This window comes from Pseudosulfitobacter pseudonitzschiae (assembly GCF_900129395.1).
Taxonomy (GTDB): Bacteria; Pseudomonadota; Alphaproteobacteria; order Rhodobacterales; family Rhodobacteraceae; genus Pseudosulfitobacter; species Pseudosulfitobacter pseudonitzschiae.
This window is the reverse complement of record NZ_FQVP01000001.1, coordinates 394,753-452,423: the sequence shown is the minus strand read 5'-3', so window position 1 is coordinate 452,423 and position 57,671 is coordinate 394,753. Positions and strand designations below refer to the sequence as shown.

Below are 57,671 nucleotides of genomic sequence, written 5' to 3'. Positions count from 1 at the left end.
CTTGAGCGTGGCGCGGGCAAGGTCCTTTTGTCGGCCCCCGGCAAGAACGTGGACCGCACCGTGGTTTACGGCGTCAACGACAAGGAACTGACCAAGATCGACCGCATGGTCAGCAACGGGTCGTGCACCACCAACTGCCTGGCCCCTCTGGCCAAGGCGCTGGACGATGCGTTCGGCATCGAAAGCGGCCTGATGACCACCATTCACAGCTATACCGGCGACCAGCCGACACTGGACAAGCGCCACAGCGACCTGTACCGCGCCCGCGCCGCCGCAATGAGCATTATCCCCACCTCGACCGGTGCCGCCAAGGCGCTGGGGGAAGTGCTGCCGAAACTGGCGGGCAAGCTGGACGGCACCGCCATGCGCGTGCCCACGCCCAATGTCTCGGCTGTGGACCTGACCTTTGTTGCCGGCCGCGACGTGACCGTGGACGAAGTGAACGCCGCGATGAAAGCCGCCGCCGAAGGCCCGATGAGCCGTGTGCTGGCCTATGATGACGAACAGAAAGTCTCGGTCGATTTCAACCACACCGAACATTCGTCGATCTTTGCCCCCGACCAGACCAAGGTCACAGGCGGCAACCTGGTGCGCGTGCTGGCATGGTACGACAACGAATGGGCATTCTCGTGCCGCATGGCCGATGTCGCCGTGGCCATGGGCCGCCTGTCGTAAAATTCACCGCCACTTGCGGGATCGGGGCGGGGCTGTCACAACGGCCCTGCCCTTTTTGTTTGAGCTTTGCCCCGATGACCAACACCCTGTCGCTGATTCTGGCCGCCATCCTGATCGCCTGGATCAGCTATGACGTCTTCGCCAACGACAGTGCCAATCTGGTGTTTCTGGGCAAAGAGCTGTTCGACCTGATCGAATGGATGGCCTTCTGGCGCTGAAGCCCTGCCCTTTTTGACTTTGATCGATCACAACGGCGTCGCGCCGCAGGTGTGGTTGACAATATGATCGCCCCCTCTATGTTAGCGCTAACCGAAAAATGGGGGCGGATCATGACCACGAAAATCGCAATCAACGGCTTCGGACGTATCGGGCGCAACGTGCTGCGCGCGTTGATGGAGCGCGGCGGCGACGACCTGCAAGTGGTCGCCATCAACGATCTGGCCGATCCTGCCACCAACGCGCATCTGTTTGAATTCGACAGCGTCCATGGCCGCTATAACGGCACCGTCACGTTGACCGGTGACACGCTGGACGTGGGCGCAGGCCCCATCCGCATGAGCGCCGAACGCGATCCGGCCAAGCTGGATTGGGGTGACGTGAACATCGCGCTGGAATGCACCGGTTTCTTCAAGACCGACGAAACCGCAGGCGCGCACCTGAAAAACGGCAGCGGCAAGGTGCTGATCTCGGCCCCCGGCAAGGGCGAGATGAAAACCATTGTCTATGGTGTGAACCACGACATCCTGACCGCAGACGATAAAATCGTGTCGAATGCATCGTGCACCACCAACTGTCTGGCCCCGCTGTGCAAGGCGCTGCACGAAGAATTCGGCATTCTGCGCGGCACCATGACCACGATCCACGCCTACACCGGCGGCCAGCCCACCCATGACCGTGCCGCCAGCGATCTGGCGCGGGGCCGGGCTGCGGCGCTGTCGATGGTGCCCACCTCGACCGGTGCGGCCAAGGCCATTGGTCTGGTGATGCCGGAACTGGACGGGCTGATCTTTGGCACCTCGTTGCGGGTGCCCACGCCCAACGTGTCCTGTGTGGACCTGACCGTCGAAGTGGCGAAAGAGACCGACATCGCAGGGGTGAACGCCGCCCTGTCCAAAGCCGCCCGCGCCTCGGGTGGTGTGCTGGAGGTCGAAGCCCGCCCGCTGGTGTCGGTGGATTTCAACCATACCCCGGCCAGTTCCACCGTGGCGCTGGACCAGACACATGTTCAGAACGGCACGCTGGTCCGCATCCTGTCATGGTACGACAACGAATGGGGCTTTTCCAACCGGATGCTGGACACGGCGCTGGCGATGGCCAACGCGAAGTAATCACTGGCAAAGGCGAAAGCCGCCGTCTCGGGCGATCACGTCCAGATGCAGATGGTCGTTGTGCGCCTCGTCCGATCCCGGCCCCAGAACGGTCGAGAAATACAAGCAAGCCGTGGCACGCACCGCGTCCTGAAAGCTTTCCTCGCGCGAGCCTTCACGCTCGCGCGGAGTGACCTTGATCTGTGATCCGTCCTTGAAACCAAAGGCCATGATGTCGATGGCATTGCCATAGGCATGCTCGGACAGCTTGCCGTCGGGCAAATTGTTGCGGCGGCGGCACTGATAGCCGCTGCCCTTGGCCAAGGTAACCACCGGCCCGCGTTTCAGCGTCGCGGCGGCAGGCTTCACGAAGTCACGCAACCACGTGCCAAGCGCCACCGCTGTCTCACAGCGCATCAGCGCGGGGCTGTCGATCTGGACACCCGGCACAGGCTCCGACAGGCGCACCGGATTGGCGATGCCGCAATCGCGGTCTTCCTCGGTCTGCGGATCGGCAACCTTGTACATAGCACCCAGTTCATTCAGCGCCCCAAGGCAGGCAACAAAGGCGTCGTCTGTCTCTTGCAGGGTTTGCCAGACCGGCGGCGCAAGCGGCTCCGGAGGTGTTGCAGGGTCCTCGGCCGCCTCTTCGGTGTCTGCTTCACTGTCCTGAGCCTCCTCGGGCCGGGGCGGTGTTGCCGTTTTCGGTGGCACCTTGGATATCTCCGGTGCGTCCACGTCGCCGTCAACATCAGTCAACGCGTCCGGTTTCACCGGAGGCAGACGCGACGTATCAGGCGCGCCCTGCCCCCAGACCACTGATGGTATCATCAGCAGCAGGACGGCCACCGCGCGTTTCATTCGCGGAAATCGACAATGACACCTTCGCTGACCAACGACGCCAACTCCTGCGCGTCCCAGTTCGCCATGCGCACACAGCCATGCGAGTGGGCCGTGAACAGGCTGGCAGGTTCCGGTGTGCCGTGGATGCCGTAGGTGGGTTTCGACAGGTCGATCCACACCAGCCCGACAGGGCCGTTCGGTCCGGGCGGCAGGGTCAGCGGCTTGTCATTGTCACCCTGTTTGAAATTCACACTGGGGTTGTAGTGATAGGTTGGCTCAAGCGCCACGGCTTCGACCGTCATGTGGCCCGAGGGCGAAGGTGTACCCGCGGATCCAATGGCCACGGGATAGTTGGCAATCTCGGTCCCCGTCGCATCCCAGGCACGCAGGCGGCGGTCGGATTTGTCGATGATGATCTTGACCACTTTCCCCACAGCATTGGCACCCGGTTCCACCACAACAATGGTTTCACCGGCATAGAAACCGGCACCGGGGTTCACGAGCTTCAGGAAACTCTCGCTCATGTGAAAGCGTTCGGCCAGCTTTTCACTGACGCTGGTATAGCCCATGCGGTCCAGCTTTGCCAATTCGCCGTAGTCACGCGGCAAGGGCGCTGACAGACCTTGGGTGTCGGCTTCGGTGATCGTGTACTGTTTCATGTAGACGTCAATGTCGTTGCCGCCCAGCATGTCCCAAACCTCTGCATCCAGCAGACCGTCCACCGGCAGACCCATCCGCGCCTCATAGGCTTTCAACGCGCTTTCCGTCATGCCGCCCTTGACGCCGTCAATGATCGATACCGATACGCCGGCGCGGTCCAGAAGCACTTGAAGCTTTACGGTGACGGGGCTGCGCCCTTCGGGCAGGCCACCAACCCCCGAATAGCTGGCCGCGTTGACGGTGGCGGGTGTAACGGGCTGTGACGGGATCGGGGGCTGTGCGGCGGGCGTGATGCCCCCGACGCCCTGCCCCGTCGCCTGACCTGTGTCCTGTGGTGGTCCGGGATTCGGCTCGACCGTATCGGGGTTGATCGTGATGACATTATCTGTGCCCAGGCCAACGTCACCCTGCGTTTCTCCGTTCTCCTTGTCCTGCAAAGCTTTGGACAGTTCCGAAACGCTGGGGATGCGCGTGTCTGAAGGATTCCCCTGTACGCCAGGTTCCACCTGAACATCGTCCAGTGCGGATTCTGCCATGGGAATGATCGGGTCACCCGCCGCAGGCGCATCGGATTGCGGGGCGGCAGGCGCCTGTTGAGGCGCAATCGGTTGTTGCGTGACCGGGGGAACGATTGGCGCAGGATCAAGCTGTGTCGTTGTCGGGGTCTGCGCGACCAGTGGGGACGCGATCAGCGTCAACAGGGTGATGCGGGCGATGTGCGATGTGTATGACATGCCAACCAACGTACCCGTTGGCTGGCCAGTTCCCGTCTTAGCCTGAAAGTTTCGTGATCAGCGCCTCATTGACCTGAGGCGTGACAAATTTGCTGACATCGCCGTCCAGCCGCGCGATTTCCTTGACCAGTTTCGACGCAATCGCCTGATGCGTGGCTTCGGCCATCAGGAACACTGTCTCGATCTCGTCGTTCAACTGGCGGTTCATACCAACCATCTGATATTCATATTCGAAATCGGCCACCGCCCGCAGGCCCCGGATGATCATCTGCGCCCCGACATCCGCTGCGCAATCAATCAACAGATTCTCGAAGGGATGTACGACGATCTCGGTCTGGGTCTGCTCGATCAGCTTGGCGCATTCCGCCTCGATCATCGCGACACGCTCTTCCAGACGGAACAGCGGTCCCTTGTCCCGGTTGATCGCAACGCCGATCACCAGCCGGTCCACCAAAGACGTGGCGCGGCGGATAATGTCGATATGTCCCAGGGTGATGGGGTCGAAAGTGCCGGGGTAAAGGCCAACGCGCATGGGCGTGCTCCGTGGTCAGGGTAATATTATTTCGCGGCAAGCAACCACTAGGGGCACAAGAATGCAAGTACCAAGACGCAGCGGCGTTAAATTATAACCGTCGGCGGTTCAGTGGCCCATGATCATCCCTTGCAGGGCCTCTTTCTCCATCGACACCTTGGACAGGCGCGCCTTGACCACGTCCCCTTGGGTGATCAGGCCAACCAGCTTGCCCTCCTCGACCACAGGCATGTGACGGAACCGGCCGTCTGACATGTGTTGCAACACGCTTTCGACGCTGTCCTGACGGGTGCAGGTCACCAGTTTCGTGGTCATGTAGGCCTCGACCGGGTCTTGCAGACAGGTTGCGCCGCGCATCGCCAGTTCGCGCACGATGTCGCGTTCCGACAGGATACCGTCCGCAGTCGTCCCGTCGCGCGACACGACCACGCTGCCGAACTTGTGCTTGGCCAGAATTTTCGCGGCATCAGAAACGCTTGTGCCGGGTTTGACAGTAATCACCTCGTCACTGGATTTCGATTGCAGGATTTGTTGGACAAGCATGGCAAACCTCGTGTGATGGTTGAACAGACGATAGTTTGATCGTCCCCGCAAACCCGGTTTGTGTCAAGCGTGCGCCTCAAGCCGCGCCAGTTCCACACGAAGCCCTGCCACCAGGTCATCTGCAAAGCGCGTCAACCGTGCGTTGTTGCGGTCATCCGCATGACGGATCAGGTAAAAAGCACGGGTCAGGCTGATCCGGTCGGTCAGGATACGGCGCAATCCGGGCGCGGCGGGCAGCGCAAAATCGTGCACGATCCCGACGCCGCCCCCGGCCCGCAAGAGGTTCAACTGGACCGAGACCGAATTCGACGCCAGCGCCGTGCGCGGCAGGCCGATGTCCGCCAGATAATCCAGTTCGCGGTCAAAGATCATGTCAGGGATGTAACCCACGATCCGGTGCCCTTGCAGGTCGGCGGTGGTGCTGATCTGCGGGTGTTGCGCCAGATAGCTGTCAGCGGCGGCCAGATGCAGGCGGTAATCGGTGATTTTCTGCACTGTCAGACGGCCCGCCGTGGGTGCGCTGACGCCGATGGCCAGATCGGCCTCGCGCCGTGACAGGTTGAACACGCGCGGCAATGCCACGACCTGAATGTCCAGATCGGGGTGGCGGTCGGCCAGATCCGCGCAGACCTGCGGCATCAGGTAGTTGGCGCAGCCGTCCGGCGCCCCAATGCGCACTTGCCCCGTCAATCGATCGGATTGCGCCCCGGACAGCGTCGAGGTTGCCGCGCGCATTGCGGCCTCGGCCGCCTCGGCCTTGTCCAACAGGACAACCCCTGCCTCGGTCAGGGCATAGCCTTGCGGGGATTTCACGAACAATGTCGCACCCAACGATGTTTCGAGCCGTCCCATACGGCGGCCCAACGTGGCCGGGTCCAACCGCAACGTCTTGCCCGCCGCTGTCAGGCTGGCCTCGCGCGCAACAGCAAGAAACAGCCGCAGATCGTCCCAGTGGGTTTCCATGATACCGTGCCTCTGCCAGAATTCATTTTGCAAAAATGCAATACTATTTTGGAAAGATGCGTCTTTTACATGTGTTTTTGCAAGCCTAGAGTGCGCGCAACGGAACACCATTGGAAGGATTTCCCATGCAAGAGATGACCCATTATCTGAACGGCGAACACGTCAAAGGCACCTCGGGCCGCTTTGCCGACGTCATGAACCCTGCGACCGGCGAAGTGCAGGGCCGCGTGCCGCTGGCCAACGCCGAAGAGCTGAACAAGGCCGTGGAATACGCCGCCGCCGCCCAGCCGAAATGGGCCGCCACCAACCCGCAGCGCCGCGCCCGTGTGCTGATGAAATTCGTCGACCTGCTGAACCGCGACATGGACAAACTGGCCGAGGCGCTGAGCCGCGAGCACGGCAAGACCCTGCCCGATGCCGCCGGTGACGTGCAGCGCGGTCTGGAAGTCGTCGAATACTGCATCGGCGCGCCGCAACTGCTGAAAGGTGAATACACCGACAGCGCGGGCCCCGGCATCGACATGTATTCCATGCGTCAGGCGCTGGGTGTTACTGCGGGGATCACCCCCTTCAACTTCCCTGCGATGATCCCGATGTGGATGTTCGCCCCGGCCATCGCCTGCGGCAACGCCTTTATCCTCAAACCCTCCGAGCGTGACCCCTCCGTGCCTTTGATGCTGGCCGAGTTGATGGAAGAAGCGGGCCTGCCCAAGGGCATCCTTCAGGTCGTGAACGGCGACAAGGAAGCGGTTGACGCGATCCTGCACCACGACGTGATTCAGTCGGTCGGCTTTGTCGGCTCGACCCCGATTGCGGAATACATCTATGCCACCGGCTGCGCCAACGGCAAACGCGTGCAGTGCTTTGGCGGCGCGAAAAACCACATGATCATCATGCCCGATGCGGACATGGATCAGGCCGCCGACGCGCTGATCGGTGCCGGTTACGGTGCGGCAGGCGAACGCTGCATGGCGATCTCGGTCGCCGTGCCCGTCGGTGACGAAACCGCCGACCGCCTGATGGAAAAACTGATCCCCCGCGTCGAAGCGTTGAAAGTCGGCCCCTACACAGCAGGTAACGACGTGGATTACGGCCCCGTTGTGACCGCTGCGGCCAAGGCCAACATCGAACGTCTGGTGCAAACCGGCATCGACCAAGGCGCGAAACTGGTTGTTGATGGTCGTGGCTTCAAGCTGCAAGGCTATGAGGACGGCTATTTCGTCGGCCCGCACCTGTTCGACCACGCCACCAAAGACATGGACATCTACACGCAGGAAATCTTTGGCCCCGTGCTGACATGCGTGCGCGCGCAAGACTATGAAGAGGCGCTGGGTCTGGCGATGGACCACGAATACGGCAACGGCACCGCGATCTTTACCCGTGACGGCGACGCGGCCCGTGATTTCGCCAACCGGATCAACATCGGCATGGTCGGCATCAACGTGCCGATCCCTGTGCCGCTGGCCTATCATACCTTTGGCGGCTGGAAGAAATCCGTGTTCGGTGACCTGAACCAGCACGGCCCGGATGCGTTCAAATTCTACACGCGCACCAAAACCGTGACCGCGCGCTGGCCCTCGGGCATCAAAGAAGGCGGCGAATTCTCAATCCCGGTGATGGAATAACACTGCCTCCGCCCCGGTGCATCGCGCATCGGGGCGGATTTCCTGATCGGGGCGTAACGCGGCCCCGGATCGGTGCGCCTGACAAAGGGCTTGCAAGCCCGCGCTCGGGACCCGATTATTAAACAAGCGTTCATTTCGGCGATCAGGGAGGATGCGATGGACTTCGCACTGACAGACGAACAATCAGCAATTTTCGACATGGCCTATGCCTTTGGGCAGGACAACATCGCGCCCCATGCCCGCGATTGGGAGGCCCAGGGCACGATCCCCAAAGAGCTGTGGCCTCAAGTGGGCGAGCTGGGCTTTGGCGGTCTTTATGTCTCGGAAGAATCGGGCGGTGCCGGTCTGGGCCGTCTGGACGCCACGTTGGTGTTCGAGGCATTGAGCATGGCCTGCCCGTCTGTTGCGGCCTTCCTGTCCATCCACAACATGTGCGCGCGCATGATCGACAGCTTTGCCAGCGATGATTTCAAGGCCCGTGTGCTGCCCGATGTGCTGACGATGAACACCGTGCTCAGCTATTGCCTGACCGAACCGGGGTCGGGATCAGACGCGGTGGCGCTGAAAACCCGCGCGGATCGCACGAACGAAGGCTACACCCTTAACGGGACCAAAGCGTTCATCTCGGGCGGCGGCTATTCCGACGCTTACGTGTGCATGGTGCGCACCGGGGACGCAGGTGCCGGCGGCGTCAGCACCGTTTATGTCAAGGACGGCACAGACGGGCTGTCGTTTGGCGCGCTTGAGGACAAAATGGGCTGGCGGTCGCAACCCACGGCACAGGTGCAGTTCGACGATTGCAAAATCTCTGCCGACAATCTGATCGGTGAAGAAGGCAAAGGTTTCAAATATGCGATGATGGGGCTGGATGGTGGCCGTCTGAACATTGCCGCCTGTTCGCTGGGCGCCGCGCAGACCGCCCTGAACGCCACGCTGACCTACATGGGCGAACGCAAGGCCTTCGGTCAAAGCATCGACCAGTTTCAGGGGCTGCAATGGCGTCTGGCCGACATGGAAATCGAGTTGCAAGCCGCACGCGTGTTCCTGCGGCAAGCCGCGTGGAAACTGGACCAGGGCGCGCCCGACGCCACCAAGTTCTGCGCTATGGCCAAGAAGTTCGTGACCGAAACCGGATCAAAAGTGGTCGACCAATGTCTGCAATTGCACGGCGGCTATGGCTATCTGGCCGATTACGGCATCGAAAAACTGGTGCGTGACCTGCGGGTGCACCAGATCCTGGAAGGCACCAACGAGATCATGCGCGTGATCGTGGCGCGTGACATGCTGAAAAACCGATGAGCGATATTTCCATCCGCATCACGGGTGTCGCCGGCCGCATCACCCTAACCCGCCCCAAGGCGCTGAACGCGATGACCTATGACATGTGTCTGGCCATCGAGGACGCTCTGGATCGCTGGCGCGACGACGACGCGGTGCAGCTGGTCGTGATCGACGCCGAAGGCGACCGCGCGTTCTGCTCGGGCGGCGATATTGCCGACCTCTATGCATCGGGGCGCAAGGGTGATTTCGCCTATGGGCAAAAGTTCTGGGCCGACGAATACCGCCTGAACGCCAAGATTTTCACCTATCCCAAACCGGTCGTCAGCTTCCTGCAAGGGTTCGTGATGGGCGGCGGTGTGGGCATCGGTTGTCACGGTTCGCACCGGATCGTGGGCGAAAGCAGCCAGATCGCCATGCCCGAGGTCGGCATCGGCCTGATCCCTGACGTGGGCGGCACGCTGATGCTGGCGCTGGCACCGGGGCGGCTGGGTGAATATCTGGGCACCACGGCATCGCGCATGGGGCCATCCGATGCGATTTTCGCAGGATTTGCGGATAGTTACATCCCACAATCAAAGTGGCCGAACCTGATCGACCAGCTTGAGACCACCGGCTACACCGAGCTTTTGGACACAGCGGCAGAAACGCCCGACACCGGCCCGCTGCAAGCGCAGATGGACGACATCAACCGGCATTTCGGCGGCGAGGGACTGGGCGACATATTGCGTTCGCTCAGCGCCGAAGACAGCGACTTTGCCCGCGCGGCACTGAAATCGCTGGGGCGCAACAGCCCCTTGTCCATGGCCTGCACCATCGAGGCCCTGCACCGCCTGCGTGGTCCGTCCCTGACCATCGAAAAGGCGCTGGATCTGGAGTATCGGTTCACCGCCCGCGCGATGGAGCATGGCGATTTCCTCGAAGGCATCCGCGCCGCGATCATCGACAAGGACCGCAGCCCGAAATGGCAATATGCAGACACCGACGTGCCGCCAAGTGCTGTCAGCAAGATGCTGCGCCCGCTGGGTGACATGGCCTTGAAACTGGGAGGAACAAAGACATGAAGATCGGATTTATCGGCCTTGGCAACATGGGTGCCCCGATGGCGGCCAATCTGGCCAAAGCGGGCCACGAAGTCACAGGTTTTGACGTGGCAGGCACCACCGCCGAAGGCGCAGCCGTTGCGACCAAAATAGACGAGGCCGCCACAGGGATGGACGTGGTCATCACCATGTTGCCCAACGGTGCAATCCTGCGCGATGTCGCCGCACAGATCATCCCGCTGATGGCCAAGGGTGCGTGCTTTGTCGACTGTTCCACGGTGGACGTGGACAGTGCCCGCGCCGTGGCGCAGGACGCTGAAAAAGCGGGCCTGCTGGCGGTAGACGCCCCCGTCTCGGGTGGCATCGGCGGCGCTGCGGGCGGCACGCTGACCTTTATGGCGGGCGGCAGCGCCGATGCCTTTGCCAAGGCGGAACCGCTGTTCGAGATCATGGGCCAAAAGGCTGTGCATTGCGGCGAGGCCGGTGCCGGACAAGCCGCCAAGATCTGCAACAACATGATCCTGGGCGCCACGATGATCGCCACCTGCGAAGCCTTTGCGCTGGCCGACAAGCTGGGGCTGGAACGGCAAAAGATGTTCGACGTGGTCAGCACCTCGTCGGGCTATTCGTGGAGCATGAACGCCTATTGCCCTGCCCCCGGCGTAGGGCCGCAATCGCCTGCCGACAACGACTATAAACCAGGGTTTGCTGCCGAGCTGATGCTGAAGGACCTCGGCCTGAGCCAACAGGCCGCCGAAGCCGCCGATGCCGATACACCGATGGGAAAGCTGGCCCTGTCTCTCTATAAAACCTTTGTCGAGAACGAAGGCGGCAAGGGCCGCGACTTCAGCGCGATGCTCCCGCGCTTTGCCGAACGGGGCCGCGGCTAACCCCTCAGGGAACCCTTTACGCCTAAACCGCGTTGTCCCTCGAACCATGCGTCCTGGGGGGCAACGCTATCATGAGCCAGAAAACAACGGCGCTGCCGGTGATTGGCATTTTCATCATCATGCTGATCTACGGACTGGTCGCAGCCGCGTCGTTCCTGATTCCGGTAACTGCCGCCATCCTGGGCTATTTCGTCCTCAGCCGCCCCCGTCGCGGGCTGGAACGGCTGGGCCTGCCAAGCGGGCTGGTGGCATTTGGCTTTACCGGCATGATCATCGCCCTGCTGTCGCTGTCACTGTACTACTTTTCATCTCCGGTCAGCATGATGATCCGCGATGTTCCCGAACTGCTTGAACAACTTCAAGGTCGGGTCAACTCTGCATCGAACGACACCATCAAGGCCGTGGCAGAAGCCGCCGAAGCCGTCGACAACATGATCGAGGAAACCGAGGACAGCACCGAGGAGCAGCCCGTAGAAGTGTCGGTCGTCGAAAAGGACATCTCGACACGCCACATCCTGACCTTGGCGCCGCAACTGGTCAGCCAGCTGCTGTTCGCGGTGCTTTTGCTGTTCTTCCTGCTCAGTTCCGGCGATTTTTTCCTGCAACGCGCCATCGAGAACATCGCCCGCACCGAAGACAAGGCGCGCGCGCTTGAGGTTGTGGCGACCATCGAACGCAGGCTGGGCCGCTATCTGGGCGGCATCACGCTGATCAACGCCGGGCTGGGACTGACCATTGGCGCCGCGATGTTTGCCCTTGGGGTCAATCAATACATGGCCATCGGGGTCATGGCCTTTGCGCTGAACTTTATCCCCTACTTTGGCGGATTGGCTGGGGCTTGTGTCGCGGCATTGGTGGCGTCATCTCAGTTCGGCACCCTATGGTCGCCTGCACTGGTTTTTGCGGTTTACATGGCGTGTACCAGCATCGAAGGCCAGATCGTGACACCGTTGCTGATCTCGCGGCGGATGCATCTGAACGCGCCAGTGCTGTTCCTGGTCGTCGCCTTTTTTGCCTACATCTGGTCAGTGATCGGCATGATCGTCGCCGTGCCGCTGTTGATCGTGGCCAAGATCATCCTGGACGAAATCGCGCCCGTGCGTCATCTGGGCCGCTTTCTGGGAGACGCGCAGGATGTTGATGACGCAGGACAAACTCGAAGCGACATAAATGTTTTGAAAAATGGAGCAAAATCAAAATGAAACACCTCCTCACACTCGCCACCTCCATAGCTGTGGCAAGCACGGGCTTTGCCGCGCCGGCACAGGCCGCAACGGCCATCCCGAATGTCCAGATCGCGGATGGCCCGGTTCTGCTGGTCAAGAACGACAAGGAAAAACCCGGTAAACCCGACAAGGGTGCCGGGAAAGGTCACAAAGACGACAAACCCGGCAAAGGCCCCAAAGCTGACAAGGGCCCGAAAGCGGACAAAGGCCCCAAAGACGACAAGGGCCCAAAATTCGACAAGGCCGACAAAGGGCCGGAAAAAGACAAGTCCAACAATGGCAATGATCGCGCCGACAAGGGCAAAGGCAACGGGTTCGACTTTGCCCGCAAGTCCCGCGACCGTTCCGATCTGGACCGGATCGCGCGCGAGGTTCTGGACGTACAGGCACCCAAGGACCGCGACCTGCGCGGCATTATCGCAGCCTTGCCGCTGGCATTGTTGGGGCTGGATCGCGTCTATGCGGATATTCCCGACGACGAGCTGCTGCGCTATCGCAACTGCCCGCCGGGCCTGGCCAAAAAGAACCCGCCCTGCGTGCCGCCCGGACTTGCCAAGAAGGGTGTGACCTACGACGAATGGATCGACCACGACGACCGTTATTATGACGGCCTGCTGCGCGACCGTGTGGACGTCTATCGCGACCGCGACGTGCGCCCCTATGACGAGCTTCTTCTGAACTCGAACCAGATTGCGAACCTTTACAACCTGGCACCTGCGCCTGTTGGCCAACGCTATGCGCTGATCGACGGAATGCCGGTTCTCCTGGACCTCGATGAGTATGATACGTTGTTGAAAGTCAACGGCTTGGCGCGCGTTGTTGATCTTCCGGACGGGCTGCGTCTGGCCCCCACTGCGGCGTTGACCCAAGCCGAGATGCAGCGCATGTACCGCCTGCCTGCCCCCCAGCCGGGATACAACTATTCAGCCGTGAACGGCGACGTACTGCTGCTGGATGATGATGCGTTCGAAACGCTGCAACTGATCCGCATCGCCCGCGCGATCCTGTGAATGAGGCAGGTCGCCGCCCTATTCGGCGGCGACCTTGCGACCCTGTAGCATCGGCTTCAGGTAGCGGCCCGTGTGGCTGGCCGCGACTTCGGCAACCTCTTCGGGGGTGCCCGTGGCCACCACCTGCCCGCCGCCGTCACCGCCTTCGGGTCCGATGTCGATCAGATGGTCGGCGGTTTTTATCACATCCAGGTTGTGTTCGATCACCACGACCGAATTCCCCTGATCCACCAGTTCGTGCAGCACTTCCAAGAGCTTGCGCACATCCTCGAAATGCAGGCCGGTGGTCGGCTCGTCCAGGATATACAGCGTGCGCCCCGTCGAGCGCCGCGACAGTTCCTTCGACAGTTTGACCCGCTGCGCCTCGCCACCGGACAGCGTCGTCGCCTGCTGGCCCACCTTGATATAGCCCAGCCCCACGCGCATCAGCGCGTCCATCTTCTCGCGGATCGACGGCACCGCCTGGAAAAACGTCTGAGCGTCCTCCACGGTCATGTCCAGAACGTCGGCAATCGACTTGCCCTTGAACGTCACCTCAAGGGTTTCGCGGTTGTACCGCTTGCCTTTGCAGGTCTCGCATTCGACATAGACGTCGGGCAAAAAATGCATTTCGATCTTGATGACGCCGTCGCCCTGACAGGCCTCGCAGCGCCCGCCCTTGACGTTAAAGCTGAAGCGACCGGGCTTGTAGCCGCGCGCCTTGGACTCGGGCAGGCCTGCGAACCAGTCGCGGATGGGCGTGAACGCGCCGGTGTAGGTTGCAGGGTTCGACCGCGGCGTGCGCCCGATCGGGCGCTGGTCGATGTCGATGACCTTGTCCAGATGCTCCAGCCCCTTGATCGTCTCGCAGGGCGCAGGCGTCTGGCGCGCGCCGTTCAGCCGCATCGACGCGGTTTTAAACAGCGTCTCGATGGTCAGCGTGGATTTGCCCCCGCCGGACACGCCGGTGACGCAGACAAACTGCCCCAAGGGGAAATCAACGGTGACATCCTGCAGGTTGTTGCCCGACGCCTTGACCACTTTCACCGATTTCTTCTTGCCCTTGCGACGGGTCGCGGGCACGGCAATCTCGCGTGCGCCGGTCAGATACTGGCCGGTGATGCTGTCGGGGTTGGCCGCGATCTGGTCGGGTGTGCCGTGGGCGACGACCCGGCCACCATGCACCCCTGCCCCCGGGCCGATGTCGAAAACGTAATCCGCCTCGCGGATGGCTTCCTCGTCGTGTTCGACCACGATCACCGTGTTGCCCTGATCGCGCAGGTTCTTCAACGTGCCCAGCAGCCGGTCGTTGTCGCGCTGGTGCAGGCCGATGGAGGGTTCGTCCAGCACGTAAAGGACGCCGGTCAGACCGCTGCCGATCTGGCTGGCCAACCGGATCCGCTGGCTTTCGCCGCCCGACAACGTTCCGCTGTTGCGGCTCAGCGTCAGGTATTCCAGACCGACATTGTTCAGGAACCCCAGCCGCTCGCGGATTTCCTTGAGAATGGCGCGGGCGATCTCGTTTTTCTGGGCGGACAGGTTCGCGGGCACGGTTTCGCACCAGGCAAACGCCTCGCGGATCGACATTTCCACCACTTGGCCCGCGTGCAGCAACTCATCGGGCTTGTCCGCGGGGCCGATCTTGACCGCCAACGCCTCGGCGCGCAGCCGGTAGCCGTGGCAGGTGCCACAGGGACGGTTGTTCTGATAGCGTTCAAACTCTTCACGGACCCAGTTGCTGTCCGTCTCGCGATAGCGGCGTTCCATGTTGGGAATGACGCCCTCGAACGTGCGGGTCACCGAATAGACGCGCCCGCCCTCGTCATAGCGAAATGGGATTTCTTCCTTGCCCGAGCCGAACAGGAACACCTGTTTGACGCTATCATCCAGATCTTTCCACTTGGTCTGCGCGTTGAATTTGTAATGCTTTGCAATGGCTTCGATGGTTTGCAGAAAATAGGGCGACTTGCCCTTGCGCCAGGGCGCCAGCGCGCCGTCGTAAACCTTCAGGTTCTGGTCCGGCACCACCAGACGTTCGTCAAAGAACAGCTCGACCCCCAGCCCGTCACAGTCCGGACATGCCCCAAAGGGCGCGTTGAACGAAAACAGACGCGGCTCGATCTCGGGGATGGTAAATCCGCTGACGGGGCACGCGAATTTCTCGGAAAACGTCATGCGTTCCGGCTCGCCCTCGGTCGGGGCTGTTTCCAGAATGGCAATGCCGTCGGCCAGATCAAGGGCCGTGCGCAAACTGTCGGCCAGCCGCGTTTCCAGCCCCTCGCGGACCACGATCCGGTCAACCACGACATCGATGTCATGGCGGAATTTCTTGTCCAGCGTGGGCGGTTCGTCCAGATCGTAGAATTCTCCGTCCACCTTGACCCGCTGGAACCCCTGCTTGCGCAGTTCGACGAATTCCTTGCGGTATTCGCCTTTGCGGTCGCGGATGATCGGCGCCAGAAGATAGGCGCGCGTGCCCTCTTCCATTGCCATGGTGCGGTCCACCATGTCCTGCACCTGTTGCGCCTCGATGGGCTTGCCGGTCGCGGGGCTGTAGGGCGTGCCGACGCGGGCGAACAACAGCCGCATGTAGTCGTAGATTTCGGTCACGGTGCCGACGGTCGAACGGGGGTTTTTCGACGTGGTCTTTTGTTCGATGGAAATGGCGGGCGACAGGCCACTGATGTGGTCCACGTCCGGTTTTTGCATCATGTCAAGGAACTGGCGCGCATAGGCCGACAGCGATTCCACGTACCGGCGCTGCCCTTCGGCATAGATCGTGTCGAATGCGAGCGAGGACTTGCCAGACCCCGAAAGCCCGGTGATCACCACCAGCTGATCGCGCGGAATGTCCACGTCGATGGATTTCAGGTTGTGCTCGCGCGCGCCGCGCACTTCGATGTTCTTAAGCTCTGCCATATCCGCCCCACGGTTAACGATTTGTACATAGTCCTGAGTGGCGGATTCTCCAATGGCTAAAACAGAACCAATGGAGAACATCGGCGAACTACTGACAATATGTGTCAGCAACCGCCTGTTGCGGGGTGTTGCGGACTTTGGGATAGACCGACTCGCAAAGTCATGGTCTGACTTAATCGCACATTAAATGGCACATTTTTCCAAAGAGGTTTTACGATGCGATATCTGCTGGCGGTGATAAGTATTCTGGGACTGCTTGCCCAACCTTTGCTGGCGCAGGACCGGGCCAATACAATTCTGGTTCTGGACGGCTCAGGCTCGATGTGGGGCCAGATCGACGACGTGGCGAAGATCACGATCGCGCAGGAGGTCGTGGGCAAATTGCTGAGCACGATCCCCAACGACCAGCAGCTGGGCCTGACCGTTTACGGCCATCGCACCCGTGGCGACTGTACCGACATCGAAACCCTCGTGCCCCCCGGCCCCGACACCCGCGACGCCATCGGCAAGGCCGTGCGCGGGATCAAGCCGCTGGGCAAGACGCCGATGACAGACGCGGTGATCGCCGCCGCGCAGGCGCTGCGCTATACCGAAGAAAAGGCCACCGTCATTCTGGTGTCCGACGGAATTGAAACCTGCAACCCCGATCCCTGCGCCGCCGCGCGCCTGCTGGAAGAGGCAGGGATTGATTTCACCGCCCACGTCATCGGCTTTGACGTGACCGACGCCGAGGCGCTGGCCCAGATGCAGTGTCTGGCCGAGGAAACCGGCGGCACCTTTCTGACCGCCTCGGACGCGGACGAGCTGACAGCGGCCCTGACCACGGTTGCCACGGAACCCGCCCCTGTTCCCGTCCCGGCCATCCTGCGCGCGGTCGAAGGCGACGCCAACGCGCCGCTGCTCGAAGATCCGGTGCTGTGGACGATGACCGGACCGGACGGAACCGTCGTGGCGACAGACCAGCAGGTCAATCCGCTGGTGCTGGACGTGCTGCCCGGTGCCTACACGGTCACCGCCTACCGCATCCAGGAGGAAATCGAACAGAAGGGCCAGTTGCAGGTCCTTGCGGGGGCAAACAACACCCTGACCGTCGTGTTTGAAAAACCCGCCGTTCTGGCCACGCTTGAGGCCGCCGAAAGCGCCCCTATGGGCAGCGACACGCAGGTCACGTGGCAAGGGCCGGCAGGCAAGGACGACTATATCGCCGTTGTGGACCCGCTGGACGACAGTGGCCGTGTGATCAACTACACCTACGTGCGCGATGGCAACCCCGTCAGCGTCACCATGCCACCGCGCGAGGGCACCTTCGAGCTGCGCTATTATCAGAAGGACCGCACCGTGATCGGCACCCGTCCGATCACCGTCACGCCGGTGACCGCCCTGCTTGAGGCGACCGAGACCGCGCCGGCGGGCGCCGATCTGGCGGTCACGTGGCAGGGACCGGACTATAAGCGCGACTTTATCGCCGTGGGGGAACAGGGCAAGCCGTATATCAACTATGTCTACACCAGCAAAGGCAGCCCTGCACAGCTGCAGATGCCAACGCAACCGGGCACTTACGAGCTGCGCTATGTGATGGACCAGGACCGCACCACAATCGCCACCCTCGTGATCCAAGTGGTGGACGTGACCGCCACGGTCACCCCGCCCGCCCAAGCCACCGTTGGCGCCACCATCGCGGTGCCGTGGGAAGGACCGGATTACAAACGCGACTTCATCGCGGTTGGCAAACCGGGCGAGGCGTATATCAACTATGCCTACACCCGAAACGGCACACCCGCACAATTGCAGATGCCGACCGAGCCGGGCGACTACGAGATCCGCTATGTTCTGGATCAGGACCGCGAGATCATCGCCACAGCACCCATCACGCTGGTCGCTGTCGCCGCCAGCGTATCACCGCCCGCCACGGCCACGGCGGGAGCGATGGTCGCGGTGCCATGGGAAGGCCCCGACTATACACGCGATTTCATCGCAGTTGGCAAACCGGGTGAGCCCTATGTCAATTACGCCTACACCAGCAGGGGCAACCCGGCACAGGTGCAGATGCCGGTCGAGCCGGGCGACTATGAAATCCGCTATGTGCTGGACCAGGACCGCGAAATCATCGCCACCGCCACGATCACCATCGAGGCTGCCTCGGCCAGCGTGACACCACCCGCCACGGCCACGGCGGGGGCAATGGTCGCGGTGCCATGGGAAGGCCCCGACTATACACGCGATTTCATCGCAGTTGGCAAACCCGGAGAGCCCTATGTCAACTATGCCTACACCAGCAGGGGCAACCCCGCACAGGTGCAGATGCCAGTCGAGCCGGGGGATTATGAAATCCGCTACGTGCTGGATCAGGACCGCGAGATTATCGCCACCGCCATGATCAAGATCAGTGCCGTAACGGCCCATCTCACCCCGCCACAGGCGGCCCCGGTCGGGGCGACCGTGGCCGTGCCATGGATCGGGCCGGACTATACGCGCGACTTTATCGCCGTGGGAAAACCGGACGAGCCTTATATCAACTATGCCTACACCAAGGACGGCAACCCCGCGCGGGTCGAGATGCCCGCAACGCCCGGCGACTATGAACTGCGCTATGTGCTGGATCAGGACAATCTGGTGATTGCCACCGTGCCGCTGACGGTCACTGACGTGACGGTGACGCTGAACGCACCGGCCAGCGGGGCGGCGGGCAAGACCATCGCCATCCCCTTTGACGGCCCGGGCTATGCGCGTGACTATATCGGCATCGGCGCGCCGGGGTCGGTCAGCTACGAGTCCTACGTCTATGCCCGGAAAGGCGAAATCGCGCAGCTGAAGCTGCCCGAAACACCCGGCGACTACGAGCTGTTTTACATGATGGACGAAGGCAACCGCGTGATGGCGCGCCAGCCGTTCACCGTCACGCCGTAACGCGGCGGCGCCGTGCCGCCAGCAACAGGTGCAGCACCAGCCCCGCGACAAAGGCCGTCCCTGCCAGCAATGGCAGGGCGGAATAGCCCAGACCGGCCAGCGCGGCCGCCATCACCGGCGTGCCCAGCGTGTTGCCCAGATTGCCCATCTGCGCCATCGCCCCGTTGGCCTGCGCCTGTGTCGCGGCGGAGGCGTTCAGCTGCGGGACAGCAGCAAAGGTCGCCCCTTGGATCAACCCCATCGCCGCCGCCAGCGCAAGGCACCCCAGGGGCAGGCCGGGCTGCACCCATAGCCACAGGATCGCCAGCGCGCTAAGGCCAAAGCCGAGGGACACCACCCAGACCGCGCTGCGATGCCTCAGCAACCACACGCCAAGCGTCATCGACACCACGATCGACACAAGCGGCATCGCCCCCATGATCACCGCCCGTAGATCTTCGGGAATATAGGGCGGCAGCACCGTCAGGATCGACACGAAGCAAAAGGTGTAGAACAGCCACCCCAGCCCCGGTGCCGCGATCCGCGCCGAGCTGTAAATCGTCACATGACTGCGCAGCACCTGCCCCAACGACAGCGGCGTGTCCGGCCCCTTCCCCGGCAGCTTGCGCAGCCAGATCATCAGGATCACGGCAAAACCCGCCATATAAAGGCTGTGCGCCACGAACAGCGCGGGCACGCCCCATGCCGCCACCAACGGCAGCCCGCCCCATGTCAGCACCGCAAAGGCCACGCCAAAGAATGTCCCCCACAGGGTCAATGCCCATCCGCGATCTTTGGGCGCGGTGATCTGCGCAATCAACGTGGGCGCTGCGACCACCAGCCCCAGATGCGACAGCCCCTCGATGGCGCGCAAGGCCAGAAACCATTGAAACGACGGCATCGTCGCCTGCACTGCCGACACCGCAGCGCCCAACCACAGCGATAGCAACAGCGCGCGCCGGTACCGGATACGCGCCACCAAAAGCCCGGCCACCACGCCAAAGATGATGCCAAGCAGCCCCACCAGCGACACCGCCCAGCCCAGCGCCGTTCCAGCCTCGGGGTAGAGACCCGGCAACCGGTCAAAGATCACGCTGATCTTGCCATATTGCGCCGCCGCCCCCAGCCCCGCGCCCCAAAGTGCAAAGACGAGGGCAATGGGGGTGCGGGTCATGTGCGGGCGCTTTCCGTCATAGGGTCTGCGCCTGTTCTGACAGAGCTTGCGGTGATGGGAAAGATGCTTTGGCGCCGCGCAAGCCTGCATCAGTTGTCAGGCGCGCGCCCCGAGAGAAAACGGTCAAAGGCCGACAGGGTCTGGTCAGAGACATGGTGCTCGATCCCTTCGGCATCCAGTTCGGCCACGTCCTCGGACACACCGACCGCCACAAGCAACGACACAACCGTGCGGTGCCGCCGCCGGACCCGGTCCGCAAGGGCCGCCCCCGCTTCGGTCAGGAACACGCCGCGATAGGGGCATGAGGTTGCCAGCCCCTCCCGCTTCAGCCGCGAAACCGCCTTGGTCGCCGTCGGCTGAGCCACCCCCATCCGCGCCGCAATGTCTGCAACCCGCGCCTCTCCCATCTCGGCATGAAGATCACCGATCAGTTCGGCGTAGTCTTCCAGCAGCGCCACCGAATGCGCCTCGCGGGCGCGGGCGAAACGGTCGGCGTGGGTCACGGGGCTGAAAGGTGTCGTCGACATGGGCAAAACATCCGGCTGCAAGCTAAGCATGTCACATAGCCAAGGCGATGTTTCAACAAGAGCCAACTGGATAGCCCCATGCCCACCCTGACAGACAAAACCCGCAGCGGTATCACAGCGGTCCTGCGCGGAGAGCGCCCCGGCTGGCGTGGCAAGCTGTTGTTTGCCGGATAACCACGCGGGGAAAAACCCCGCAACTTTCACCACACAACACCTGCGTTCTGCGCTAACCTGTTTCCATTTTCAGGAAAGGTTTTGCCATGACCCGGATTGTTGCGGCCCTTGTTTTGGCGCTCTGGCCTGTGCTGGCCGGTGCGCAGTTCTATCCCGACTACGATTCCACGACCGTCAACGACTTTGCCGACATCCTGCCCCCCGACACCGAGGCTGCGATTGCCGCACAGCTTGACGCGCTGCGCGATGACACCGGGATCGAAATGACCGTTGTCACCCTGACACGGCAGGAGACCTACGACCCCGACGCCACGCTCGAGGAATTTGCCACCGGCCTGTTCAACCATTGGGGCGTGGGCAACGCCGAGCGCAATAACGGGATCATGGTTCTGGTGCTGCCGGGCGACCGTGCGATGCGGCTTGAGCTGGGCGCGGGCTATGGCGATGCATGGAATGACGTGGCCGAGGCGGTGGTGCAGGATGCGTTCCTGCCCAAGTTCAGGGAGGGCGATTATCCCGCAGGCATCACGCAGGGTGTCAGCGCCACCATCGACGTGATCGCCCGCCCCTTTGCGGCCAACAGCCCGCCCCCCGAGCCTGCAAAGCCTGCCAAAGGCAGCGGGCTGTGGTGGCTGTGGATTTTCCCGTTGGGCATCGTGGGGCTGATCTTCGGCACAAAATTTCGCGCCAAGATGCGCAAATGCCCGTCCTGTGGCAAACGCGGCGGACTTCGGGTTCAGGATGAGACGTTGGAGGCCGCGACCCGCACCTCGAAAGGCCGGAAAGAGCGCAAGACAACCTGCGCCAACTGCGACTTTGCCCAGACCGCCATTCTAACGATCCCGATGCTGTCGGCCAACCGGTCGTCCTCTTCCTCCGGAAGCAGTTCGTTCGGCGGAGGCTCAAGCGGAGGCGGCGGCGCCTCGGGCAAGTGGTAACCACCTGACAAAGACACCGCCGCCAACATGTTCATATCATCAGGACGTCCATCGGGCGCCCCGACTCTGTCGGTTGCTTAGAAGTTGTACGAACCGCGCAGAGTGAATGTGGTCGCATCTGCTTCTGTGCCAGTACCACCGATATCGTCAAAGCTGTGCTCCAGAACTTCGCCGCCCATGGTGAAGCGGTCGTTCACCTTGTATGCAACGCCCAGACCATAGAATTCGCCGGTTTCGCTACCGATCGAAGTGTCAACATTCGCGGCACCAGCTGTGGCGTAGATCAGGGTCTTGCCGAGATCGTAGCCCGCTTTCAACTTCAGACGTGCAACGCTGTCGGCTGTCGCCGCACCGCCCAGGTCGATGTCCAGTTTGTCATAGTCGACTTCGCCGCCCAGAACGAACTGACCGAAGTCGTAGTTGTAACCACCGTGCACACCGTATGTACCGCCGGAACCGTCAGCAGCACCGGTGCCGTCGATGTCAGCATAGCCCAACTGGCCACCAGCGTAGAAGCCAGTCCAGTCACCGCCGGTGTATGTTTCGACCGGTGCGGGTGTGTACACGGGGGATTCGATGACCGGATCAGCGGGTGCGCCCGCGTAGGATGCTGTCGCGGCAAGTGTCAGTGCGCCTGCATATACGATACGTTTCATATTTTTTGCTCCTGGTTTTCTTTTCTTAAGCATTCATTGCCATGGGGACTGCATGCAGCCTGTGATCCCATCGACTGAGAGGAAAACGCCATTCGAGGGGTAAAGTTCCACCCACTTTTTCGTGTTCTGTTCACTCACAGCGGGAACCCGCGCAAAGCCACCACGGCATGAGCGGCGAATGGCCGTGGTCAGATTGCGACCCTATGTCGCAAATGAACAGGAAAGACGTTCCAGAGCGGCGCAGGATCATCCCAGCCCGTACAGGACCGCACGATTGCGCTGTCCTTCAAGGAGAGTGGTATGCAGGCCGATCTGTGTAAAATCGCCCTTGTTGTGCGCACGATTGGTGCCGAGCGCGGACGCGCGGCGCGTGGCAGGCCCTGAGGGGAACGCTCCCCGATTGCCCTGCCCCAATCCTGATCACGGAACTTTCATCATGAACGATCAATCCCCTTCGCGCTCCGGTGGCCGCGCGGCACGCCGTGCCGCACGCGCGGCTCCCCTGGCCGACCACCTGCGCCCCATCCGCCCCGGAATGCCCGGCGGACAGTACTCCCCCCTGAACGAAACAGACGTTTTGCGAATCCACGGTGCTGCTCTTGAGGCACTGGAACGTATTGGTCTGGCCGACGCGCCCGCATCCGGCGTTGCCTATCTGACCGCTGCGGGGGCCATTCAGGGCGACGACGGTCGCATCCGCTTTCCCCGCGCGCTGGTCGAAGACACGATCGCGCGCGCCAACCGCTCCCTGACCCTGTACAGCCGCGACGGGCTGCACGATCTGGACCTCTCAGGCACCCGCGTGCACTACGGCACCGCCGGTGCTGCGGTGCATATGGTGGAACCCGACGGGCGCACCTATCGCGAAAGCACGGTTCAGGACCTGCACGACGCCGCACGCATCTGTGACCGGCTGGACAACATCCACTTTGTCCAGCGACCTATGGTCTGTCGCGACATCTTTGACAACTTCGAGATGGACATGAACTCGGTCTATGCCTGCACTGCTGGCACGACCAAACATATCGGCGTGTCCTTTACCGATCCGTCCTATGTCGCCCCCGCCATCGAGATGCTGCACATGATCGCTGGCGGCGAAGCGGCGTGGCGCGCACGGCCCTTTGTCAGCAACTCGAACTGCTTTGTCGTACCGCCCATGAAATTCGCCACCGAATCCTGCCTGGTGATGGAGGCGTGCATCGAACACGGTATGCCCGTGCTGCTGCTGTCCGCAGGCATGTCCGGCGCAACGGCACCGGGCAGCATAGCGGGCGCGATTGTGCAGGCGGTGGCGGAATGTCTGGCGGGGCTGGTCTATGTCCACGCCGTCAAACCGGGCGCACCGGCAATCTTTGGCACATGGCCCTTTGATCTGGACCTGCGCACCGGTGCAATGACCGGCGGGTCCGGCGAACAGGCGCTGCTGACGGCAGGTTGCGCCCAGATGCACCGGTTCTACGACCTGCCCGGCGGCGCCGCCGCAGGAATAGCCGACAGCAAGCTGCCCGACATGCAGGCCGGTTGGGAACAGATGTGTTCCAACGTGATGGCAGGCCTGTCGGGACTGAACATGGTGTATGAGGCAGCCGGAATGCACGCATCACTGCTGGGGTTCTGTCACGAAAGCCTGATCATGGGCGACGATCTGATCGGGCAGGCCCTGCGCTGTGTGCGCGGGATCGAAGTGACCGACGAAACCATGGCGCTGGACCAGATGGCCGCCGTCTGCATGGGGGGACCGGGGCACTACCTGGGTACGGCGGAAACGCTGGGCCGGATGGAAATGGACAACGTCTATCCCGCCCTCGGCGACCGCACATCGCCCAAGGAATGGGCCGAGCGGGGCAAACCGGACCTGGTCGCACGGGCCACCGCGCGCAAGAATGAAATACTGGCAAAGCGATCCGCCGCGCGCTTCGATCCGGCGCTGGATGCGGCGATACGGGCAAAGTTCAACATTCACCTGCCCGCATAGAAAACAGGCGTCCGGGACTGGGGAAAACCGGACGCCTGCCTGTCAGCGTTTCGCGCTCACATCAAGACGTTGCTTGTACTGTCGCGCGAAACGCCGGTTTGGGCCTTAGCCTTCGTTGGGCGCGGGCAACATCCCGGCCTCGGTGGCGGCGGCAATTTCTTCTGCGTCCAGCGCGCCGTTGGCATCCAGATCAAGCAGGGTGAACTGATCACCGTCCATGTCCGGATAGGCAACCTGCAACTCGTCCAGTGTCAGGTAACCGTCCTGATTGGCGTCCAGCTCTGCCGCGGTGTTCGCGCTTGCGATCATCGGGCAAGCGGCGACGGCAACGGCTGCGGCGAATGTTGTGAACTTGGTCATGGTGTTACTCCTTGGTTAGTCTTGGTTAACGAGGCCTCGTTGGGCGCTCATAGGGTTTGATGCGGAAAGCGTGCTTTGCGTCCCTGCCCTGTCGGCCCGCACAACCCACGCGCGATAGCACGCCGATCCGCGCCATGACCCTCGGCAAGCGGTCGCCCAAAAAGAGGCGCTGCACCGGATCGGCATAAACCCCCCGTCTGTTCAGCACCGCGCGCGCAGGGTTAGGTCGCGCCATGACAACACATGCACCCCTGACCCGCCTCATCCCCATGCTGACCCGCCGTGCGCGTCGGCTGACCCGGTCCCACAGCGCCGCCGACGATCTGGTGCAAGAAACACTGCTGCGCCTGATCCAGCGCGCCCGCCGTGGCGGCCCCATCGACGACCTGCCCGCCTATGCCATGCGCACGCTGACCAATCAGGCCCGCATGTCGTGGCGGCGCGCAGCCGAGACCGAGGAGCTGGAGGAAGATCACGCCACGGTGCAGCCCGACGCCCCGATGCGGCTGGACTGCGCCGACGCCCTGCGGGTGATTGAGACATTGCCGCGCGATCAGGCCGACCTCATGCGGCTGGTGGCGGGCGGAGAAAGCTCTCCCGCGCAACTGGCCCGGCTGACAGGCGTGCCGCAAGGCACCGTGATGTCGCGCCTGTCGCGCGCGCGGGCAAGACTGCGGCGGGAGTTGGAGGGCGAACTGGAATAAGGAGCAGATGACATTACGGCTGCGCCCCCGAATTGCCTCAGATCACCCGACATTGTGGGCTGCATCCAGCGGAGCAGCCCGCCGCAACCACAAAAACACAATGCCTGCCGTCGCTGCGATCTGAAACGCTGCAAACACGATCAATGCAGAAAAAAGACCAAACATATCCGCCAAGACACCGGTGGCAATCACCGGCACCGAGAACCCGAAATACGCATAGACAAACAAACCCGCTGTCGCCCGCGCCCGATCATCCGGCGCGCGCATGGACACTTCGGCCATAGACGCAAGATAGGTAAAGCCGTAACTGGCTGAGCTTGTGATGCAGGTTCCAAGAAGAACCAACGCCAGCCCCTTCCACCAAACCCCTGCCAGAAGCACCAGAAATCCAAGCGGGATCAGAGCGAACCCCCAAGCAAGCGCACGTTCGTTGGTCATACGGCGGGCAATCGGTTGACACAGGAAGCCCACAAAAATCGCCAGAAAAATGACCAGCCCCGTCCATCCGCCCAGATTGTTCGCCCCAAGCTCCAAAGGCACAACGGCAATGGTCATACCGGTTGTAGACCAGGCCAGCGCCATCGCCGTCCCGAACACCCATGTGCCAGCCGGAAACACCGGCAGGCGTAAGATGGAAACAGCCCGCGGCCTGTCAATCCGGGGCAACCCAAGGGCGATCACCGCAAGAACCGGCGCCATCACGCACAAGCCGATATAGCTGGCGGGCATATAGGTCGGCCCTTGCACGCCAAGGCTGATACCCGTCGCCAGCGCACCGCCACCAAAGCCAAGCGAGGTGGCAGAGGTCACGATAAGGGCCGCGGTCCTGACGCGGTCCGTGCCAAGAATTTCGCTCATATACGCGGTTCCAGCAGTCGTCGCGAGGCCCGTACCAACCCCGAGCAGCACCCGCGCACAAACCAGACTTGTCCAACTGGGCACATGCACCAAAAGCGCCGTGGCCCCAGCCCCCAGCATCAGCGCCAGCGCGATCGGCACCCGCCGCCCGATCCGGTCCGACAATCCGCCCAGCAGCAACAGCGTCGGCATAAGGCCCGCAACATAAGCCGCAAACGCGATGGTTACCGCCGTCGCACCCACATCACTTTGGGCAGCATAGACATCGTACAATGGGGCCTGAAGGTTCACGGCAAAGGTCACCGTAAACAGCCCGAGGGCAAGCAGTGAGACCGGGATCAGTTTGGACATGGGCATTGGGATGAGCCTTGCAGATTGACATGCGATCCGAATGCCATGCAGTTTTTGGCATGACAATTTTAATATTGTACTAGATACAGAAGCGCAGGAGACAGGTGTTAAGATCAGAGCGAGACCATGAAGAAAGCCCGATACATCCACCTGGCCGACATGCTGTCTGCGGCGATCGAAAGTGGCAAGCTGGTGCCGGGCACGAAACTGCCCACCCACCGCGCCTTTGCCCAGCAATTCAACGTCGCACTTGCCACCGCAACCCGTGTTTACGGCGAGCTGGATCGCCGTGGCATGATTATCGGAGAAGCGGGGCGCGGCACCTATGTGCGTGATCTGGCACTGCCCCCCACCCTTGGCGTGCAGCACACTGCCAACGACGACCTGATTGATCTGGTGTTCAATATGCCGGGTGAGGCGACCGATGCAGATATACTGCGCGCAGGGCTGCGGCGGCTCGCAACGGCGGGCGATTTAGAGGCGATGCTGCGCTATCAACCTCACGGCGGGCGCACCCACGAACGCCGGATCATTGCAAAAAGCCTTGCCACGACCCTGGGGAAGGTCGATCCCGAATGCCTTTTGGTGACCTCGGGCGGCCAGCACGGACTGGCCACCCTCGCCCTTGGCCTGTTCCGACGCGGACAGGCGATTGCCACCGACACCTTGACCTATCCCGGCTTCAAATCTGTTGCGGCGTTGCAGGGGCTCGATCTTGTTGCGGTCGACGGAGATGACGGGGCGATGGACCCCGACGCGCTGGACCGCCAGTGTCGTCAGGGCAAGCTGCGGGCGGTCTATCTGATGCCAACCGTTCACAATCCTTTGGGAACGGTGATGAGCGAAACCACCCGCTTACGACTGGTCAGCATCGCACGCAAACACGATCTGTTCATCATCGAGGACGCAGCCTATGCCTTTCTCGAACCAGAACCGCCGCCCAGCCTGATCACACTTGCACCCGAGCGAACGATCCATGTCGGGAGCTTTTCCAAAAGCCTCGCGACCGGTCTGCGTCTGGGCTATGTGGTTGCCCCCGCAGCCCATGTCGAAAAACTGCTTGGGGCGATCAGGGCCACAACCTGGAACGCGCCTGCGCTGATCTCTGGCCTGGTCACAGGTTGGATCGAGGACGGCACGCTGGCCAAATCGCAACTGACCCGGCGACAGGATGGAGCTGCGCGTCAACTGCTTTGCCGGAGCGCCTTTGACGGAATGCCGCTGCTCTCGCATCGCAACGCGGGGTTCGCCTGGGTGCCGCTGGCAAAGGGGACGCGCGCGGAACCAATCGTTACACGACTGAAAGAACAAGGATTTTCAGTGTCTGGCGCGGACCCTTTTGCAACCGGCGGAGCCGCACCACAGGCCTTGCGGCTTGCTTTTGGAGGGCTTGCAAAGGATGATTTGCCAGCGATTTTCCAGACCGTCCGCGCCGCGATCACAGAGGTTTCAGGTATCTAGGTCAGCTACAGAACCGGCGGCCGGGGGCGCACCACGGTGCGCCCCCTCACCTCATGCGTTCCAGGCCCGGTCGCCCTTGGCATCCTTGACCCGCGTCGGCAGGCCGATCTCATCCAGCAAGGTGAACAGCGGCTTGGGGTCCAACTCCTCGACGTTCACCATCTTGGCCACGTCATAGGTGCCATCCGCAATCAGCATCGCAAAGGCCACGGGCGGCACGCCGGCGGTATAGGAAATGCCCTGGCTGCCGACCTCTTCATAGGCTTCCTTGTGATCGGCCACGTTATAGACGAACACTTCCGCCTCGGCACCGTCCTTGGTGCCTTTGACCAGATCCCCGATGCAGGTCTTGCCCGTGTAGTTCGGCGCAAGGCTCGACGGATCGGGCAGCACGGCCTTGACCACTTTCAGCGGAATGACCTCCAGCCCCTCGGCCGTCACCACCGGCTGTTCGGACAGCAGGCCAAGGTTTTGCAGAACGGTAAAGACGTTGATGTAGTGATCGCCAAAGCCCATCCAGAACCGCACATCGGCCTGCGGATAGTTGGCCGCCAGCGAATGCACCTCGTCGTGGCCCGACATATAGGCCTTTTGCTTGCCGACGACGGGCAGATCCCACTCGCGGCCCACCTCGAACATCTTGTTCTCCTGCCACGCGCCCTGCTGCCAGCTATACACGGTGCCGGTGAACTCGCGAAAGTTGATCTCGGGGTCGAAGTTGGTCGAGAAATACTTGCCGTGGTTGCCCGCGTTGATGTCGACGATGTCGATGGATTTCACCTCGTCCATATATTCATCCACCGCGAAACGGGCGAACGCGTTGACCATGCCGGGATCGAACCCCGCGCCCAGAATTGCGGTCACACCCGCTGCCGCGCAGTCGTCGCGGCGTTTCCATTCATAGTTGCCGTACCAGGGCGGCGTTTCGCAAATCTTGGCGGGATCTTCGTGAATCGCGGTGTCGATATAGGCAACCCCGGTCTGAATGCAGGCCTCGAGCACTGTCATGTTCACGAAAGGCGAGCCCACGTTGATCACAATCTGCGCACCGGTCCCCTGCAACAGGTCCACCACGGCGGCGGTGTCCATCGCATCCACCGCATGGGCCTTGAACACGCCGTCCTGTTTCATGGCACCCTTGTCGTGCACGCTCTGGATGATGGCTTCGCATTTCGAAACCGTCCGGCTGGCGATATGCAAATCCCCCAGCACATCGTTGTTTTGCGCGCATTTGTGCGCCACGACCTGAGCGACGCCACCTGCGCCGATGATAAGAACATTGCGTTTCATGTATCCAAGAGACCTCTTATGTCTGGTGTTCAGGAAAGGGCTGCCGAAAAATCGGCATAGTCGAATTCGCGCACCATGCGCAGGCTTCCGTCCAACTCGCGAATGGCGATTCCGGGCATCTTCACCCCGTTGAACCAGTTTTTCTTAACCATTGTGTAACCGGCTGCGTCCTGAAACGAAATCCGGTCGCCGGGTTGGATCGGTTTGTCGAACCGGAACTCGCCAAAGATATCGCCGGCAAGGCAGGACTTGCCGCAGATCATCCACGGGTGATCGCCGCTGTCGGGGCTGATTTTCGCAGGCTCGCGGTAAATCAGCAAATCCAGCATATGCGCCTCGATCGACGCATCGACAATCGCCAGGTCCTTGCCGTTGTGCAGCGTGTCCAGAACGGTCACCTCCAGCGTCGCAGCCCCCGTGATCGCGGCCTCGCCCGGTTCCAGGTAAACCTGCACGCCGTTGGTTTCCGCGAACGCCTTGAGCCGCGCGGCGAGACGCTCCAGCGGATAGCCCTCGCCGGTGAAATGAATGCCGCCGCCCAGGCTGATCCAGTCCATCCGCGCAATGATCGCGCCAAAACGGTCCTCGATCAGAGTCAGCATCTCGTCGAACCGGTCGAAATCGTCGTTCTCGCAGTTGTTGTGAAACATCAGCCCGCTGATCTTGTCCGCCACGGTGGCGATCTGGTCAGGGTCATGTTCGCCCAGACGGCTGAACGGACGCGCAGGGTCCGCCAGGTCAAACCCCGAGGTTGACACCCCCGGATTGACCCGCAGCCCGCGCACATGATCCTGCGATGCGGCATCGAAACGGGTCAGCTGGCCGATGGAGTTGAAGATGATCTTGTCGCTGTGGGTCAGGACCTCTTCGATCTCGTGATCGGCATAGGCCACGGAATAGGCGTGCGTTTCCCCGCCGAACTTCTCGGCCCCCAACCGCACCTCGTACAGCGACGACGAGGTCGATCCATCCATGTATTGCGACATGAAATCAAAGACCGACCACGTGGCAAAACACTTCAGCGCCAACAGCGATTTCGCACCGGATGCGTCACGCAACCAGGCGATTTTTTCTATGTTCTTTTTCAGATGGGATTTGTCGATCAGGTAATAGGGCGTTTGCATGGGCGTGCTCCCCTTGGTGCCGTGTCTCAAGCCGCCCACCTAAGGCGACGAAGCCCCCATGGCAAGGGCGATGGCAAAATGCCCGCGACACGGGCACGCTTTCACCGTTGTATGTGCATGGGAAAACAGGACAAACAACATGAAAACGTGGTTGCAGCCTGCCCGCCTCTTGCCCGTTCAAGGTTCAGTGCGACGTCGATCGCAAGGGCCCAAGGGCGAGTGCGCACAGGATGAATGCGAACTCGTTTCAGACCTTGAGCGTCTGCGGGTATTTCTACCCTCCGAAACCTGACCTTGTACCACCCGCCTTGCCAAAGCCCCCGCGTGAAGCGGCGGTGGCGCGTGTCATTGGCGTTTTCCCGATGGTCGAGGTCGGGCGGACAAATTGCGAGGTGTTCAGCTTTGCCGCGCCTTGGTTGCTGGAAAAGGTGCTGGTGCGCGCGGCATTGGTATAGCGTCCGTCGGCATTTTTATACAGCGGCTGGGACGCGGCCATCCCGGCCTTTCCCCCCAGCATGTTCCCGATCAGATAACCTGCCAGCAACGGCATGAAGATACTGCCAGACCCGCCTTGTGTCGCGCTCGCTTCCGAGCCACAGGCACCTTCGCCATGCTGCTCTTCGCAAACGGCAATGCTGTCATAGCGCGGTGCTGCCTCGACGTGCAGCGCCTCGGCCTGCGAAAACGCGGTCTCGCAATCTTGCGCGCTGAACATCCCGCCGCGCGACGCTTCGTCCACACAGCTTTGCAGATCCGGGAATGCGGCGGCATCCACCTGTTCTTCGCGGCATCCCGCCAGCGCAAAGGCGGTCGCGCCAACGATCATAATAGCAACGCGGTTCGAGCGTTTGGTCATGTCAGTCGTCTTTCTGCTAGGGTACCGCGCCTGTTACGCAACGATAAAATGGGGTTTAAAGCGGGACAAATCCTGTGTGATGCGGGACCGGTCTTCGCGCAGACCAATTCCGGCACAAGCCTGCCCTATGATCCAGGCCCCGACCACAGGACGGAAACCGTCAAACTGCGGCAATGGCGCATAGGCCTGAATGATGCGCGGATGTTCGGAATAGTCGGTGTTTTTCGATTCCTCGACCACCTGCCCGGACTTGAAGATCGAAACCGACGCGCCTTCACGCGACAGGATTGGCTTGCGCACATGACCGGCGTCCAGTTGCGCCTCGGCGCGGGCAAAGGCAGCAGCACTTGCCCCACGGCCCGGCCTGGTGTCGTTAAGATCAGCCTCGAAAAAGGCGGGCAACAGGTTTGGATGCCCTTCGAACATCTCCCACAACACCGGCAACAATCCCTTGTTGGACAGCAATGCCTTCCACGCAGGTTCCAGAAACAGACAGCAGGAACCGTCGATGTGGTTTGCGTAGTCATCGCGCAGCAAATCTTCCCACGGATACAATTTGAACAAGACCGCGATCCGGCGATCTTCGTCATCCAGAAACTGGCCGTCCTCGCTGAGCGCGATTTTGTCCAGATCACAGTAATGCGCGCCCAGACCAGCCTCTCGTGCGGCCCAGCCCATGGCCTCGACCGTGCCGTAATCCTCTGGATTTCCAGCGACCGCGGTAAAGTGCAAATCGCTGTTCGTTTCGAACACTTCGGCAAACCGCGCAACCAATGCCTCGTGTATCCCGTTGAACTGGTCGGTTCCGGCGGGCAGCACACCGGCGTGCAACTGGTCTTCTAACCATTGCCACTGAAACGCCGCGCTTTCATACAGGGACGTCGGCGTATCGGCGTTATATTCCAGCAACTTGGCAGGCGTCTGGCCGTCGTAGGCGAAATCGAACCGTCCGTATATCTCCGGGTCGCCCCGCTTCCAGCTTTCGGCAACAAGATCACGGTGCGCTTGCGGAATCGCCAGTTTTTCCATCAGGCTTTCGCTGGCGATGATCTCGGCCACTGCCTCGCGGCACATGTCATGCAGCGCGGTTGAAGGGTCTTCCAGATCGGTCTCGATCTGCTCAAGCGTAAAGGCATAGGCTGAGGTTTCATCCCAATAGGGTTCGCCATGCATATCCGCAAAGGTGAACCCGACATCTTTGGCATGGTCGCGCCAATGCGCCCGTTCAGGCAAAGTGATCTTTTTCAATGGTCAGGTCCCCAAGCGTTCCCGACCGGACTTAATCGGAATCGGATGCGGCAACCAGAGGTGGTTTTGGGGAAATGTCTTCGGCTCAGGACCGATTGATCCTGCGCCTTAAGTTTTCATGCGTTTCGCAACACCCGGAAAATTCGGACCCGCACGAAAAAAGGGAGAGCCGAAGCTCTCCCGTAAAGTCTCGCCACTCAGGCTCAATGTGTTAACCGCTCGGAAATTTTTTTGCCTGCGGCCTGAGCGTCGTCAGGGGGCGAGCGCACCCGCCCCGTGTCCCGAGCAAGTCCATTCGGACTTGCTCGGAGTGGGTGGCAGCGTATCGCGTAGCGATGCGCGAGAACCCACCCCTTTGCTATTTGAACTCTCCCTCACAGACAGGACAGTTCTTCCTATTTTCGTCAGCGGCAACAATATAGTCACCGCAATAACCGCACCACCGCGCGTCGGGAGGAACGTCGAGTGGTTTCAACCGAGGTTCCATCTCTCTAAGCTGAGGTCGAAGAGGTTTCATCGCACGTTTTTTCCTTTTGCGCTCATCCCAAACCATTTCCGCCCCACCCTATTTCGGCGGAGGTCCGGCCTGAACTGGCGCGGTCGAACCCCCTGCACGTTTTCCCGCAATGGGAAACGTGATTTGCTTAACTACAGCCGGACGTGCCGCCGCAGGTGTTGCACTTCATGCAGGTGCCGTTGCGCACCAGCGTGTAGTTGCCACATTCGCCGCAAGCTTCACCTTCATAGCCCTGCATTTTCGCCTTGGCCCGTGCATCGAGGCTGACAGCCCCGGAGGCCACTGCAGTGGTTGTCATGCTGGCCGCCCCGCCGGTGCCGGTGGCCACTTCGGGCACCAGTGTTTGCAGCGTTGCAACCGGATCGGCCATGCCGCCCTGCAGCAGGGTCAGATCCTGCGGCAGACGCTTGCGCAGATAGCCAGTCGAGGAAATCTGTTTCAAGACTTCCAGCGATTTGCTGGCCGCACTTTCGCTGATTTCGCTGACATTGCTCACACCCTCTTCGACACCGCGACCGATGCTGTCGAACGACGCGCCCTCGGGCTGGACATGTGCCAGGTCGGTGCGGTCCAGATAGGACACCGCCAGTTCGCGGAAGATATAATCCAGGATCGACGTTGCATTCTTGATGCTGTCGTTGCCCTGAACCATGCCGGCCGGTTCGAACTTGGTAAAGGTGAACGCATCGACGAACTCTTCCAGCGGCACGCCGTATTGCAGACCAACCGACACCGCGATGGCAAAGTTGTTCATCATGGCGCGGAAACCGGCACCTTCCTTGTGCATGTCGATAAAGATTTCGCCCAGGTTGCCGTCGGCATATTCGCCAGTGCGCAGGTAAACCTTGTGCCCGCCCACGATGGCCTTCTGGGTATAGCCCTTGCGACGCTCGGGCATCTTCTCGCGGTGCGACTTCACGATCTCCTTGACGATGATCTTTTCGACGATCTTCTCGGCCAGAACGGTGGCTTTTTCCTGCATCGAACCGGATGCGAGCGCCTCTTCCGCCTCTTCGTCATCCTCGACCAGCGCCGACGCCAGCGGCTGTGACAGTTTCGATCCATCGCGGTACAGCGCGTTGGCTTTCACCCCCAGCGACCACGACAGTTCGTAGGCCTTCTGGCAATCCTCGATGGTGGCATCGTTGGGCATGTTGATCGTCTTGCTGATCGCGCCCGAGATGAACGACTGTGCCGCGGCCATCATGTAGATGTGGCTGTCGACGCTCAGATACCGCTTGCCCTTCTTACCGCAGGCATTGGCGCAATCGAAGATCGCGTAATGCTCTTCCTTCAGGAACGGCGCGCCTTCCAGTGTCATCGTGCCGCAAACGTGGTCATTGGCCAGCTCGATGTCACGCTTGCTGAACCCAAGATGGCGCAGCAGGTCAAAGGTGGGATCGTTCAGCTTGGCCGCCGGGATGCCCAGCACCTTGGTGCAGAAATCCTCGCCCAGCGTCCACTGGTTGAACACGAACCGGATATCGAACGCGCTTTCCAGCGCCGCGTCGACCTTGGCCAACTCGTTGGGGCCAAAACCGTGACCGGTCAACGAGGTGTGGTTGATGCCGGGCGCGTTGCCGATGGTGCCGTGGCCCACCGCATAGCTGACGATTTCCTCGATCTGGGCCGAACCATAGCCCAGTTTCTCCAGCGCCGCAGGCACCGACCGGTTGATGATCTTGAAATACCCGCCACCGGCCAGCTTCTTGAACTTCACCAGCGCAAAGTCGGGTTCGATCCCAGTGGTGTCACAGTCCATCACCAGACCGATGGTGCCCGTGGGGGCAATAACGGATGTCTGGGCGTTGCGATAACCGTGTTTCTCGCCCAGGCTCAGCGCCTCGTCCCAGGTGCTTTGCGCCATCTCGACCAGACGCATGTCGGGGCAACCGGCGATGTCCAGCGGCACAGGCTTCACCGCCAGCTTTTCATAGCCTTCGTCGTTGCCATAGGCCGCATTGCGGTGGTTGCGAATGACGCGCAGCATGTCCTTGGCGTTTTTCTTGTAGCCTGGGAACGCCCCCAGCTCGCCCGCCATCTCGGCGGAGGTGGCATAGGCCACGCCGGTCATGATCGCGGTCAGCGCACCGCACAACGCACGGCCTTCGTCGCTGTCATAGGAATAGCCCATGTTCATCAGCAAGCCGCCGATGTTCGCATAGCCCAGACCCAGCGTGCGGAAGTCATAGGACCGCTGCGCAATTTCTTTCGACGGGAACTGCGCCATCATCACGCTAATTTCCAGCGTCACGGTCCACAGACGCGCGGCGTGCATGTAATCTTCGACCTGGAACACGCCATCCTTGAGGAAGGTCAGCAGGTTCATCGACGCCAGGTTACAGGCGGTGTCGTCCAGGAACATGTATTCCGAACAGGGGTTCGAGCCACGGATCGGCCCGTCAGCGGGGCACGTGTGCCATTCGTTCACGGTGTCGTGGTACTGGATGCCCGGATCGGCACAGGCCCATGCGGCATGGCCCACCTGCTCCCACAGATCGCGGGCGCGGATCGTCTTGGTCACGCGGTTGTCGGTGCGGCTGATCAACTCCCAGTCGGCGTCTTTCTCAACGGCCGTCAGGAAGGCGTTGGTCACCCGGATCGAGTTGTTCGAGTTCTGACCCGAAACCGAGCTGTAGGCTTCGGAATCCCAGTCGGTGTCATAGGTGGGGAACTCGATGCTGGTGTGGCCCTGTTTGGCGTAATCCAGCACGCGTTTGATATAAGTCTCGGGGATTGCGACCTTTTTGGCGTCGCGAATGGCCGCTTTCAGCCCTTCGTTCACCTTGGGGTCATAGGCATCGGCCTCTGCGCCGTCCCATGCCTTGATCGCGGCGAACAGCGCGTTCAGCTTCTGCTCGTGCATTTTCGAGCCTGCGACGATGCTCGCCACTTTCTGCTCTTCGATCACCTTCCAGTTGATGAAATCCTCGATATCGGGGTGGTCCGCATCGACGATCACCATCTTGGCCGCGCGGCGCGTGGTGCCGCCCGATTTGATCGCACCCGCAGCGCGGTCACCGATTTTCAAAAAGCCCATCAGGCCGCTGGACTTGCCACCGCCCGACAGTTTTTCACCTTCGCCACGAAGCGAGGAAAAGTTGGTGCCGGTGCCCGAGCCGTATTTGAACAGACGCGCCTCACGCACCCACAGGTCCATGATGCCGCCGTCACCCACCAGATCATCGGCGACCGACTGGATAAAGCAGGCATGGGGCTGCGGATGCTCATAGGAGGATTTCGAGCGGGTCAGCTCGCCGGTCTGGTAGTCCACGTAATAGTGGCCCTGCGCCGGACCGTCGATGCCATAAGCCCAGTGCAGGCCGGTGTTGAACCACTGCGGGCTGTTGGGGGCCGCGCGTTGGGTCGCCAGCATGTGGCGCATTTCGTCATAATAGGTTTGGGCGTCTGCCTCGGTGGTGAAATAACCACCCTTCCAGCCCCAGTAGGCCCATGCACCCGCCAAACGGTCGAACACCTGCTTGGACGAGGTTTCGCCCCCCATCTCGGCACCTTCAGCGGGAACCGACCGCCACAGGAAGGACGGAACGCCTTTTTCTTTTACTTTCTTCACCTTGCTCGGCACGCCGGCCTTGCGGAAATACTTCTGCGCGATCACGTCGCTGGCGACCTGGCTCCAGGATGCGGGCACTTCGACATTGTCGAGGCGGAACACGATCGTGCCGTCAGGATTGCGAATCTCGGAAACGGTTGTCACGAAATCCAGCGATGCATAGGCATCTGATCCGGCTTGGGTGAACTTTCTATCAATTTTCATCGCGCTGCCTCATATCCAGCTTTTTTCAGGTTGAAACGCTGACGTTGCAGCGGTCCGCTTGGTGCAGGTGCCGGGATGAAATTGACACGTCTTTTGGTGCTGAAACCGAATGTTCCAGCCCTGGATTTCGTCCTGTTTGACGCAATTTTGTCTGTCCCAGCGTCGCCGACGTCTTGTTAGTGTTGTCCACTAAATGTTGTGGTGATCGGCGATGTCTGCACAACCTGACGTATCCACCCGCCTTGCGTCAACGAAAATTTTTAGGTTTTTTTGCCATCAACAGGCTTGACCCACACCGACAATTGTTCGGTTTCGGCTTGCGGGTGATTCAGTCTCGCTGCACGGCAAAATCATCCACAAATGTTACCCACAGGCTGCAGCCGGATTTTCTGAACCTTGCGGCAAACTTAGCCCATTCATGTGACGTTATTCATTAAGTTGTACCCAGCTTCATCCACCGTTCTGCGTCGCGGCACGAAACGGTTTGTTCTCTGTTGGGATTTGTGGTCGTTTGAGAGCAACTGGCAAAAAGGGCACGTTCATGAAACCGATCACGGCACTCCTGCCCATCTTTTTGGCGGCCTGCGCACCCCAATATATAGAGACCACGGTCACTGACCCACAAGATTTGCCCGTGCGCCGGGCCTTGTTCGCCCAAGACCCTGCAGGTCTGCACGAGGCGTTTCGCGCGGCCTGCGACTCACCTGGCGACACATTGGCCACACCTTCGCGGGGAATCATTCAGTGCCGCACCCTGCCCACGCCCGATTTCGCGGCCTTTCTCCTGCTGGAATATGACGGTGCGCTGAAAACCCCCACCGTCGTCATGCAAAAACAAAAGCGCCGCACGGATGCGGGACCAGGATCGACGATGATCGAATTCAGCTATTTCGCTGAAGTCCCGCAAAAGTCGGGCAATGCGCGGCGTGTCTATTACAAGGACCGCCAGCTGGATCAGCTGCTGGACCAGATGATGCGCGCCGCCGGAGGCCAGACTGTCGAATAGACAGCCCTGGCGCGCACAGGACGAAACGGCCCCGCGCCAAGGCGCGTGCCGTTACAGATCACACAAAGTGGGAAATTCATGGTCGGGGCGAGAGGATTCGAACCTCCGACCCCCTGTACCCAAAACAGGTGCGCTACCAGGCTGCGCCACACCCCGAACCATGGGCGGTGCATAACGGCCACCCCGCCGATTGAAAAGGGCAAAAGCGCCCGGACCGCCCTATTCTGTGCAGGGCCACGCCGCATCGTCCCCGTCAAAGGCCGGATGACGCACCTGCGTGCCCTTGGTGATGCCCATTCGCTCGGCCAGGCCGCCGTTGATTTCCAATGCAGCCAGCAGATTGTCGCCCCCAAAGATCGGGGTTTCATCCAGGGGAATCGCACGGTGGTGAATGTTCTGAACAACGCCCTGCGCATCGATGAAAATCATATCCAGCGGAATCAGCGTGTTGCGCATCCAGAAATTCATCGGCCTGGGGCTTTCGTAAACAAACAGCATCCCGGCGGATTGCGGCATCTTCGGCCGGTTCATCAAACCCTGCGCCCGCTCTTCGTTGTCATCGGCGATCTCGACGTTGAACCGCGCCCGCCCCCAATCGCCACGCAAATCGACCGCCCCCTGCGAACAGGCCGCCCACAGGGCAGAGTTGCCAAGCATTACAAAAAGACCGGTAAACAGAATGCCGCGCATTGTCAGTCGTCCTTTGAAAGCGCCGCCTCCCATGCATGAACTTCGGCGGCCATGCGACCCCGTTTGCCATCTATCACCCGGATTGCCAAGGCTTCGCCCGGCTGCAAATCGGACAGCCCCGAACGACGCAGAACCTCGACGTGCAGAAACACGTCCTCGGCGCTGCCGAAAATATTGGCAAAGCCAAAGCCCTTGCCCTTGTCGAACCATTTGACCCGCCCCGGCTCAAGCGGCGTATCAACGACACCAAATTCCGCCAGATCGGCCAACGCCTGCTCACCGCGGCTGTTTTCGGGCGGTGTGATCGACAAGACTTCGACCGCCTGCACGCCGCGTTCGGTGTTTTGCACGACCACATCGACCCGCGCCTGATCCGATACCGAACTTTGCCCGAAATTGCGCAGCACATTCACGTGCAGCAAAATGTCGGGCCCACCTGTATCCGCGACGATAAAGCCGAACCCCTTGACCGGATCAAACCACTTGACCAGTCCGGTCAAAGTCTCACGCTGTTTGTCTTCGTCCGGCACTGAGCAGTCTTTCATCGAGAAACTAAATTGTTGACCTGTTAACCAAGACTTGCACGATTTTCATATCCCTTTTCAAGCGGGAAAACCTAAGGTTTTTCAATATTCTGCGTTTCGCGCTGCACGAAATTCATGGGTTAAGGCGATCAATTTGCCATGGCTGAGACGGGTTTTCACGCCGCCATCTGTACCGGTCGTGCAGTCTGAAATCGCCATCTGCCCAGAATTCAATCTCGACGGGAGTGATGCGGTAACCGCCCCAGAATGGCGGCCGCTTGGGGTTGGTGCCGTGCTGTGCGGTCACCCTTGCGACCTCTGCCATCAGCGTGGCGCGATTCTTCAACGGGCGGCTTTGTTTGGACGCCCATGCCCCCAGACGGCTTTTCAGCGAACGCGATGCGTAATACTCATCCGCCCGCGGACCATCCTCGCGGACGACCGTGCCGCGCACCCTGACCTGACGGCGCAGCGATTTCCAATGCATGACAAAAGCGGCGGCCTTGGCCTGTTCGATTTCCTGTGCCTTGGCGCTTTCGTAATTGGTGTAAAAGATGAACGCATCGTCGGTGATATCCTTCAAAAGCACCATTCGCGCGTTGGGCATACCCGACGCATCCACCGTCGACAGGGCAATGGCGTTGGGGTCGTTTATCTCCGAGGCTTCCGCTTTGGCCAACCAGCTGCGCACCAATGCAAAAGGATCATCCCCCGCGAATTTTCCGCTGCGTTCTGCCATCTTGTCCACCTTCCATAACCGTCACTTCGCATGAGTCACGGTCTGCTCCAGCGTAACATAGAGTACAAAGACCGCGCGCCAAGCATACCAACTCTCTTGATGGCACGGGGTCAATCGCCTAAAGGTCGCTTAAATGAAGTGGCTTGAAGGCAAAGGGGTTTTTGATGGCGCATGAGCTGATGAAGGGCAAACGCGGGTTGATCATGGGCCTGGCCAATGACAAGTCGATCGCATGGGGCATTGCCAAGACGCTGGCGGATGCCGGTGCACAGCTGGCGTTTTCCTACCAGGGCGACGCGCTGAAGAAACGCGTGGACCCGCTTGCGGCATCGCTGGGCAGCGACATCGTCCTGCCCTGCGACGTGGGTGACGAGGCGTCGATTGATGCGCTGTTTGCCTCCCTGCAAGAGACTTGGGGCAATCTGGATTTTGTGGTTCATGCCATCGGCTTTTCCGACAAGAACGAACTGCGTGGGCGTTACGTCGACACCAGCCGTGCCAACTTTGCCATGTCCATGGACATTTCGGTCTATTCCTTCACCGCCGTAATGCAGCGCGCCGAGAAGATGATGAACCCCGGCAGCAGCGCGGTGACGCTGACCTATTACGGTGCCGAAAAGGTGATGCCGCATTACAACGTCATGGGCGTCGCCAAGGCGGCGCTCGAGGCTTCTGTGCAATATCTTGCCGAAGATCTGGGCAAGGACGGCATCCGCGTCAACGCGATCTCGGCCGGACCAATCAAAACACTGGCCGCCTCGGGAATCGGGGATTTCCGGTACATCATGAAGTGGAATGAGTACAACTCGCCCCTGCGCCGCAACGTCACCATCGAAGATGTGGGCAAGGCAGCGCTCTTTCTGCTCTCGGATCTGGGCAGCGGCACCACGGGTGAAAACCTGCACGTGGACGCAGGCTATCATGTGGTCGGCATGAAAGCCGTCGACGCCCCCGACATCACAAAGTGACGCCATGTCCCCCGAAAGCCTGATTGCCTTCAACTCGATCCTGATCGCCGCCCTGCTCAGCCCGGGGGCCGCTTTCCTGACCTCGGTGCGCATGTCCGTCAGCGCAGGCCGTGCGGCCGGAATCGCAACCGGTTTCGGGCTGGGGACAATGGCCGCGCTTTGGACCTTGGCGGCACTGATGGGGCTTGAGGGGCTGTTCGCGCTGTTTCCCTGGGCCTACACCACGCTCAAGATCGCCGGTGCGCTTTACCTGATCTGGATCGCCATCCAGACATGGCGCCATGCCCGCGATCCGCTGGGCGATGTGTCCGTGCCGCGCGGGCGGGCGTTCTTGACGGGCTTTCTGGTGAACCTGGGCAATCCCAAATCCATGCTCTTCGCGGGTGCCATCATCGTGGTGATCTTCCCCAAGGGGTTGGAGGCCCAGCATATCGCGCTGATCGTTGCCAACCACTTTGCACTCGAAGTGCTGTTCTACACCGCCTGCGCCCTGCTGCTGTCCAGCGGCCCAGCCCGCGCGCGCTATTTGGCGGCCAAGCCTGTGCTGGACCGCATCGCTGCGGTGGCGCTGGGTGGCTTTGGCCTGAAACTGCTTACAGGAAAGTAATCCGATGACCGACCGCCTGCCCCACGAAAAAGGTTTTCACATCAGCTGGGACCAGATCCATCGCGACAGCCGCGCGCTGGCGTGGCGTCTGGACGGGCATGGTCCCGAAGGCGGTGCCGGTGAACAGGGTGGCGGCTGGCGTGCGGTGGTGGCCATCACGCGGGGCGGCATGGCCCCTGCGATGATCGTCGCCCGCGAACTGGACATCCGCACCGTGGACACCATCAGCATCAAATCCTACGACCATCAGGACCAGTCCGAGGCCCGCGTGCTGAAATACCCCGACGCCGAGATGATGGGCGACGGCACCGGCATCCTGATCATCGATGATCTGGTGGACAGCGGCAAAACCCTCGAGGTGGTCCGCGCCATGTACCCCAAGGCGCATTTCGCCACCGTCTATGCCAAGCCCAAGGGCCGCCCGCAGGTCGACACCTTTATCACCGAGGTCTCTCAGGACACGTGGATCTTCTTCCCCTGGGACATGGCGCTGCAATATGTCGAACCCTACCGCGGCAAGGACTGATCATACGGTTCGTCTTTTCTGGTTCAGAAAATCCCCGCCGGAGGCACCTGCCCTCACACCCGGAGCCAACCGATGAATTTGCCACGCACCGCCACCACATTCGCCCCGCCCGTCATGGAAGCACGCCGCTGGCTGGACGGTGTGACCCATCCCGCCGACCGCCCGTTGATCAACGTAAGCCAGGCCGCACCGGTTGACCCGCCCCCCACCGCATTGCGTCAGGCGATGGCGGATGCGGCGCTGACCAAAGACGATGCCCATCTCTATGGCCCCGTGCTGGGCATGCCGGCACTGCGCGATGCGCTGGCGGCCCAGATCAGCACGCATTACGAAGCGACAGTCACGGGCGATCACGTTGCGATTACCTCGGGCTGCAATCAGGCCTTCGCCGCCGCCATCGCCACGCTCTGCGCCGAGGGTGACGAGGTGATCCTGCCGACGCCCTGGTACTTCAATCACAAGATGTGGCTGGACATGTCCGGCGTCACCTCGGTCGCCCTGCGCACCGGCGACGACCTGTTGCCCGACGTCGAGACCGCCCGCGCCCTGATCACCCCGCGCACCCGTGCGATTGCGCTGGTCACCCCCAACAATCCCGGCGGCGTGGAATATCCCGCCGAACTGGTCCGCGCCTTTTACGATCTGGCCCGCGATGCGGGCATCGCGCTGATGGTTGACGAGACCTACCGCGATTTCGACAGCCGCACCGGCGCGCCGCACGCGCTGTTCCAACAGGACGGCTGGCAGGACACGTTCATCCATCTGTATTCCTTTTCAAAGGCTTACCGCCTGACCGGTCACCGCGTCGGCGCGCTGGCCGCGTCGCCCGCGCGGCTGGCCGAGGTCGAGAAATTCCTCGATACCGTCGCCATCTGCCCCGGCCAGATCGGCCAGTATGCGGCCCTTTGGGGGTTGGAAAACCTGTCGCAGTGGGTTGCGGGCGAACGCGATGAAATCCTGGCCCGCCGCGCAGCCATCGCCGGCGGCTTTGACGTGCTGGCGGCCCAGGGCTGGCGCTTGCTGGGGCTGGGTGCCTATTTTGCCTATTTGGAGCATCCCTTTGCGGCCTCCTCGGCCGACCTGGCGCCGCAACTGGTGCGCGAGGCGGGCATCCTTTGTCTGCCCGGCACCATGTTCTGCCCCGCGGACGACATCAGCGGACAGCGACATCTGCGCATCGCCTTTGCCAACCTCGATGTTGCGGGAATCGCCGCGTTCTATCACCGCCTGAGCGGGCTGGATCTGCCGCGCTGACGGCCCTTGCCCCTGCGCGGCACGCTCGCTAGACAAGGCAAACTTTTATCCGAGGACCCGCATCATGGCTGTACGCACGAAGAATATGTCGAAAACCGCCGTCTGGATCTTGATGGCCATGCTGATCCTTGGCCTTGGTGGCTTTGGCGCGACCAACCTGTCGGGCACCCTGCGGACGCTCGGCACGGTGGGTGACAAACACATCGACATCGACCAATACGCCAACCAGCTGAACCAGACGATCCGCGCCTACGAGGCGCAGACCGGCCAGCAGCTGTCCTTTGCGCAGGCGCAGGCGATGGGGCTGGACCAATCGGTGCTGCAACGTCTGGTCAGCCAGCGTGCGCTGGACAATGAAACCGACAAGCTGGGACTGTCGATCGGCGACGCATCCCTGCGCGACGAAATCGTTCAAATCCGCGAGTTTCGCGGCGTTGACGGCCAGTTCAACCGCGAAGGCTACCGGATGGCGCTGGAAAGCTCGGGCCTGTCGGAATCCGAGTTCGAGACCCAACTGCGCGAAGAGGCCGCACGCACCCTGTTGCAGGGGGCCATCGCCTCGGGCGTCGTGATGCCGGAAACCTATGCCAAGACGCTGGTGGATTACGTCGGCGAAGCGCGCAACTTCACATGGTCGCGCCTGCAAGCCGAAGACCTGGAAACGCCGGTGGCAGAGCCGACCGAAGACGAAATGCGCGCCTATCTGGCCGAACATCAGGCCGATTACCAACGCCCTGAAACCAAAACGATCACCTATGCCCTGCTGACCCCGGACATGCTGGTGGACACCGTCGAAGTGGACGCGGCCGACCTGCAAAAAGCCTATGAGGCGCGTGCCGATGAATACCAGCAGCCCGAGCGTCGTCTGGTCGAACGCCTGCCCTTCCTCGATCAAGAGGCCGCCGACCGCGCCGCCGCCGCGCTGGAAATGCAAGGCACCACCTTTGAACAGCTGGTTCAGGACCGTGGCCTCGCGCTGGCCGATGTGGACATGGGCGATATGAGCCTGGCCGATCTGGGCGGCGCAGGCGAGGCGATCTTTGCCGCCGAAGTGGGCGATGTCGTGGGCCCGCTGCCGTCAGACCTGGGCCCTGCCCTGTTCCGCGTCAACGGCGTACTGCCCGCGCACAACACCACATTCGAGCAAGCCGAGCCGGAGCTGCGCGCCACGCTGGCCGCCGACCGCGCCCGCCGCCAGGTCGATGCGCAATCGCGCACCTACGATGACATGCTGGCCGGTGGTGCGACGCTGGAAGACCTGGCCAAGGAAAGCGACATGACGCTGGGCACCGTGGACTGGTTCGACGGCTCGGACGATGAAATGGCAGGCTATACCGAATTCCGCGAAGCCGCCGCCGCGGTGACCCAAGACGACTATCCCGAGATTGAAACGCTCAGCGATGGCGGCATCTTTGCCCTGCGACTGGACAAGGTCACCCCGGCCCGCGACGCCACCTTTGACGAGGCCCGCGAAGACATCGCCGCCGACATGATCGCCCAACGCACCGAGGCCGCGCTGAGCGCGAAGGCCGAAGAGCTGTTGCCGCAGTTGAAAGAGGGCGCAGGCTTTGCCGATTTGGGGCTGGATTCAATCGAAGAAGCCGACCAGACCCGCGACGCCTTTATCCAGAACACCCCGCGCAGCTTTGTCACGCAGGTGTTCGAGATGGAGCCCGGCGATGTGAACCTGGTCACCGGTCAGGGCATGGTCGTGATCGTGCGCCTGGACGACGTGCTGCCCGCCGCTGACAATGCCGAGGCCAACGCCCTGCAAGCACAGCTGGTCGAGCAGATGAACCAGTCGCTGTCGCAGGACATTCTGGATATCTACACCGCCGACACCACCGTGCGCGCCCGTCCGCAGATCGACCAGCGTGCGGTGCAGGCGGTTCATGTGAACTTTCCCTGACCCATGGCACTGACACCTGCATATGACGCCTTTGCGGCCGGCTTCGACGCCGGCCACAACCAGATCGTCTATACCCGCCTGGCCGCCGACCTGGATACGCCTGTGTCGCTGATGCTGAAACTGACCGGGGCCGCCGAGAACGCTTTCGTTCTGGAATCGGTCACCGGCGGCGAAGTGCGGGGGCGGTATTCGATCATCGGGATGAAGCCCGACCTGATCTGGAAGTGCCACGGCGAAACCTCTGCCGTGAACCGCGCCGCACGTTACGACGCCGACGCCTACCAGCCGATGGAGGGTAATCCGCTGGACGCGCTGCGGGCGCTGATCGCGGAATCGAAAATCGACCTGCCCGACGATCTGCCGCAGGCGGCGGCAGGCCTGTTCGGTTATCTGGGCTATGACACCGTGCGGCTGGTCGAACACCTGCCCGACGTGAACCCCGACCCGCTGGGCCTGCCCGATGCGGTCATGCTGCGCCCTTCGGTCGTGGCGGTGCTGGACGGGGTCAAGGGCGAGGTGACGGTCGTGTCGCCCGCATGGGTCAATGACGGACAAAGCGCGCGCGCCGCCTATGCGCAGGCCGCCGAACGGGTGATGGATGCCGTGCGCGATCTGGAACGCGCCATGCCCCGCGAAACCCGCGATCTGGGCGAGGCATCGGTCAGCGACGAGCCGGTCAGCAACTTTACCCACCAAGCCTATCTTGAGGCGGTGGAAAAGGCGCGCGATTACATCCGCGCCGGCGACATCTTTCAGGTGGTGCCCAGCCAGCGTTGGGCACAGGCCTTTCCGCAGCCGCCCTTCTCACTCTACCGTTCGCTGCGCCGCACCAACCCGTCGCCGTTCATGTTCTATTTCAACTTCGGCGGCTTCCAGGTGATCGGCGCCAGCCCCGAAATTCTGGTGCGCGTGTTCGGCAACGAGGTCACAATCCGCCCCATCGCAGGCACCCGTCCCCGTGGTGCCACGCCGGAAGAAGATCGCGCGCTTGAGGCCGACCTGCTGGCGGATCAGAAAGAACTGGCCGAGCATCTGATGCTGTTGGATCTGGGCCGCAACGACGTGGGCCGCGTGGCCAGGATCGGCACCGTGCGCCCTACGGAAGAATTCATCGTCGAACGCTACAGCCACGTGATGCACATCGTGTCGAACGTGGTGGGCGAACTGGCCCCGGGCAAGGACGCGCTGGACGCCTTCTTTGCCGGTATGCCCGCAGGCACCGTGTCAGGTGCGCCCAAGGTGCGGGCGATGCAGATCATCGACGAATTGGAGCCGGAAAAGCGTGGCGTCTATGGCGGCGGCGTCGGCTATTTCAGCGCAGGCGGCGACATGGACATGTGCATCGCCCTGCGCACGGCGGTGGTCAAGGACCAGACCCTGTATATCCAGGCCGGTGGCGGCGTGGTCTATGACAGCGATCCGCAATCGGAATATATGGAAACCATGCACAAATCCGGCGCGATCCGCCGTGCGGCAGAAGACGCGGCACGCTTTGGCGGAGGCAACGGGTGACAGCGAAAACCCGATAAAAGGCATTGCACGCATGAGCCGCCCCCCCTTTGAGATTGCCGGAACGCGCGTGGCCGCAGGGACCACCGATGTTGTCAATCTGCCGGTGTCGATCCTGCCCGACCACACACCGGTGCACATGTCGGTCAAGGTGCATCACGGCAAACGCCCCGGCCCCACGATGTTCGTATCGGCGGCGGTCCATGGCGACGAGGTGATCGGGGTGGAAATCGTGCGCCGCCTGCTGCGCGCGCCGCAACTGTCCAGCCTGCGCGGCACATTGCTGGTGGTGCCTGTGGTCAATTCTTTCGGCTTTCTCAACCGCTCGCGCTACCTGCCCGACCGGCGCGACCTGAACCGCTGTTTCCCCGGCACGCCGTCGGGCTCGCTGGGGTCACGGCTGGCGCATCTGTTCCTGCACGAGATCGTCATGCGCTGCGATTTCGGGATCGACCTGCATTCGGCGGCCATCCACCGCACCAACCTGCCACAGTGCCGCATCACGCCGGGTGACAAGATCACCGCCAAGATGGCCCGCGATTTCGGCGCGCCCGTGATCCTGAATTCGCCCCTGCGCGACGGATCGCTGCGCGGCGAGGCGGCGGCGCGGGGCACGCCTGTGCTGCTCTATGAAGCGGGCGAAGGCCTGCGGTTCGATGAATTCGCCGTGCGCGCCGGTGTGGCGGGCATCCTGCGGGTGCTGCGCGCGCAGGACATGCTGCCCGCCAAGGGCATCGCCAAAAGCAAGTCGTCCTCGCTGATCTGCAAAGGCTCGCACTGGTTGCGCGCCCCTGCGGGCGGGCTGCTGCGCACGTTCCGCGACACCGGAGAAGTGGTGGAAAAGGGTGATGTTCTGGCGGCGATTTCGGACCCGTTCGGGCACGTCGAGGTCGAGTTGAAAGCGCCCGCTGCGGGCATCCTGATCGGGCGCGCGATCTTGCCCGTGGTGAACGAGGGCGATGCGGTCTTTCATCTGGCCGAACTGGGACCGCGCGCGGATGAGGACACGGTCGAGGACATGACCGCCCAGCTCGAGGCCGATCCCATCTTTGACGAAGACGAGATCATTTAAAGCATCCGTCCTTTCGCCCGAGGCATGGCACATCAGCCTAGGGTCTATTCCCCCACCTGCGCCTTGAGCAGACGCGACACCGGCGACAAAGCCACGCGTTCGGCGCGGTCCTGCAGACCCCACAGCAGCAACGCCGAGATCGTGTCGGGGCGCACGCGGCCCAGCATCACCACCCCGCCTTCCTGGCCTGCACGGAATGCTGCCTGATCCAGAAAGCGGCGGATGACGGTGGGCGTCTGATCGGCGCTGTCGAAATCGCGGAACACGGTGGCCGCGGGCACGCCCTCGCGCAGGGCCAACTTTTGCGCGGTGTTCAGCCCCTTGGACTGCATCACGATGCCATAGCCGCCGCTGCCCAGAATGCTGACCACCTGATCGGAGACCGCGCGGTCGGCCTGGAATCCGGCACCTGTGCCTTCCAGTACGCCGATGGCCTCGGGCACCGCGTTCAGGGCGGCGGCGATGCTGACTTCGGCGTCGGTGGGCGTGGCCCCGGCGGGCAGGTCCACCATGGCCAAGACTTCCAGCCCTTCGGCACGATAGGCGGCGGCACGTTCGGCGGCGTCGGGCAGGTTGGCGTCAATGGCAAAACTCAGCGGATAGGGAAAGCTGCGCAGGGCAGCCAGCCCCACGGTGTCACCGCTCAGGTCCGCACCGCTGTCGATCAGAACGATGGACATCATCGGTTTCGAAGGGTCCAGCGCATCGACGTCAGAGGCATAGGCATCGATGGGCTTCTGCGCAAGCGGCGGATCGACGGGCGTGGCCTCGGCCTGTGCAGCCGCGTCACGGTCGACCAGCGAGCCGACGCGCTGCTCCATGCGCGGTGCGGTCTCGGTCTCTGTTTCGGTGGTTTCTGTCGTGGCGGGGTCCGCCGCCTCGGGCACCTCGGCGCTTTCGGCTTGCGCATCGGTTTCCGCTGTCTCGAACCCGCTGTCTGCGGCCACATCCGGGGCCGGTGGCTGGGCCGGTTCGGTGGAAATGCTCAACGCGTCCGCATCGGGCTGCGCGGGCAGGCTGGCCTGCGGGCTGGGCAGGACGGGCGCGTCGGTCTGTACCTGCACCCCGCTTTCCGCGTCAGGGGGGGCTGGCGTCTCGATTCCGCTGGTGCCGCCGGTTTCAGGGCGCACCGGCGCGAGGGTGTCGGCATCGGCCAGGGATGCAACATCATCGGCCTCGGGCTTTGTCACCTTGGGTGCGCCTGCCTCGGTGGCCAGATCGGCATCACCCGCCGGTTGCGGGCTGTCGGTGCTGGACGCCTGTGGCGCGCCGCCCGCGACGGGGGCATTCACATCCATGTCGGGTGCCGGGGCATTGTCGGCCACAACCGACACCAGCCCGACCGCACCGAGCCCGATCACAGCACCTGTCACTGCCCCGCTCAAAAAACCTCGCGCCATGTCTGTTCGTCCCTGCCTGTTGCCGGCCCACCCTAACGGGTTTTTTGTGCCCTTGTCATTGCCCACTGTACCCAGTCAAGCGCCCCCGACCCCTTGACGCCGGCGGGCAAGCCTGAACAAGTGTGCCTCGCTTATACAGTGCAGGCGGCCTTGGCCTCCAGCCCCCTAAATGCAAAGTTTGACCCATGCTGCTGCTGATCGACAACTATGACAGTTTTACCTACAACCTGGTTCACTATCTGGGCGAATTGGGCGCCGAGGTGGCGGTTCACCGCAACGACGCGCTGAATGTCCAGGACGCGATGGCGATGAATCCGGCGGGTATCCTGTTGTCGCCCGGCCCCTGTGACCCCGATCAGGCGGGCATCTGCCTGGCCCTGACGCAGGCCGCTGCCGAGACGCGCACGCCGCTGATGGGCGTGTGCCTGGGACACCAGACGATCGGTCAGGTCTTTGGCGGCAAGGTGGTGCGCGCCCCCGAGATCGTTCATGGCAAGATGGGCACGATGCAACACACCGGCACCGGCCTTTTTGCGGGCTTGCCCACACCTTTCGAGGCAACGCGGTATCATTCGCTGATCGTGGACCGCGCCACCCTGCCCGACTGCCTTGAGGTCACGGCGGAACTGGACGACGGCATCATCATGGGCCTGCAACACCGCGAGATGCCGATTCACGGCGTGCAGTTCCACCCCGAAAGCATCCGGTCCGAACACGGACATGCCTTGCTGAAGAATTTCCTGGATCTGCTGAAGGTACCTGCATGAGTGACGCCCTCAAACCCCTGATCGACGCCGCCGCAAATGGCCCGCTGACCCGCGCGCAGGCCGAAACGGCCTTTGCCATCCTGTTCGACGGCGAAGCGACACCGGCCCAGATCGGCGGGCTGCTGATGGCCCTGCGCACGCGTGGCGAGACGGTGGACGAATACGCCGCCGCCGCCGCCGTGATGCGCGCCAAGTGCAATCCGGTGCAGGCGCCCGAGGGGGCCATCGATATCGTCGGCACCGGTGGCGACGGCAAGGGCACGCTGAACATCTCGACCGCGACCGCCTTTGTGGTGGCCGGTGCAGGTGTGGTGGTGGCCAAGCACGGCAACCGCAACCTCAGCTCGAAATCGGGCGCTGCTGACGCTTTGACCCAGATGGGGCTGAAAGTCATGGTCGGCGCGCCGGTGGTGGAACGCGCCCTGCGCGAGGCGGGCATCGGCTTTATGATGGCGCCCATGCACCACCCGGCGATTGCCCACGTGATGCCCGCGCGCACCGAGCTGGGCACGCGCACGATTTTCAACATCCTTGGCCCCCTGACCAACCCCGCAGGCGTCAAGCGCCAGTTGACCGGTGCCTATCGCCGTGACCTGATCCGCCCGATGGCCGAGACCCTGCAACAGCTGGGCAGTGACAAGGCATGGCTGGTGCACGGCTCGGACGGCACCGACGAGCTGACCATTACCGGCGTGTCCTGGGTTGCGGCACTCGACGCGGACAAGATCACCGAGATGGAAATCCACCCCGAGGACGCAGGCCTGCCCGTGCATGCCTTTGACGACATCGTGGGCGGCACGCCCGAGGAAAACGCCGTGGCCTTCAACGCGCTGCTGGACGGCGCGCCCTCGGCCTATCGCGACGCGGTCTTGCTGAACGCGGCGGCGGCCCTAGTTGTGGCGGGTGCCGCCCCCGACCTGAACACCGGCGTTGAAATGGCCCGTGCCTCGATCGACAGCGGCGCGGCACGCGCCAAAATCGCCGCCGTGGCCAAGATCACCCAAGAAGGCTGAGCCACCGCGCTGCCGCCTCTGTCCGACAAGAAAGCAAACCCGATGACCGAGACAATCCTGGACCGCATCAAAGCCTACAAGCTGGAAGAAGTGGCCGCCGACAAGCAAGCCAAAACCCTGGGCGAAGTCGAGGACGAGGCGCGCAGCGCCCCCCCTGTGCGCCCCTTTGCCGAGGCCCTGCACAGCGCCGCGCGCGAGGGGTACGGTCTGATTGCCGAGATCAAAAAGGCCAGCCCGTCCAAGGGGTTGATCCGCCCCGATTTTGATCCTGCCGCCCACGCCCACGCTTATGAGCAGGGTGGCGCGTCCTGCCTGTCGGTGCTGACCGACACGCCCAGCTTTCAGGGCGACAAACAGTTCCTGGTAGACGCCCGCGCCGCCTGCGCCCTGCCCGTGCTGCGCAAGGATTTCATGTACGACCCCTATCAGGTGGTCGAGGCGCGTGCGCTGGGGGCCGACTGTATCCTGATCATCATGGCCTCGGTCAGTGATCAACAGGCCATCGAGTTGGAAGACACCGCCATGGACTGGGACATGGACGTGTTGATCGAAGTGCATGACGAGGACGAATTGCAGCGCGCCACCAGCCTGAAAAGCCCGCTGATCGGCATCAACAACCGCAACCTGAAAACCTTTGAAACCTCGCTGGACACCACGCGCACCCTGTCGAAACTGGTGCCCGCCGACCGCACGATTGTCTGCGAAAGCGGGCTGAACACGCCCAAGGAACTGGCCGAAATGGCGATGTACGGGGTGCGCAGTTTCCTGATCGGCGAAAGCCTGATGCGCAACGACGACCTGGCCGCCGCCACCCGCGCCCTGCTGGCCAATCCCTTGCGCGCCGGCGGAGGCATGTGACGTGGCCGACCAGTCCAAGGGCAAGCTGTCGCATTTCGACGCCGAGGGTCAGGCGCATATGGTCGACGTCACCGACAAGGCCGTGACCGACCGGGTGGCCGTGGCCGCCTGTTACATCAAGATGGCGCAGGAAACCTTTGATATCATTAGCGAAGGTCGTGCGAAGAAGGGCGATGTTCTGGGCGTGGCGCGGCTGGCGGGCATCATGGGGGCCAAGCGGACCTCGGACCTGATCCCGCTGTGTCACCCGCTGCCGATCACCAAGGTGGCGCTGGACCTGACACCCGACGCGACCCTGCCCGGCGTTCGCATCTCTGCCACCGTCAAGACCACCGGCCAGACCGGCGTCGAAATGGAAGCGTTGACCGCAGCCTCGACCGCCGCGCTGACCGTCTATGACATGGCCAAGGCAGTGGACAAGGCGATGGAGATCGGCGGCCTGCATGTGGTTCTGAAAGATGGTGGAAAATCAGGGCGGTACGAGGCGTCATGATCCCTGTTGCACAGGCTTTGGACCATCTCTTTGCGCTTGTGGGGCCTTTGGCATGCGAAACCGTGCCCCTGCGCCGGGCGCATGGTCGGGTGCTGGCCGAAACGGTTCTGGCGCAACGCACCCAGCCGCCTTTCGCGGCCTCTGCCATGGACGGATATGCGGTGAAATCCGCCGAGGTGGAGACGGATGCGCTGTTCAAGGTTATCGGAGAATCCGCCGCCGGTCACGGCTTTGCAGGCACCGTCGGTGCGGGGCAAGCGGTGCGCATCTTTACCGGTGCGCCCGTTCCACAAGGTGCGGATTTCGTTGTTATTCAAGAGGATGTGACCCGTCGTGGCGATCTGATCACCCTGAACCATGGCGTCGGCACGGCCCCGAACATCCGCCCCGCAGGCACAGATTTTACCGCAGGCACGCCGATGAACGCCCCCCGCCGTCTGTCGGCGGGTGATGTGGCGCTGCTGGCGGCGATGAATATCGCACAGGTGCCCGTCGCGCGCAGGCCTGTGGTCGCGCTGATCTCGACCGGCGACGAGTTGGTCATGCCGGGCGAAGTGCCGGGGGATGACCAGATCATCGTGTCGAACACCTTTGGTCTGGCTGCCTTGCTGGAGGATCTGGGTGCGGTGCCGCGCATCCTGCCGATTGCCCGCGATACGCCCGCGGCGCTGCGCCAGGTTTTGACGCTGGCGGCGGGGGCGGATCTGATCGTGACCATCGGTGGCGCGTCCGTCGGGGACCATGATCTGGTGGCCGATGTGGCCGCTGAAATGGGCATGCGGCAATCGTTCTACAAGGTCGCGATGCGTCCGGGAAAACCATTGATGGCCGGTATGTTAGCGGGCGTTCCCATGATTGGCCTGCCCGGCAATCCGGTCTCGGCGATGGTCTGTGGCACCGTCTTTCTGACCCCCGTCATCCGCGCCATGCAGGGGCTGGGCGAAGCCCCCGCGCCGCGCCGCCAGATGCCCCTGACAGCCCCGCTTGAGGCCAACGGGCCGCGCGAGCATTACATGCGCGCGGTGGCTGATACGCAGGGGGTCGCAGATGCGGGGCGGCAGGACAGTTCGTTGCTGAGCGTGCTGGCCACCGCCAACGCGCTGATCGTGCGCCCGCCCGATGATCCGGCGCGTGATGTCGGCGCGCTTGTGGATGTCATCGACCTTTAGCAACGGTTGACACAAAACGGGAACATGCATAGAACAAACCCAAACCAACGGTGGCGAGGGACCTGTATATGCTGACCAAGAAGCAACTGGATCTATTGAAATTCATTCAAAAACGGGTTCAGCGCGACGGTGTTCCGCCCAGCTTTGACGAGATGAAAGAGGCCTTGGACCTGCGGTCCAAATCCGGCATCCACAGATTGATTACTGCGTTGGAAGAACGCGGTTTTATCCGTCGGTTGGCACACCGTGCGCGGGCTATCGAAATTGTTAAGCTGCCTGAGTCCATGGGGGGTGCGCCGACCTCGGGCTTTGCGCCGCGGGTGATTGACGGAGACCGGCCGGACGGGCCGCCGCCTGCGTCCGCGATGCCGGTCGAGGCGCTGTATGCCACCGAACTGCCGGTGATGGGCCGCATTGCCGCCGGTGTGCCGATCGAGGCGATCCAGCAGGCGTCGCATTCCGTGGCGGTTCCGGGACAGATGCTGACCGGCAAGGGAGACCACTATGCCCTTGAAGTCAAAGGCGATTCCATGATCGAGGCGGGGATCAACGACGGTGATGTCGTGGTGATCCGCGAGACTTCGGTGGCGGAGAATGGCGACATTGTCGTGGCGCTGATAGAGGATCAGGAGGCGACGTTGAAACGCTATATGAAACGGGGCAATACCATAGCACTTGAGGCGGCGAACCCGGCATATGAGACCCGCATTTTCACCGATGACCGTGTCAAAGTGCAGGGCAAGCTGGTCGGGCTGATCCGCACATACTAGGCGGATTGGTACATATTCGGGCCTGTCTGGTACATATTCCGGGCCGCCGGATTGGCGGGTTTTGGGCCGGAAAATCGGATTTTGTACATATTTGGCGGTGTCTGGTACATCTTTTCGGGCGGCTCTGCGGGGCCGCCTTTTGCGTGGGAAATATTGGCGTGAAACGGGTGGATTTGGCGAAGGTTGAGAGCGGCGCCGTTCCGCTTTCGCAAGCGCGGATTCAAGGCCGAAGGCCGCCGCGCATCGCCGGGCCGCCCCACGGCACGGCGATTTGGTTTCAGTTGCGTGTGACAGGTCGGTGGGATGTGTTTGGCTGCCATTAAGTGGCAGGCACTCAGGTCGGATCGCCGCACCTCGGCCCTGCGATGCGCGGCTTCGCGTGTTGTTGCGAACGGCAGCACCATCCGACGCGCCCCATCACCGCGCCCAGCCCGACCACATCCGATCGCCTGAAACTTGCCGTGCGGTGCGCAGGTGGATGCCGTCCCTGCCCTGCACCAGCGCAATCGCCCCCGTGGTTCGCAGGCGTTTGGGGTCGTAGACATCGCAGTTGCCCAGCGGCGCGTCGGGGGTGATGCTGACCACCACGATCTGACCGCTGACGCAGGGGCCGAAACCTGCCAAAGCGCGTTTGCCGATCAGGTGCACCAGTTCGATCTGCCCCACCTTCGCCAGCTTGGTCCGGTCGGCGACATCACCCTCCTGCCAGCGGGCTGCGGCGCGGGACTGGTCCGCGCCGTCGCCGTCGTTTTCCAACCAGTTCTGCGCAACGAACCCCGCGCCTTTTTCCTTGCTCAGCGCGCGCCCTTGGGCGGTCATCACGCCGACGATGCCGCCATCCTCGGCGATCAGGGCGGCGGGGCGGTCGGCGGTGGTCCACAGCACGCCACCCAGCGCCATCACCGCCAGCCCGCCAAAGCGACCACGCCCCTGCCAGAGGATCACCACCAACGCGCCCAGGGCGATCAGCGGCAGCACCCAAGGGGCGGGTCCGTGCACATAACCGCGTGCGCCCTCAAGCCCCGCGACCCAATTGGCAACGCCCAGAATCCAGCGCAGGCCCAGGCCCATCAGCCACAGGCCGATCCCGTCCAGCCCGAAGGGCGCCAGCAGCAGGGCCAGCACCGCCGCCGGCACCACCAGCAGGCCCATCAGCGGCACCGAGGCCAGATTGGCCAGCAGCCCGTAATGCGACACCGTGTTGAAATGCGCAGCGCCAATGGGTGCCGTGGCCAGTCCCGCCACGGCGGAAGAGACCATCACTGCCACCAAAGGCTGTATCCAGCGCGGGCCACGGGACAGCACCCCGCCGCGCATCCAGCCAAAGACCGCCACCAAGGCGACCGTCGCGGCAAAGGACATCTGGAAGCCGGGGCCAAGCAGCGCCTCGGGGCGCAGGACAAGGACGATCAGCGCCGCCAGCGCCACCGCCCGCAGGCTGATGGCACGGCGGCTTAGCATCACGGCGCAAAGCGCGACGGCGGCCATGACATAGGCGCGTTCGGTCGCCACGTTGCCGCCCGACAGCGCCAGATAGCCCGAGGCCGCGACCAGCGCGCCGGCGGCGGCGATCTTGCGCACGGGCCAGTGCAGCGCCGCCCCCGGAATGGCGGCCAGCACCAGCCGCAACAGCCCCAGCACAAAGCCGCTGAGCAGGCCCATGTGCAGGCCGGATATGGCCAGCAGGTGCGCGGTGTTGCTGGCGCGCAGGGTGTCGAGGGCGCGCAGGGAAATGCCGCTGCGGTCGCCCGTGGTGACGGCAGCGGCGAACCCGCCCACGTCGCCGGGCAAGGCGGCGCGGATGTGCGCGGACATCGCCATGCGCAGCCGAAAGGTGGCCAGCGACCAGCCGTCCTGTGCGGCCTCGAGCCCGACGAGCGGCACGCGGGTATAGCCCACCGCCCCCAACCGGTTGAACCATGCGTGACGCTGGAAATCGAATCCACCCGGTTCCACCGGACCGCCGGGGGGTGACAGGTGCGCAGTGGTCATCACCCGCATGCCCGGTTGCGGGTCGATCCCCGCGCCGTCGCCCTGCCCGTCCCCGTGCAGCGACACCCGCACGCGCAGCGGCGTGCGCGCGGGTGACACGCGGGCCATGACCACGCGGTCCAGCGTGACGCGCACCGCGTCCGAGCCGCTGCGGTCCAGCGCCACGACGCGCCCCTCGACCGGACCGTAGTAGCGCCAGCCCAGCACCGGCCCCGCCACGGCATGTGCCCGCACGGCAGCCAGCAGCGCACCCGCCAGCATCAGCACCAGCGCAAAAGGGATCGGGCGAAACGCCTCGTCCATATGTCGGCCCAGCAGCCACAGCGCCATAGCAAGCGCGCCCGTGCCCGCCAACATCAGGCCGGTCGGTTCGAACCGCAGGGAGAAGAAGCCGCCGATGCCCGTGGCGAGGCAGACGGGCACCCAGTGGAACAGGTGCCCCCGCTGGATCAGCATCGCGTGCCGGAGGCCGGGTAACATGCGCATGCTTGCCCCTTATGGGTCCACTGGATAGACAGGCGCAAACTCTAGCCATCTTCTGGTTACTGAAAGGTAAACGCCCCATGTCAACCCAAGTCGTCACCCGCTTCGCGCCCTCGCCCACGGGCTTTCTGCACATCGGTGGCGCGCGTACGGCGCTGTTCAACTGGCTGTATGCCCGTGGCCGTGGGGGCAAGTTCCTGCTGCGCATCGAGGACACGGATCGCGCGCGGTCGACGCCCGAGGCGACGGCGGCGATCCTGCAAGGGCTGGCGTGGCTGGGTCTGGAACACGATGGCGAGGTGATCAGCCAGTTCGAGCGCGCGCCGCGCCATGCCGAGGTGGCGCTGGAGCTGTTGGCGCAGGGCAAGGCGTACAAGTGTTTCTCGACCCAGGACGAAATCGCGGCCTTCCGCGAGGCGGCCAAGGCCGAGGGCAAATCAACTCTGTTCCGGTCGCCCTGGCGGGATGCGGAGGCATCAAGCCACCCCGACGCGCCCTATGTCATTCGAATCAAGGCCCCCCTGGACGGCAAGACCGTGATCCACGACGAGGTGCAGGGCGATGTGACCATCGGCAACGAGCAGTTGGACGATATGGTGTTGCTGCGGTCGGACGGCACGCCGGTCTATATGCTGGCCGTGGTGGTGGACGATCACGACATGGGTGTGACCCATGTGATCCGGGGCGACGACCATCTGAACAACGCCGCGCGGCAGATGATGATCTACAACGCCATGGGCTGGGATGTGCCGGTTTGGGCGCATATTCCGCTGATCCACGGGGCGGATGGCAAGAAGCTGTCGAAACGCCACGGCGCC

50 protein-coding genes and 1 tRNA gene (2 of these 51 only partly in view) are annotated in these 57,671 nt (G+C 62.4%); 29 read left to right on the top strand and 22 right to left on the bottom strand.

From position 1 onward, the window contains the following. From gap (BUC08_RS02140) to gap (BUC08_RS02135), 3 genes are all read left to right on the top strand, one after another. On the top strand, positions 1-675 hold the 3' portion of the coding sequence (gap, locus tag BUC08_RS02140) for a type I glyceraldehyde-3-phosphate dehydrogenase (protein WP_037921025.1). 327 nt of this gene lie to the left of the window's left edge; the window shows 675 of its 1,002 coding nt (coding positions 328-1,002); its start codon lies off the left edge, out of view; it ends in the stop codon at positions 673-675. Positions 676-749: 74 nt separating this feature from the next. Further along, complete coding sequence (locus BUC08_RS24740; protein WP_037921028.1) at positions 750-893, top strand: hypothetical protein; 144 nt, start codon at positions 750-752, stop codon at positions 891-893. A 111-nt stretch (positions 894-1,004) separates the two neighbouring features. After that, entirely contained in the window at positions 1,005-2,003 is a 999-nt protein-coding gene (gap, locus tag BUC08_RS02135) for a type I glyceraldehyde-3-phosphate dehydrogenase (RefSeq protein ID WP_037921031.1), read from the top strand. Here the strand turns inward: gap (BUC08_RS02135) and BUC08_RS02130 are convergent, their stop codons facing one another. The 5 genes from BUC08_RS02130 to BUC08_RS02110 all read right to left on the bottom strand — a co-directional run bounded on the left by BUC08_RS02130 (position 2,004) and on the right by BUC08_RS02110 (position 6,257). Beyond that, positions 2,004-2,843, bottom strand: coding sequence for an extensin-like domain-containing protein (locus BUC08_RS02130; RefSeq protein ID WP_037921034.1), 840 nt, complete (start codon positions 2,841-2,843; stop codon positions 2,004-2,006). It abuts the gene before it with no gap. Beyond that, positions 2,840-4,219: a L,D-transpeptidase family protein gene (locus BUC08_RS02125; RefSeq protein WP_224769736.1), complete on the bottom strand. Its 1,380-nt coding sequence runs from the start codon at positions 4,217-4,219 to the stop codon at positions 2,840-2,842. The genes BUC08_RS02130 and BUC08_RS02125 overlap by 4 nt, the downstream gene beginning before the upstream one ends. 37 nt (positions 4,220-4,256) lie before the next feature. Then, on the bottom strand, positions 4,257-4,751 hold the full coding sequence (gene coaD, locus BUC08_RS02120; RefSeq protein WP_037921039.1) for a pantetheine-phosphate adenylyltransferase: 495 nt from the start codon (positions 4,749-4,751) through the stop codon (positions 4,257-4,259). 108 nt (positions 4,752-4,859) lie between these two features. Continuing rightward, a complete protein-coding gene (locus BUC08_RS02115) occupies positions 4,860-5,294 on the bottom strand; it encodes a CBS domain-containing protein (RefSeq protein ID WP_037921042.1) in 435 nt (144 codons plus the stop codon). Between the two features lie 63 nt (positions 5,295-5,357). Next, positions 5,358-6,257 (bottom strand): LysR family transcriptional regulator, encoded by a 900-nt coding sequence (locus tag BUC08_RS02110; RefSeq protein WP_037921047.1) that lies wholly within the window; start codon positions 6,255-6,257, stop codon positions 5,358-5,360. A gap of 125 nt (positions 6,258-6,382) precedes the next feature. Here BUC08_RS02110 and BUC08_RS02105 point away from each other — a divergent pair, with 125 nt between their 5' ends. The 6 genes from BUC08_RS02105 to BUC08_RS02080 all read left to right on the top strand — a co-directional run bounded on the left by BUC08_RS02105 (position 6,383) and on the right by BUC08_RS02080 (position 13,329). After that, entirely contained in the window at positions 6,383-7,882 is a 1,500-nt protein-coding gene (locus tag BUC08_RS02105; protein ID WP_037921050.1) for a CoA-acylating methylmalonate-semialdehyde dehydrogenase, read from the top strand. A 156-nt stretch (positions 7,883-8,038) separates the two neighbouring features. Continuing rightward, positions 8,039-9,181, top strand: coding sequence for an acyl-CoA dehydrogenase family protein (locus tag BUC08_RS02100; protein WP_037921052.1), 1,143 nt, complete (start codon positions 8,039-8,041; stop codon positions 9,179-9,181). After that, the gene (locus BUC08_RS02095; RefSeq protein WP_037921054.1) at positions 9,178-10,224 is read left to right on the top strand and encodes an enoyl-CoA hydratase/isomerase family protein; all 1,047 of its coding nucleotides are present in this window, start codon (positions 9,178-9,180) and stop codon (positions 10,222-10,224) included. Before BUC08_RS02100 ends, BUC08_RS02095 begins: the two co-directional genes overlap by 4 nt. After that, positions 10,221-11,093 carry a 3-hydroxyisobutyrate dehydrogenase gene (mmsB, locus tag BUC08_RS02090; RefSeq protein WP_037921056.1) on the top strand — a complete coding sequence of 291 codons (873 nt, stop codon included), beginning with the start codon at positions 10,221-10,223 and terminating at the stop codon, positions 11,091-11,093. Before BUC08_RS02095 ends, mmsB begins: the two co-directional genes overlap by 4 nt. A gap of 71 nt (positions 11,094-11,164) precedes the next feature. Further along, complete coding sequence (locus BUC08_RS02085) at positions 11,165-12,295, top strand: AI-2E family transporter (RefSeq protein ID WP_051693849.1); 1,131 nt, start codon at positions 11,165-11,167, stop codon at positions 12,293-12,295. Beyond that, positions 12,292-13,329: a transketolase gene (locus tag BUC08_RS02080; protein WP_143186655.1), complete on the top strand. Its 1,038-nt coding sequence runs from the start codon at positions 12,292-12,294 to the stop codon at positions 13,327-13,329. Before BUC08_RS02085 ends, BUC08_RS02080 begins: the two co-directional genes overlap by 4 nt. Positions 13,330-13,347: 18 nt before the next feature. Here the strand turns inward: BUC08_RS02080 and uvrA are convergent, their stop codons facing one another. Beyond that, on the bottom strand, positions 13,348-16,227 hold the full coding sequence (gene uvrA / locus BUC08_RS02075; protein WP_037921058.1) for an excinuclease ABC subunit UvrA: 2,880 nt from the start codon (positions 16,225-16,227) through the stop codon (positions 13,348-13,350). A gap of 216 nt (positions 16,228-16,443) precedes the next feature. Here uvrA and BUC08_RS02070 point away from each other — a divergent pair, with 216 nt between their 5' ends. After that, positions 16,444-19,134: a vWA domain-containing protein gene (locus tag BUC08_RS02070; RefSeq protein WP_037921060.1), complete on the top strand. Its 2,691-nt coding sequence runs from the start codon at positions 16,444-16,446 to the stop codon at positions 19,132-19,134. Here the strand turns inward: BUC08_RS02070 and BUC08_RS02065 are convergent. Next, the gene (locus BUC08_RS02065) at positions 19,124-20,287 is read right to left on the bottom strand and encodes an MFS transporter (RefSeq protein WP_037921062.1); all 1,164 of its coding nucleotides are present in this window, start codon (positions 20,285-20,287) and stop codon (positions 19,124-19,126) included. The genes BUC08_RS02070 and BUC08_RS02065 overlap by 11 nt on opposite strands. Positions 20,288-20,376: 89 nt before the next feature. Further along, complete coding sequence (mntR, locus tag BUC08_RS02060) at positions 20,377-20,814, bottom strand: manganese-binding transcriptional regulator MntR (RefSeq protein WP_037921065.1); 438 nt, start codon at positions 20,812-20,814, stop codon at positions 20,377-20,379. Between the two features lie 260 nt (positions 20,815-21,074). On the opposite strand from mntR, the gene BUC08_RS02055 reads away from it, so the two are divergent. Continuing rightward, on the top strand, positions 21,075-21,926 hold the full coding sequence (locus BUC08_RS02055; RefSeq protein WP_037921071.1) for a TPM domain-containing protein: 852 nt from the start codon (positions 21,075-21,077) through the stop codon (positions 21,924-21,926). Between the two features lie 77 nt (positions 21,927-22,003). Here BUC08_RS02055 and BUC08_RS02050 read toward each other — a convergent pair whose 3' ends face one another. After that, positions 22,004-22,582 carry an outer membrane protein gene (locus BUC08_RS02050; RefSeq protein ID WP_037921073.1) on the bottom strand — a complete coding sequence of 193 codons (579 nt, stop codon included), beginning with the start codon at positions 22,580-22,582 and terminating at the stop codon, positions 22,004-22,006. A 436-nt stretch (positions 22,583-23,018) separates the two neighbouring features. Between BUC08_RS02050 and BUC08_RS02045 the strand changes: the two genes are divergently transcribed. Beyond that, entirely contained in the window at positions 23,019-24,557 is a 1,539-nt protein-coding gene (locus tag BUC08_RS02045) for a trimethylamine methyltransferase family protein (RefSeq protein WP_037921075.1), read from the top strand. Positions 24,558-24,662: 105 nt separating this feature from the next. Here the strand turns inward: BUC08_RS02045 and BUC08_RS02040 are convergent, their stop codons facing one another. Continuing rightward, positions 24,663-24,917, bottom strand: a complete 255-nt coding sequence (locus BUC08_RS02040) for a hypothetical protein (RefSeq protein WP_028956213.1) — start codon at positions 24,915-24,917, stop codon at positions 24,663-24,665. A 233-nt stretch (positions 24,918-25,150) separates the two neighbouring features. Here BUC08_RS02040 and BUC08_RS02035 point away from each other — a divergent pair, with 233 nt between their 5' ends. Next, positions 25,151-25,621 (top strand): sigma-70 family RNA polymerase sigma factor, encoded by a 471-nt coding sequence (locus BUC08_RS02035; protein ID WP_037921077.1) that lies wholly within the window; start codon positions 25,151-25,153, stop codon positions 25,619-25,621. A 42-nt stretch (positions 25,622-25,663) separates the two neighbouring features. On the opposite strand, the gene BUC08_RS02030 is transcribed toward BUC08_RS02035, so the two are convergent. Continuing rightward, positions 25,664-26,836 (bottom strand): MFS transporter, encoded by a 1,173-nt coding sequence (locus BUC08_RS02030; protein WP_318173669.1) that lies wholly within the window; start codon positions 26,834-26,836, stop codon positions 25,664-25,666. 120 nt (positions 26,837-26,956) lie between these two features. Between BUC08_RS02030 and BUC08_RS02025 the strand changes: the two genes are divergently transcribed. Further along, positions 26,957-28,291 (top strand): aminotransferase-like domain-containing protein, encoded by a 1,335-nt coding sequence (locus tag BUC08_RS02025; RefSeq protein WP_037921079.1) that lies wholly within the window; start codon positions 26,957-26,959, stop codon positions 28,289-28,291. Positions 28,292-28,342: 51 nt separating this feature from the next. Here the strand turns inward: BUC08_RS02025 and BUC08_RS02020 are convergent, their stop codons facing one another. The 5 genes from BUC08_RS02020 to BUC08_RS02000 all read right to left on the bottom strand — a co-directional run bounded on the left by BUC08_RS02020 (position 28,343) and on the right by BUC08_RS02000 (position 37,104). Then, the gene (locus BUC08_RS02020; protein WP_037921082.1) at positions 28,343-29,581 is read right to left on the bottom strand and encodes a saccharopine dehydrogenase family protein; all 1,239 of its coding nucleotides are present in this window, start codon (positions 29,579-29,581) and stop codon (positions 28,343-28,345) included. A 29-nt stretch (positions 29,582-29,610) separates the two neighbouring features. Further along, positions 29,611-30,705, bottom strand: coding sequence for a carboxynorspermidine decarboxylase (locus BUC08_RS02015; protein ID WP_037921083.1), 1,095 nt, complete (start codon positions 30,703-30,705; stop codon positions 29,611-29,613). A gap of 274 nt (positions 30,706-30,979) precedes the next feature. Continuing rightward, entirely contained in the window at positions 30,980-31,561 is a 582-nt protein-coding gene (locus BUC08_RS02010; protein WP_037921088.1) for a DUF1190 domain-containing protein, read from the bottom strand. A gap of 33 nt (positions 31,562-31,594) precedes the next feature. Beyond that, positions 31,595-32,809 carry a glutathionylspermidine synthase family protein gene (locus BUC08_RS02005; protein ID WP_037921094.1) on the bottom strand — a complete coding sequence of 405 codons (1,215 nt, stop codon included), beginning with the start codon at positions 32,807-32,809 and terminating at the stop codon, positions 31,595-31,597. Between the two features lie 644 nt (positions 32,810-33,453). After that, positions 33,454-37,104 carry a vitamin B12-dependent ribonucleotide reductase gene (locus tag BUC08_RS02000; protein ID WP_037921096.1) on the bottom strand — a complete coding sequence of 1,217 codons (3,651 nt, stop codon included), beginning with the start codon at positions 37,102-37,104 and terminating at the stop codon, positions 33,454-33,456. 541 nt (positions 37,105-37,645) lie between these two features. On the opposite strand from BUC08_RS02000, the gene BUC08_RS01995 reads away from it, so the two are divergent. Further along, positions 37,646-38,110, top strand: a complete 465-nt coding sequence (locus BUC08_RS01995) for a hypothetical protein (protein WP_037921099.1) — start codon at positions 37,646-37,648, stop codon at positions 38,108-38,110. A gap of 79 nt (positions 38,111-38,189) precedes the next feature. Here BUC08_RS01995 and BUC08_RS01990 read toward each other — a convergent pair. From BUC08_RS01990 to pdxH, 4 genes are all read right to left on the bottom strand, one after another. Next, positions 38,190-38,266 (bottom strand) — tRNA-Pro (locus BUC08_RS01990). Between the two features lie 63 nt (positions 38,267-38,329). After that, on the bottom strand, positions 38,330-38,800 hold the full coding sequence (locus tag BUC08_RS01985) for a DUF192 domain-containing protein (protein ID WP_037921102.1): 471 nt from the start codon (positions 38,798-38,800) through the stop codon (positions 38,330-38,332). Between the two features lie 2 nt (positions 38,801-38,802). Next, positions 38,803-39,330, bottom strand: coding sequence for a cold-shock protein (locus BUC08_RS01980; protein WP_037921103.1), 528 nt, complete (start codon positions 39,328-39,330; stop codon positions 38,803-38,805). Between the two features lie 127 nt (positions 39,331-39,457). Continuing rightward, entirely contained in the window at positions 39,458-40,063 is a 606-nt protein-coding gene (gene pdxH, locus BUC08_RS01975) for a pyridoxamine 5'-phosphate oxidase (RefSeq protein WP_037921105.1), read from the bottom strand. 164 nt (positions 40,064-40,227) lie between these two features. On the opposite strand from pdxH, the gene fabI reads away from it, so the two are divergent. From fabI to BUC08_RS01940, 7 genes are all read left to right on the top strand, one after another. After that, positions 40,228-41,031 (top strand): enoyl-ACP reductase FabI, encoded by an 804-nt coding sequence (gene fabI, locus BUC08_RS01970; protein WP_037922092.1) that lies wholly within the window; start codon positions 40,228-40,230, stop codon positions 41,029-41,031. Positions 41,032-41,035: 4 nt separating this feature from the next. After that, complete coding sequence (locus tag BUC08_RS01965; RefSeq protein ID WP_037921109.1) at positions 41,036-41,638, top strand: LysE family translocator; 603 nt, start codon at positions 41,036-41,038, stop codon at positions 41,636-41,638. A gap of 4 nt (positions 41,639-41,642) precedes the next feature. Then, entirely contained in the window at positions 41,643-42,164 is a 522-nt protein-coding gene (gene gpt, locus BUC08_RS01960) for a xanthine phosphoribosyltransferase (protein WP_037921112.1), read from the top strand. Between the two features lie 72 nt (positions 42,165-42,236). Beyond that, positions 42,237-43,418 (top strand): aminotransferase, encoded by a 1,182-nt coding sequence (locus tag BUC08_RS01955; RefSeq protein ID WP_073194098.1) that lies wholly within the window; start codon positions 42,237-42,239, stop codon positions 43,416-43,418. 64 nt (positions 43,419-43,482) lie between these two features. Then, positions 43,483-45,327, top strand: coding sequence for a peptidylprolyl isomerase (locus BUC08_RS01950; RefSeq protein WP_037921114.1), 1,845 nt, complete (start codon positions 43,483-43,485; stop codon positions 45,325-45,327). A 3-nt stretch (positions 45,328-45,330) separates the two neighbouring features. Further along, positions 45,331-46,839, top strand: coding sequence for an anthranilate synthase component I (gene trpE, locus BUC08_RS01945; protein WP_037921117.1), 1,509 nt, complete (start codon positions 45,331-45,333; stop codon positions 46,837-46,839). Positions 46,840-46,870: 31 nt separating this feature from the next. Further along, positions 46,871-47,908, top strand: a complete 1,038-nt coding sequence (locus BUC08_RS01940) for a succinylglutamate desuccinylase/aspartoacylase family protein (RefSeq protein ID WP_037922097.1) — start codon at positions 46,871-46,873, stop codon at positions 47,906-47,908. Between the two features lie 44 nt (positions 47,909-47,952). Here BUC08_RS01940 and BUC08_RS01935 read toward each other — a convergent pair whose 3' ends face one another. After that, positions 47,953-49,308, bottom strand: coding sequence for a polysaccharide deacteylase family 2 protein (locus BUC08_RS01935; protein WP_037921120.1), 1,356 nt, complete (start codon positions 49,306-49,308; stop codon positions 47,953-47,955). A gap of 185 nt (positions 49,309-49,493) precedes the next feature. Between BUC08_RS01935 and BUC08_RS01930 the strand changes: the two genes are divergently transcribed. The 6 genes from BUC08_RS01930 (at position 49,494) to lexA (ending at position 54,378) form a co-directional block, all read left to right on the top strand. Then, positions 49,494-50,075, top strand: a complete 582-nt coding sequence (locus tag BUC08_RS01930; RefSeq protein WP_037921123.1) for an anthranilate synthase component II — start codon at positions 49,494-49,496, stop codon at positions 50,073-50,075. Further along, a complete protein-coding gene (gene trpD / locus BUC08_RS01925; RefSeq protein WP_037921126.1) occupies positions 50,072-51,088 on the top strand; it encodes an anthranilate phosphoribosyltransferase in 1,017 nt (338 codons plus the stop codon). The genes BUC08_RS01930 and trpD overlap by 4 nt, the downstream gene beginning before the upstream one ends. A gap of 42 nt (positions 51,089-51,130) precedes the next feature. Further along, a complete protein-coding gene (gene trpC, locus BUC08_RS01920; protein WP_037921129.1) occupies positions 51,131-51,946 on the top strand; it encodes an indole-3-glycerol phosphate synthase TrpC in 816 nt (271 codons plus the stop codon). 1 nt (position 51,947) lies between these two features. Then, on the top strand, positions 51,948-52,439 hold the full coding sequence (gene moaC, locus BUC08_RS01915; protein WP_268794398.1) for a cyclic pyranopterin monophosphate synthase MoaC: 492 nt from the start codon (positions 51,948-51,950) through the stop codon (positions 52,437-52,439). Continuing rightward, positions 52,436-53,608 carry a molybdopterin molybdotransferase MoeA gene (locus tag BUC08_RS01910; RefSeq protein WP_037921132.1) on the top strand — a complete coding sequence of 391 codons (1,173 nt, stop codon included), beginning with the start codon at positions 52,436-52,438 and terminating at the stop codon, positions 53,606-53,608. The genes moaC and BUC08_RS01910 overlap by 4 nt, the downstream gene beginning before the upstream one ends. Before the next feature lie 68 nt (positions 53,609-53,676). Beyond that, positions 53,677-54,378 carry a transcriptional repressor LexA gene (lexA, locus tag BUC08_RS01905; RefSeq protein ID WP_037921135.1) on the top strand — a complete coding sequence of 234 codons (702 nt, stop codon included), beginning with the start codon at positions 53,677-53,679 and terminating at the stop codon, positions 54,376-54,378. A 417-nt stretch (positions 54,379-54,795) separates the two neighbouring features. Here lexA and BUC08_RS01900 read toward each other — a convergent pair whose 3' ends face one another. Next, positions 54,796-56,856, bottom strand: a complete 2,061-nt coding sequence (locus tag BUC08_RS01900) for a ComEC/Rec2 family competence protein (RefSeq protein ID WP_037921138.1) — start codon at positions 56,854-56,856, stop codon at positions 54,796-54,798. Between the two features lie 77 nt (positions 56,857-56,933). Here BUC08_RS01900 and gltX point away from each other — a divergent pair, with 77 nt between their 5' ends. Continuing rightward, positions 56,934-57,671 carry the 5' portion of a glutamate--tRNA ligase gene (gltX, locus tag BUC08_RS01895; protein ID WP_037921141.1) on the top strand. 663 nt of this gene lie beyond the right edge of the window, so the window shows 738 of its 1,401 coding nt (coding positions 1-738); it begins with the start codon at positions 56,934-56,936; its stop codon lies beyond the right edge, outside the window.

What these genes read in the sequence shown, in the direction of transcription:
- BUC08_RS24740 (WP_037921028.1), top strand. Translation starts at nt 750, where the DNA reads ATGACCAACACCCTGTCGCTGATTCTGGCCGCCATCCTGATCGCCTGG.
- gap (WP_037921031.1), top strand. Translation starts at nt 1,005, where the DNA reads ATGACCACGAAAATCGCAATCAACGGCTTCGGACGTATCGGGCGCAAC.
- BUC08_RS02130 (WP_037921034.1), bottom strand. Translation starts at nt 2,843, where the DNA reads ATGAAACGCGCGGTGGCCGTCCTGCTGCTGATGATACCATCAGTGGTC.
- BUC08_RS02125 (WP_224769736.1), bottom strand. Translation starts at nt 4,219, where the DNA reads ATGTCATACACATCGCACATCGCCCGCATCACCCTGTTGACGCTGATC.
- coaD (WP_037921039.1), bottom strand. Translation starts at nt 4,751, where the DNA reads ATGCGCGTTGGCCTTTACCCCGGCACTTTCGACCCCATCACCCTGGGA.
- BUC08_RS02115 (WP_037921042.1), bottom strand. Translation starts at nt 5,294, where the DNA reads ATGCTTGTCCAACAAATCCTGCAATCGAAATCCAGTGACGAGGTGATT.
- BUC08_RS02110 (WP_037921047.1), bottom strand. Translation starts at nt 6,257, where the DNA reads ATGGAAACCCACTGGGACGATCTGCGGCTGTTTCTTGCTGTTGCGCGC.
- BUC08_RS02105 (WP_037921050.1), top strand. Translation starts at nt 6,383, where the DNA reads ATGCAAGAGATGACCCATTATCTGAACGGCGAACACGTCAAAGGCACC.
- BUC08_RS02100 (WP_037921052.1), top strand. Translation starts at nt 8,039, where the DNA reads ATGGACTTCGCACTGACAGACGAACAATCAGCAATTTTCGACATGGCC.
- BUC08_RS02095 (WP_037921054.1), top strand. Translation starts at nt 9,178, where the DNA reads ATGAGCGATATTTCCATCCGCATCACGGGTGTCGCCGGCCGCATCACC.
- mmsB (WP_037921056.1), top strand. Translation starts at nt 10,221, where the DNA reads ATGAAGATCGGATTTATCGGCCTTGGCAACATGGGTGCCCCGATGGCG.
- BUC08_RS02085 (WP_051693849.1), top strand. Translation starts at nt 11,165, where the DNA reads ATGAGCCAGAAAACAACGGCGCTGCCGGTGATTGGCATTTTCATCATC.
- BUC08_RS02080 (WP_143186655.1), top strand. Translation starts at nt 12,292, where the DNA reads ATGAAACACCTCCTCACACTCGCCACCTCCATAGCTGTGGCAAGCACG.
- uvrA (WP_037921058.1), bottom strand. Translation starts at nt 16,227, where the DNA reads ATGGCAGAGCTTAAGAACATCGAAGTGCGCGGCGCGCGCGAGCACAAC.
- BUC08_RS02070 (WP_037921060.1), top strand. Translation starts at nt 16,444, where the DNA reads ATGCGATATCTGCTGGCGGTGATAAGTATTCTGGGACTGCTTGCCCAA.
- BUC08_RS02065 (WP_037921062.1), bottom strand. Translation starts at nt 20,287, where the DNA reads ATGACCCGCACCCCCATTGCCCTCGTCTTTGCACTTTGGGGCGCGGGG.
- mntR (WP_037921065.1), bottom strand. Translation starts at nt 20,814, where the DNA reads ATGTCGACGACACCTTTCAGCCCCGTGACCCACGCCGACCGTTTCGCC.
- BUC08_RS02055 (WP_037921071.1), top strand. Translation starts at nt 21,075, where the DNA reads ATGACCCGGATTGTTGCGGCCCTTGTTTTGGCGCTCTGGCCTGTGCTG.
- BUC08_RS02050 (WP_037921073.1), bottom strand. Translation starts at nt 22,582, where the DNA reads ATGAAACGTATCGTATATGCAGGCGCACTGACACTTGCCGCGACAGCA.
- BUC08_RS02045 (WP_037921075.1), top strand. Translation starts at nt 23,019, where the DNA reads ATGAACGATCAATCCCCTTCGCGCTCCGGTGGCCGCGCGGCACGCCGT.
- BUC08_RS02040 (WP_028956213.1), bottom strand. Translation starts at nt 24,917, where the DNA reads ATGACCAAGTTCACAACATTCGCCGCAGCCGTTGCCGTCGCCGCTTGC.
- BUC08_RS02035 (WP_037921077.1), top strand. Translation starts at nt 25,151, where the DNA reads ATGACAACACATGCACCCCTGACCCGCCTCATCCCCATGCTGACCCGC.
- BUC08_RS02030 (WP_318173669.1), bottom strand. Translation starts at nt 26,836, where the DNA reads ATGCCCATGTCCAAACTGATCCCGGTCTCACTGCTTGCCCTCGGGCTG.
- BUC08_RS02025 (WP_037921079.1), top strand. Translation starts at nt 26,957, where the DNA reads ATGAAGAAAGCCCGATACATCCACCTGGCCGACATGCTGTCTGCGGCG.
- BUC08_RS02020 (WP_037921082.1), bottom strand. Translation starts at nt 29,581, where the DNA reads ATGAAACGCAATGTTCTTATCATCGGCGCAGGTGGCGTCGCTCAGGTC.
- BUC08_RS02015 (WP_037921083.1), bottom strand. Translation starts at nt 30,705, where the DNA reads ATGCAAACGCCCTATTACCTGATCGACAAATCCCATCTGAAAAAGAAC.
- BUC08_RS02010 (WP_037921088.1), bottom strand. Translation starts at nt 31,561, where the DNA reads ATGACCAAACGCTCGAACCGCGTTGCTATTATGATCGTTGGCGCGACC.
- BUC08_RS02000 (WP_037921096.1), bottom strand. Translation starts at nt 37,104, where the DNA reads ATGAAAATTGATAGAAAGTTCACCCAAGCCGGATCAGATGCCTATGCA.
- BUC08_RS01995 (WP_037921099.1), top strand. Translation starts at nt 37,646, where the DNA reads ATGAAACCGATCACGGCACTCCTGCCCATCTTTTTGGCGGCCTGCGCA.
- BUC08_RS01985 (WP_037921102.1), bottom strand. Translation starts at nt 38,800, where the DNA reads ATGCGCGGCATTCTGTTTACCGGTCTTTTTGTAATGCTTGGCAACTCT.
- pdxH (WP_037921105.1), bottom strand. Translation starts at nt 40,063, where the DNA reads ATGGCAGAACGCAGCGGAAAATTCGCGGGGGATGATCCTTTTGCATTG.
- fabI (WP_037922092.1), top strand. Translation starts at nt 40,228, where the DNA reads ATGGCGCATGAGCTGATGAAGGGCAAACGCGGGTTGATCATGGGCCTG.
- BUC08_RS01965 (WP_037921109.1), top strand. Translation starts at nt 41,036, where the DNA reads ATGTCCCCCGAAAGCCTGATTGCCTTCAACTCGATCCTGATCGCCGCC.
- gpt (WP_037921112.1), top strand. Translation starts at nt 41,643, where the DNA reads ATGACCGACCGCCTGCCCCACGAAAAAGGTTTTCACATCAGCTGGGAC.
- BUC08_RS01955 (WP_073194098.1), top strand. Translation starts at nt 42,237, where the DNA reads ATGAATTTGCCACGCACCGCCACCACATTCGCCCCGCCCGTCATGGAA.
- BUC08_RS01950 (WP_037921114.1), top strand. Translation starts at nt 43,483, where the DNA reads ATGGCTGTACGCACGAAGAATATGTCGAAAACCGCCGTCTGGATCTTG.
- trpE (WP_037921117.1), top strand. Translation starts at nt 45,331, where the DNA reads ATGGCACTGACACCTGCATATGACGCCTTTGCGGCCGGCTTCGACGCC.
- BUC08_RS01940 (WP_037922097.1), top strand. Translation starts at nt 46,871, where the DNA reads ATGAGCCGCCCCCCCTTTGAGATTGCCGGAACGCGCGTGGCCGCAGGG.
- BUC08_RS01935 (WP_037921120.1), bottom strand. Translation starts at nt 49,308, where the DNA reads ATGGCGCGAGGTTTTTTGAGCGGGGCAGTGACAGGTGCTGTGATCGGG.
- BUC08_RS01930 (WP_037921123.1), top strand. Translation starts at nt 49,494, where the DNA reads ATGCTGCTGCTGATCGACAACTATGACAGTTTTACCTACAACCTGGTT.
- trpD (WP_037921126.1), top strand. Translation starts at nt 50,072, where the DNA reads ATGAGTGACGCCCTCAAACCCCTGATCGACGCCGCCGCAAATGGCCCG.
- trpC (WP_037921129.1), top strand. Translation starts at nt 51,131, where the DNA reads ATGACCGAGACAATCCTGGACCGCATCAAAGCCTACAAGCTGGAAGAA.
- BUC08_RS01910 (WP_037921132.1), top strand. Translation starts at nt 52,436, where the DNA reads ATGATCCCTGTTGCACAGGCTTTGGACCATCTCTTTGCGCTTGTGGGG.
- lexA (WP_037921135.1), top strand. Translation starts at nt 53,677, where the DNA reads ATGCTGACCAAGAAGCAACTGGATCTATTGAAATTCATTCAAAAACGG.
- BUC08_RS01900 (WP_037921138.1), bottom strand. Translation starts at nt 56,856, where the DNA reads ATGCGCATGTTACCCGGCCTCCGGCACGCGATGCTGATCCAGCGGGGG.